Raw genomic sequence first — 57,541 nt, 5'->3', positions numbered from 1 at the left:
CTTGATTGCTACATCTTCCACATGGGAGACGGCGATGAAACCAGCAATGTGAAATGCTATTTGAAGGGCGAAAACGCCCTCGGCAATATTCAATCCATCTATCTCGGAAAAGGCGGCCAATCTTACGATTTGGTTTACGACATGATTCACGAAGGAATCGATACCACCTCGAACCTCGTCGTGGACGGTGCCCTTATGGACAATGCCTATAAGGTATTTAAGAGCCGCATCGACTTTTTGGAAGGATCCAAACACAGCCGGGGCAACGAAGAGGAATTTGCCATTCTCCTGGATTCCACGGCCCGAAGCCTTTCTGTGCCGGCCCTGTTGAGCCACGAAGACGACGTGGAAGGCAACCACGCCGCCAGCGCCGGAAAATTGGATCAGGACATGCTCTACTACTTCCTCACCCGCGGCTTCGATACAGAGACGGCGGAGCGCATGATTATCGACGCGAAATTCGCACCGGTCATCGACGCGGTGATTTACGAAGACGAACGCAAGGCCATTTACGAGGAATTGGAACGGATTATGGGGAGGCGCCATCATGTTGCAAAGTAGTGAAATCAGAGAAATCCGCAAAGACTTTCCCTTCCTGGAACTGTCTACGAAAGAAAAACCGCTGGTCTATTTAGATTCGGCAGCCACGACGCAAAAACCGAGACAAGTCATCGAAGCCATGAACCGTTATTACAGTTATGAAAACGGCGGGCCCCACCGCGGCGCCCACCGCCTGTCCATGGCGGCCACGGAAGTCTACGAAGGCGCCCGGGAAGCGGTGAAAAACTTTATCGGGGCAAATAGCGTGGAAGAAATCGTATTTACCAGAAATGCCACGGAAGGGCTCAACCTCCTCGCCTACTGCTGGGGCCTTGAAAACCTCAAAGAAGGCGACGAAATCGTCCTGTCCATTATGGAACACCACGCCAATCTCGTCACCTGGCAATACGTGGCGGAAAAAACCGGCGCGAAACTTGTGTATCTCTACATCGACGAAAACAAAGAGATTCCGAAAAAAGAAATCGAAGAAAAGATCACGGCCAAGACCAAGCTATTGGCCATTACCCAATCTTCCAATGTTTTGGGAACCATGCCCGATGTAAAGAGCATGATCGCTTATTTGAGAAAAGTAAGCCCCGACGCCAAGGCCGTGGTTGACGGCGCCCAAGCGGCTCCTCACATGCCTGTGGATGTGAAGGATCTGGACTGCGACTTCTACGTCTTCAGCGGCCACAAAATGCTGGCGGCCATGGGCGCAGGGGTCCTCTACGGCAAGCTCGACAATTTAAACGCCATGAAGCCCTATATGTACGGCGGCGACATGATCGAGTACGTCTACGAAGATCATTCCACCTTCCTGAAGGCCCCCGGGCGCTTTGAAGCCGGCACCCAAGACGTCGGCGCCGCATCGAGCCTTCCCGTGGCCATCGACTATTTAAACGCCATCGGTCTCGACAAGATCCACGAATACGAAAGCTACCTCGTGGACTACGCCTACGATGCCATGAGCCAAATGGACGACATTACCATTCTCTCCCGCCCCACCAATCCGAGAGGCGGACTCATTACCTTTAACTTTAAAGACGTCCATCCCCACGACGTGGCATCCATTTTGGATTCCAAGGGCATCGCCATTCGCAGCGGCCACCACTGCGCTCAACCCCTGCACAGAAGCTTCGGCATTCACTTCTCCTGCCGGGCAAGCTTTGCCGTCTACAACACCATCGAAGAAGTGGACTACTTTATTAAGAATCTCGACGAAGTAAGGAGGTTGATGGGTCTTGGCACTCGATGATATTTACACCACGCTCATTATGGAAGAGTCCCGCTCGCAGCACAACAAAGGGGATTTAGAAAACCCGGACTTTAAAGAGCTGGGCCACAACCCGAGCTGCGGCGACGAAATCACTCTGCAGATCAAACTGGACGGCGACGTGCTGAAAGACCTGTCCTACACAGGCGAAGGCTGCGCCATCTCCCAAGCGTCCACCTCCATTATGATCGACACGGTGCGTGGAAAGACGCGAGATGAAGCCGTGCACCTGGCCGACACCTTTATCGGCATGATCAAAGGCGTCTCCCTCACGGAAGAGGAAGAAGACGCATTGGAAGACGCCATGGCATTCGAGGGCATTTCCAAATTGCCCGCCCGGGTGAAATGCGCCGTGCTTCCCTGGTACACCTTAAAAAACATTCTGGAAAAATAATTTGAGCCGCCTCGCGCGGCTCTGTTTTTTTATAAAACAGACTAAAAAACGATAGAAATATAGAAAAAACGAAAAGAAAAAACAAAAATTATATTTAAACGGCGGGTTATGTGGTATAATCTGAATAACTACTTATAATTAGGAAAAGATTAGAAACAATCTCTTTCGGGCTGACGACGTTAAAGGACACGAGGAGGCACATATGGAATCCAGAGAATTTTTATGGTCCTATTGGAATTTAATCAAGGACGCGTCGGATACAAAAATCGCCTTAACGGACTACTTTTCTAAAACCTATGAACTGACACAATTGCAATTTCTCGTCATGGGCCAGGTGGACGCCTTGGAAGACACATCCATTCGCTCCATCGCCAAGTCCCTGCGCCGGGACCACGGAAATATTTCCAAGATCTGCACCGTGCTTGAGGAAAAAGGCTTCGTCTACCGCAAGCGCTCGGAGGCGGACAGCCGTATCGTGAATATCTACCTCACGAAACAGGGTGAGGACTACATCGGGGAATTTCGCGGCATCGTGGCGCCCTTTATAAACAAATTGGGCGACTACCTCACAGACGGGGACATGCGCTTTCTCTTAAAGAGCATGGAAAACATCAACAAATTGCTCAACGAGTCGGAGGATGTGAAAGCCATTCGCAGAAAAGAACTGCCGCCCTGCCGACAACAAAACGAAGAGTAAGAGGCCTCCGCGATTGCGGAGGTTTTTTCATTGTGTCAAATCCATGTCATCGCAAAGTTCCGGGGGATTTTTCTCCGTCATGAATTATAATAGAGAGAGAAAGGAGAGGACATGAAGAAATTTTTCAAACTCAGCGTTTTTTTACTTATTTTTGCCATGCTGTTGCCTACGGCGGCCCACGCCCAAGGGGTGCGGGCGGTGAAAAGCCCTCAAGCCCTTCGCATCAACGGCGAACTCACAGACCTCAGGGGCTACAATGTAGGCGGCTACAATTACTACCGCCTCCGGGATTTGGCGCAGGCCTTAAGGGGCAAGGTGGACTTCGATCTTAAGGGCGACAACAAAGAGATCGTCGTGGACTGCACGAAGACCTACACTCCCATCCCCGGCGATCAAACCGGCGGCGCCGTGGAGCGTGGCGTCTCGCAACAAATGAGGCTCACGGTCATCGGGGAGCATCCCGCGGAACTCGTGGAAAATGCCTTTAATGTTCGCGGCTACAACTACTTCCGCCTGAGAAGCATGGGCGTGATTTTAGGCTTCGACGTAAGCTATGACAAGGCGCGAAACGAAGCGGTGATCACCACAAAAGGGCCGGCTCCCGCGCCGAAACCGACGCCTGTCGAGCCCACAGGCCGCGTCATTTTAGGTAACGAGCGGCTCTTTACGGAGTACAATCAATTAATCGACAACAAGCGGGTGGGCCTCATTACCAATCAAACGGGGGTGGACGCCGCCGGCGTTCCCGTAGCGGAAAAGATCAAGGCCTATTCCAATGCGAAACTCGTGGCTCTCTACAGCCCGGAACACGGGCTCGACGGCAAGCAAACCGCCGGGGCCTATGTGCCGAGCTACTTCGATGCGAAGATGAATCTGCCCGTCTACAGCCTCTACGGCCCGACGAGAAAGCCCTCTCGGGACATGCTTAAGGGCGTAGACGTTTTGGTCTACGACATGCAGGACATCGGTTCGCGTACCTACACCTACATTTCCACTTTGCAAAACGCCATGGTCGCGGCGAAGGAAAACAACATTCCCATCGTGGTTTTGGACCGGCCCAATCCCCTGGGCGGGGAAATCGTGGAAGGATTCCTGAGAGAAACCCGCTTCAAATCCTTTGTGGGCATCGACAAAATGCCCATGGCCCACGGCATGACCGCCGGAGAATTGGGGCAGTTCTTTAATCGGGAAATCGGCGCCGACCTTACCGTCGTACCCATGAAGAACTGGACACGGAGCATGGTTTGGCAAGACACGGGCTTGCCCTTTGCCCAAACGAGCCCGAACATTCCCAATTTGGAAAGCGCCTTTTTGTACATGGCCACGGGAAGCGGCGAGGAAACCGGCATCGGCCAAGGGGAATACTTCCGCTGGGTCGGCGGCAGAAACATCAATTCCAATGAATACGCCCGAAGGCTCAACGGGGCGAATCTGCCCGGCGTCACCTTCACTCCCGCGCCGAAAGGCAAAAGGGGCGGCGTGCGCCTCAAGGTCACGGACTGGCACACATTTAATCCGGCCCGCACGGGGATCTACACCCTGGCCGTGGCCAATCAAATGCGGCCCATCAACGTGCCCGCCTGCAAAAAGCCCTACTCCATGTTCTATCTCGTCCAGGGATCGGAAGAAATCGCCCGCCTCTTCAGGGCCGGTGCGTCTCCCGAAACCATCGTGAAGGCCTACGAAAAAGACGTGAACGCCTTTAAGGCCCAGAGAGAAACTTATTTACTTTACAAATAAAAGAAGCCTCCGAAATTTATCGGAGGCTTTTTACGTGGCGTCAATCGTTTTTCACATCGCTTTGCAATTGTCGGCGCACGTCCTTCACCGGGGCCATAATCACCCGCCCCGTGCCGCGATAGGCGTTGACCAGGCCTTCGCCGCTTGCCGCGGAGCCGACCAAGCTCTTGCCGCTTCGCTCCACGGTAAATTCCAAGCTGTTGGACCAGGCCAGGGCCAAATTGCCGTCGATCTTCAGCACATCGTCCACGAGATCGATGACGATGAGCTCTTCTCTCGGCACGGGGGATTCCAGGCACACGACGCCTTCGCCCTTTAAGCTCAGATTAAACAGACCCATGCCGCCGAAAGCGGAGGACACATTGGTGCGGGCCACGATTTTTTGTTCGAGTTTTCCGTCACAGGCCATAAAGAGGCCGTCTTTTAAAATGATGGCGCCGTTCCAATCGGTGAGGTCTTCCAGAAGAATGTACACATCCGTGGGCTCGAGGCAAAGCCTGCCCGTACCGGTGTATTCCGGCTTAATGGCGCTTTCGCCGGAGAGGCCGCCCTTTACGGCCTTGCCGAAAAAGTCTTTGGCGCCCTTGATTCCCGTGGTGGCCTTCACGTCCCCGAGCATCCACTGCATGGCGCCGGGTTGGACGGTGACATCGCCCTTGGAAAGATCGCAGTACACCTGCCTCTTTCTTACGTTCATTTGCGAGGCGAAGTAGGCCTCCATGGCCTCTTCCCTGCGCACGGAAAGGTCCCGCTTGTATTCCAGCACCTGAAAGGGTCCTTTTTCTTCCACGATGCGAATGTCGTCGTTGTCGGTAAAATTGTGAATGGTAAACATAGTCGCTCCTTAGCTTTTAAAATAGCGATCCAGGGCCCGCAATATGCCAATGGCCATGGCCTCTTGGTAGCTCGGATCGTTGAGTTTTTTGTCTTCTTCGGGATTGGACATGTAGCCGCACTCGATGAGGCTCGTGGGCATTTGGGCGAAATTGGTGCCCGTTAAATCGTCTCTTGCGATGGCGCCTCGGGGCTTCGCCGAAGTGGCGGCGGCCATTTCGCTTAAAATCAGCTCCGACAGGCGCATGGAGGCGTCGCTTAAATGGCCCACGTCGGGATTGTTTTTCGACGGGTAGTAGGTCTCGATGCCCGCGACCGCCTTGGGCCCGCCGTTGGCGTGAATCCTCAAATACACCTCAGCACCCGAGGCGTTGGCGATGGCCGCCCGCTCCTGATTGGAAAGATTCACGTCGTTGGAATCGCGAATCATGACCACGCGGTAGCCCGCCGATTCCAGCTTCTGCTTTAAACAGCGGCTGAAATTCAAATTAAATTCGTATTCGCCTATGCCCGTGGCCACGCCTCGGGTGCCGTCAGCTACCTTCGCCTTCATTTGATTGGACGAGGGGGCGATGGTTTCTTTTTCGGGATTGCCGTGGGCCTGGTGGCCGGCGTCGATGGCCACGATGGGGCCCGTGCCTGCAGGAACCTGCGGCTGCGCCTCACTTGCCTTTTCGGCCGGTGTTTCTGCGGCGGCCTGCGGCATTTCTTTTTTTATTTCCTTCGGCGGAATTTTCTTCGCCGCTTCTTTTTTCCGCGCTTCCTGTCTTTCCTCGCGCCGCATCTCATCTAGACTTACCTGGTGAATTAGATCCGCTTCGGTTTTTGCGGCATAGATTTTCAGGCCCGCGGCCGTCACCAGAAGGAGAAGGAGGGCGCCGATGATCCATTTTCTCATACATCGCTCCTTTTCTCTCATTTTACCACAGATCTTTGGAAAACTTTTGAGTTCCTCACTCCTCTATTTGGTATAATGTAGCTTTGTAAGGAGGCAGTATGAAGAAGACATCCATCGCAAAATCCACGGTGCTCATCATCTTATTTTCCCTTATCGGAAAAATGATGGGTTTCGTCCGTGAGTCCATGGTGGCCGCCATATTCGGGGCGGGTTTTGAAAAAGACGCGTTCGTCGCCGCCCAATCGGCTACATCGACGGTGAGTATGTACATCGTCATGGGGATCAGCACCGTCTTTATCCCGAGCTTGCAGTCAGTCTATTCCAGATACGGCGAAGAAGGCAAGCATAAATTTACCAACAATATCTTTTCAATCGTAAGTCTGCTTACGATTTTAATCATGATTTTAGGCATTGTGGGGGCGCCCCTTTTGACCATGCTCGTGGGCCCGCGCTTCGATCCGCGGACGAAGGCCCTCACGGTGCAGCTCATTCAATTGGGCATGCCCGTCATCGTTTTTTCCGCCTACGAGGGGATATTCACCGGCTATTTGCACTTTCACAACCGCTTCGGCATCGCCGCATCGGTGCCGATTTGGCTGAACTTGGTGTATCTGGCCTACCTTATGATCTTCTCCACGAAATTCGGCATCTACGGGCTGACCATCGTCTCCGTCCTCGCCGTGGTGGCGGAATACATCTGCGTTTGGTACGGCTCCCACCGAGTGGGCTACCGCTTTCAGCCCATGCTGGATTTAAAAGACGAGCACACGAAACAGACCCTGCTCTTGGCCATCCCGGCCATTATTACGGTCAGCGTCAATAACATCAACACCTTGGTCAACCGGGCCCTGGCCTCCGGCCTCGCCTCCGGCTCCATGAGCCGCCTGGATTATGCCAACAAGCTGAACGTGTTGGTTATCGGGATCTTTATTACGGCCATAACCTCGGTCATCTATCCCGCCATGAGTAAGGCCTTCGACGAAGGAGAAATGGAAAAGGGCAAGCGGATCATGAACGGTTCCGTGCGCTCCGTGCTCCTCATCACCATTCCCGCCATGGCCGGGCTCATCGTTTTGGCTCAGCCCATTGTGGAGCTGGCCTTTATGCGGGGGGTCTTCACCCAGGCCGACGCCGACGCCACGGCGATCTGCCTCCGTTTCTACACCTTGGCCCTCGTGTCCATTTCCGTAAACAATGTGCAGAACCGGGTCTTTTACAGTTTGGAAGACACGAAGACGCCCTTCTACCTCGGCGTGGTCAATGTGCTCTTTAACGTGGGCTGCAATCTGATTTTGGTGCGCACCATGGGCATCAACGGCCTGGCCCTTTCCGTGTCCATCGCACAAACCGTGGTCACCTGGGTGTCCTTTACCATGCTGAGGAAAAAAATCGGCCACATCGGCATGCGGAGCTACGTAAAGATCACCATAAAAACCGTTATCGCCTCGGTCATTATGGGGGCCTTCGCCTACTACTTCTATTTCGGCGGCATCGCCCTTTTAGGCAATGTGGGCAACGGCATCAAACTCCTTCACTTCACTCTCACCGTTGGGCTTTCGGCCCTTCTCTACTTCTTTACTCTGGATCTCTTGGGCTTAAAGGAAGTGAAGGACATCAAAAAGATCGTGGCCATTAAGTTTTTGAAGAAAAAAATCGCGTAACAGAAAGGATCACCATGAAAGCTACAAGCGCCCGCTTAACCGACGCCGCCATGGCCTATGTGAAAAAGAAAAACCTCACCGCCGTCTCCGTGGACACGCCGGACATGGCCTGTTGTGGCGTGGCCGATGTCATGAGCGCCACCGTGTCCAAAGGCCTGCCGAAGAAAGATCCCGTCGTCTACAAAAAATGCGAAGATCGCGGCGTGGCCATTTACTACCCCTACTACACCCAAGTGGAGGGAGACTGCATCGTCATCGACGCGGAAAAAATTCTCGGCATAACACGGCTTTTCGTGGCCAACGGCATCATGGAAATATAAATTGCGGCACCTGCGGGTGCCGTTTTTTGTACCGCTCGGAAGGAAAAATACACCGCCTGTCGGAAAACAGCGGCAATTATTCGCCCCGTCATTTACTCTAAGCATAGGAGGTGCGACATGAAGGTCGAAATAATTTTGGACGAGACCTGTGAGCGGCCACAGGTGAAGATTTATACCAAGGCCGTGACGGAAGAAGTGGAAAAGATTCGCGATGCCCTCACCGCCGTGGGCATCGAAAAGATCGTGGGACAAAAAGGCGATGAAGTCTTTCTCATGGACTACGGCGATATCCTGCGGATTTACGCCCAAGACAAATCCGTCTACGCCGTGGCGGGCGGGGAGATTTATCGCCTCAGGCTGAGCCTTTCCGCCTGCGAAGAGCGCCTCAGGGCCCACCGCTTTCTCCGCGTGTCCCGATCCGATGTGATTAATTTGGATTATGTGAAGAAACTGGACCTGAGCTTTACGGGAACCATCGCCGTGGAAATGAAAAACGGCGACGTGGTCTATGTGTCTCGGCGAAACCTGCGGGGCTTTAAAGAAGCCCTGGGACTCTAGGAGGTGTCTTATGAAAATTGTAAGAAATGCGTTCGTCTCGTTTTTGGCCGGCGTGGGCATCGGCGCCCTTATCGAAGCCTTTATCTCCATCGGGATGGGCATGAACATTGTGGGCGTACCGGAATTTGTCGATACTATCGCTCCCGGTTATGCGAAAATCATTCAGTGTTTCTGCTACGGCGGCTTCGGCCTCGTGTCCTATCTTTGCGGCGAATTTTTCGGCAACAGGAAGGGCGCCTTCTACCTGATGCAGGGCCTGCACTTTCTCATCATCCTCGTCTACTTTCTGTTCGTGGGATTTTACCTGAAGTGGTTCTCGAACCCGACCTCGGCCCTTTATTCCGGCCTCGGTTTCGTTGCAAGCTACATCCTCATTTGGATCGCCATCTACTTTAAGGAAAAGCGCCTTGTGGAAAAAATGAACGAACAGCTGAAGTAAAGCCGCCGCCACATCGGCGGTTTTTTTATTGCGAAGGGTATGAATCAGAAAAGAGGTGAAACAATGAACAGTCACGACGCATACATCACGGCCCGGGATTTTTACTGCTCGGGAAAGACCCGGCCCGTCCTTTATAGAAAGAAACAACTCTACGCCCTGCTCAAAGGCATCGACGCCTTTCGCGGAGCCATCGACGCCGCCTTAAAGGCGGATTTAAACAAGTCTTCCAGAGAAGCCTTTCTCACGGAAATCTATCTCGTAAAAGCAGAGATCCGCCACATGATTCGCCACTTGAATCGCTACGGCCGCACGTTGCGTCCCCTTCCCGGCGCGGTCCAACTGCCGGGGAGGCTTTCCATTCGCAGAGAACCCTACGGGGCGGTGCTCGTCATCAGCCCCTGGAACTATCCCTTTCAGCTGAGCCTTCTGCCCGTGGTGGGAGCCATTGCCGCGGGAAACGCCGTGGTGGTGAAGCCCTCGGAATTTGCGCCCGAGACGGGAAAGGTGCTCGAGGCCCTCTCAGGCAGCGTGCTGGACGAAGGCCTCGTGTCCTTCGTCTTCGGCGAGGAAGAGGCGGCGAAAGCCCTGTTGTCGGAGCCCTTCGACAAGGTGTTTTTCACCGGCAATAGCGACGTGGGCCGCTCGGTCATGAAACAGGCGGCGGCCCACCCCTCGCCTGTCGTCTTGGAGCTCGGGGGCAAGAGCCCGGTCATCGTCGACGAGACCGCCGATATCCCCATGGCGGCGAAGCGCATCGCCTTCGGCAAGACCATGAACGCTGGGCAGACCTGCGTGGCGCCGGATACGGTCTACGTCCACGCGTCGCAAAAAGAAGCCCTGATCGACGGACTGCTGGATGCCTTTGAGGAAGCCTTTCCCACGGAAGATTACTTTATTAACGAAACCGTGCGCATGAACCACCGGGGCCGCTACGCCCGCATGAAGGAACTGGCAGAAGAAGGGGACATTCGCACGAAACACGCCCGCATTTTCTACGACGAGAGCCTCCACGTCTTTCCCTGCGTCGTGGAAAATCCACAGGGGCGCTTGCTCGAGGAAGAAATCTTCGGACCCCTTCTGCCCGTGATCGCCTACGAATCGGAAGAGGCCCTCTTTCGCGAATTGAGTGAAAAAGACAAGCCCCTTGCCCTTTATCTCTTCTCAAAAGATGAAGGTTTTATTCGCCGCGCCATCCGCGCCGTGGACAGCGGCGGCGTGTGTATCAACGACAACCTCATGCACCTGGCGTCGAACAAGGCGCCCTTCGGCGGCATCGGGCCCTCGGGCATGGGCGCTTACCACGGCAAGTGGAGCTACGAGGCCTTCTCCCGCCCCCGCACCGTGCTGAAAAAATCCACCCGCTTCGATATTTCCCTGCGCTACCATCCTTTTTAATTCTGAGTATGGAAAAAGCCCCTACCCGTTAGTTTGATGGATAGGGACTTTTTTTGAGGTTAAGGTTTTTGCGTGTGAGAAAAATTATAGATAATTTGAGCCAGCTCGCATCGCTTAAAGCTTCCCTTGGGATTGAAACGATGCAGATCGTCACCTTGAACAATACCCAATTGCGTCATGGCTCGAACGGAATCTTGCGCCCAGTCGGGAATAGATGATTGGTCGCGATAAGGCACAATCAATTTATCGGTATCATACTTCAGATTTAAGACGACGGACATGCGGTGAATGATTGTCGCCATCTCGGCGCGGGTAATATTGGCGTTCGGGGCAAACATATTGTTTCCTCGACCGTAGATAATTTGATTTTGCCGCGCCCAAGAAATAAAGCAGGCGTAATATTGATCGTCATCCACGTCGTTAAAACCGGAACGTGCAGGACCTTCAGGGATGTTCGCATATCGGGCGAGGACGGTGACAAACTCCGCACGAGTGATTGGTTTTTCCGGGTCAAAGGTTTTTTCCAGAGCGATATTTTTGAAATAGGCCTTGGTAAGACAATAATCGATGGCCGTTTTTGCCCAATGGTTTGCATAATCCTTTCCGTTCTCCTCATCTGTCAACGCAGGGAGCAGAATTTGGCCTTGGTAGAAAGGTGAAGGGTTCGGCATAGGGTTCGGTGTAGGTGTGGGCGTAGGCGTAGGTGTAGGTGTGGGCGTAGGTGTAGGTGTAGGTGTAGGTGTAGGTGTGGGCGTAGGTGTAGGTGTGGGCGTAGGTGTGGGTGTAGGTGTGGGTGTAGGCGTAAGAGTTTGATCTTTCCAGAGTGCCTTGATGCGCATATCTTTGGACACAACCACCGTCGATCCCGGTTGCATAGTCGCATCGATTATACGCCAAGCATCGAAGACTTTTCCATCAGGTGGCGTAAAGCGACAAGGAGGCAATACATAACTTTTTCCTTTTTCTATTGAAATGGCATCCATGCTTCCCTTTCCACCGTTTGCATCGAAGGAAACACTACATTTTTCCGGCATTTTGTCTTTTAGGCCGGATACCGTCGCTTTTATCATATACATGCCCGCCGTTTCAGGCTCATTCCAAGCATGATTAAACATTTGGACAGAAGTATTCCCCGCCGTTTTATTATCCATCCCCAAGGCTATGTCGCCTGTTAATTTGGTAAATGCAACGTAGAAGGGTCCGTCGACATAGACGTGATCCAGATCGAGGGTATTCCAGCCTTCCTTTTCGAAGGTCAGCTCTTTTGTAAAGAGCACGGGGCCGGGGAGTCCGTCTCTATCGTTTTTGTCGTAAATGGAAATACGGTAGCGACTGTTCGAAAGATCGGCATCTTTTAATTTCGTTAGATAATAGTGGACGGACTTTACTTGAAGAGGACGGTCGTTGTCTATACGATTGGCAAAGGCTCTATCTTTTAAATCTTGCCCGGCCAGCTCCAAGGCGACGTCGCGGTCATATCCGACGACCAATTCTGATGTATTTTCCGCGGGTTTTAAGGAGAGGGAGAGGGTTTCATCTTTTTGAAGATGCAGCTTCTTCCTGTACGTGTAATAGCCTTGAGCGTTGATGATCAGCTCATAATCGCCGGGAAGAAGTGCATCAAATTGAAGGTTTTTACCTTCTTTTTCCGCCAGGACTTCGGATTGCCCGTCTTTATAAACACTGGCGCGGATATTTACGGATTCTTGCTTTTCATTTAGTGCTTGAACCTGTAAGGAAAGAGCGGTGGCTTTATCCAGATAGATATCTTGTGTCAAGACTTTTCCGTTTTCAATGGTAACGGGAACTCTCTTGGGTGCATAACCTTCCGCGTATGCGACGGCGGTATATTTCCCCGCAGGATGGTTTAGGGTAAAGTGGCCGCTTCCCATTTCACTGGTGACTTGTACGCCTGTTTCTTCGATAGAGAGGGTGCCCACCAAGGGGATGATATCCGTATTTTTTTGCTCATTTGGCAATGTGGCGGGATGCATCTGCTGCAAGCGGAAGGGCAATGCCGTTCGAGTCTGTGTAGCTGAAACACGATCGTTACTATGAATGGAAACATCGTCTATATACCAACCGCCACATTGTTCCGGTGAGAGGGTCGGCGTGTCACTTCCGGATATAAGGACAAATTTCATTCGGAATTGCGATGTAAGGAAGTCCGATGGAATGGATACGCCTTGGGTGAACCAACAGTGCTTGATGCCCTGGGCATCTAAGGCATTTGCATCTAAGGTGAAGATTTTTGTCCACTGTTTCCCGCCGTCTTTTGAAACGTAGATTTCCCCAACATCGTTGTCATAGGTGTCGTATTCATCCGCACCTCGTTTGCCGGAGGATCCAAACCAATTTTGATAGTAAAGCGTTGCATCGTTTAGGCTGGACAAGTCCATGGCAGGAGAGAGAAGTTCATACCGCTGATTTGACTTGCGATAGGTATCCATGCCCGTCGCCCACATACCGGGGCCGGGATTTTTCCCGAAGGATTGTTTGGAAATGGGTTTTTTATAGTTGGTACTGAAGGGATCGCCGTAGGTGAGGACCCCGTAGTCCCAAGCTTCGGTCCCGTTGTTTCCGGTGGTAAAACCTTCTTGACTCTCTTCAAAATCAAAGTGTTTTACAACCCTTCCTTCCGTAAAGGTATGGGAGAGAATCTTGGAAGGAGCACTTTCGATATTGCCGATTTTAGAGACGGCATAATAGTAGTACGTACCTTTCTGAGGCAACGGCGTGTCGGTGAGCGTGATGCTGTATTTGCCGAAGCCGTGTGTTGTATCGCCTTTATTGACAGTGAGAATCGCTGTGAAGGGGCCGTCCGGGGCATTGGACCGATACAGGGTATAGGCGGTAATGTCTTCGTCTTTTACAGGCGAAAAGGTGTAGCTGATTTTTCCGTCTCGCTTATTGCGAAGGTTGATGGATTCACTTGGTGTTTGCGGTGTTTTTTCCGGAGACTTCTCGATGGAGATGTCATCGATCAGCCAACCGACGCCTTCCGTCTTATATTCGCCATTCCCACGAAGACCTAACATGACGCAGATTTTTTTGCCTTTATATGCAGATAGGTCGATGGATTCATCAACCCAGCCTTGAGAATGATTTTGGAAGGTACGCTTCCGCTGCCAATTCAAATTGTCCACGTCGCTCGTTTCGTCGACTTCAGCAATCCATACTTCGGCTTGATCGAACCAAGCATGTTCGCTATTGCCTAAGTCGTACCGGTGTCTAAACCGTAAAATCGCATTTTCTTTTTCCTGCGTTAAATCGATGGGCGGCATCACGGCGATGGTGTCGCCTTTTAAATTGTGATGGTAAGATCCCGTACCGATCATTTTATGATTTGGTTGTGCCGGATCTAGTGCACCCCATTTCCATAAATTTGATTCGCCGCCAAATTCAAATCCCGAGCAATCTTTTTCAAAGTCTTGAACATAGCCAATGGAGATGCCGGATTTTATGGAGAAAGTCACGGCTTCTGTTTTTGTCTTTTGACCATTCACATCGGTGGCCTCGATAAAATAAGTACCGCCGGAGCCTTTGAAGAGAGAGGGAGGCAGATGCAACGAGTAATACCCGTCTATGCGATTGCCTTTTTTCAGTTCCAGGGGGTAAGATTTGAAACCCTCACCAACATCTAAATGCAATTTGACCGATTCAATGCCGGCATTGTCTCGCGCGTTTGCATCAAACGTGGTCTGATAGGTAGTAAAAATTGTGTTCATGGGATGGTGTTCGACGACAGGCTTCTCCCCGTCTTCCCCTCGTGCGAGCAGTCGTCCGGTAAATTGACCCATTGTGTGGGTATCGATATCCGCACCCTTTTTTTGCGATTTGGCCAATTCCACAGCATTGAAGGCATTGACTTTACCGTAGCCATAGCCGTGGTTGGGAGTTTTTGTGTAGACATCGTCTTTTAACGGCGTGGCTGTTTCATTTAGAATCTTTTCAATTTGGTCCACACTTAAATCGCGATTAGCTTGGAGCATGAGAGCCACGACACCGGAAACGTGAGGACTTGCCATACTCGTTCCTGTTTCGATGGCATAACGATTATTCGGAAGTGTAGATAAAATATTCACACCGGGGGCGACAAGATCAGGTTTCCACTTATTGGTGTAATCGGACTTTCCGCGCAAAGAAAATTTTGCTACTTTTTCATCCTTTCGAATGGCACCCACAGCGTAGGCTTCCGGATAGGCGGCAGGCGTTCCAATAGAATGATCGCCACCGTTGTTGAATTCGCTGACATTGCCTGCAGAAAAGACAGGGAAAATACCGGCGTCGCGCCATTTTTTAACGATATCGCGGTAAAATCCGTCGCGGGAATTGCCGCCCCATGAATTATTAACCACATCTGGAGCGAGATCGGGGCGTTTATTGCCATTTTTATCTCTCGGTGCGAGGATCCACTCGCCTGCGGCTAAAAGTTTGGCGTTATCCGTCTCGCCATTGGCATCAAAAACCTTGACCGCAATCCATTTTGTCTTCGGGGCGACACCTAAGAGCGCACCGTCATCGCGCGTTCCTAAAATCGTTCCGCAAACGTGCGTTCCGTGGCCCCGATCATCAAAGGGACTTTCATCTGCACCGGTTTTATTAGTTACCGTATTGTACCAGGAATAGGGTGCCAAGGCGGCAATTTGACCTCGATAATTTTTGGCGATGGCGGGGTGAGTTCCGTCCACACCGGAGTCGATAATGGCAACAGTCACCACCTGGTCACTGTCTTTGACCGCTTTTTGGGCGCGATCGGCACCGATGGCTTTTAGGTTCCATGGGACGTGGGGCTTGTCTTCTTGTAAGGTAGCGGAACGGCGCATGCGACCATTCTCCGGTTCGTTTTCAACCGGGGGCTCTAGGTGAATGGGTTGGTTTTCCACGACCTCAGCCACATCATCTCGTGCAGCTAAATCCACTAGGACAGATTTTTTGGCGACCACATGGATGCAGTTTACGATATAAAAGGACTTGAATGACTTGACGAGTCCTTGCTGTTTTTGTGTATGTAAACGATCCAAGATATCTTTTTGAGATGTTTCGGCGAGAGCGACGGAGGCCTCAACGATTTCTTTTCGCACGGCTTGCTCTCGCTTCTCCTTCGATTGTGCACCGGAGCTAAGGGCGACTTTCCGTTTGATCTGCGGCGCATCGATTTCATCTTTTAATCGCACGAGCGCATCAATATAGGCGTCGTCTGTTGCTTGTTCGATAGACATACTGATTTTTTTTCGAACAGGTTCGGTAGAAGCGGCAGCAATTATGGGACTGCCACTAGAGAGAACCATTATAAAAGTTAAAAGATAGGCTAAAATACGTTGACTTCGTTTCATCAAAACCTCCTAAAATAAAATGATGAGAAGAGAATATCATAAACGATATTCAATATCAACAAGAAAGACATGTTCGATTGTTTTGTTCGTAAAAAGGAAGATAAGCCTCTCAATAAAGGAAATGAAAGAAATATTCTTTCAACAGATGATTTAAGTCTTCAGCTTTATTTCGTGTGAGGTCATAAAAGAAAGTCAGTCCATAGAAAAAGCCCCGAAGCTACCTTCGGGGCTTTCATTATAGACGATCAGTCATTTGCGTAATTGTCGAAGTAGCCTTGAACCATGACTACCGGCGTGCCTTTGTCGCCGCTGCCGCTGGTTAAGTCGGCGAGGGAACCTAAAAGGTCGGTGAGACGACGGGGCGTGGTGCCCAAGGTTTCGTCCTTGCCTAAGAGATCCGTGTCTTTTTCGTGGATCCGATCCACAATGGCCGCTTCCATTTCTTCCGTGCTCAGGTCTTTTAATTCCGTATCGGCAAGATACTTCATCTTGAGCTCGTTGGGCGTGCCTTCCAAGCCGTCGGTGTAGGCAGGGGAAACGACCGGGTCGGCCAGTTCCCAAATCTTTCCGACGGGATCTTTAAAGGCGCCGTCGCCGTAGATCATGACTTCGAAGTGGGCGTCGAAGTGTTCGTTCAGGCGCTTTTGCAGGGCGTCGACGAAAATTTGTCCGTCTCTCGGGAAGAGCTTAATCATTTCCGGGCCGGCCATGTTGCTGCCCAAAAGGCCGTATTGGGTGTTGTAGCCGTGATCGCTGCTTTCTTGGGCCAAAATATCGTCCAGACCCAGAATGAGATTGCCGCCGTTGTCTTTCAACTCCCGCTTAATGAGCTCGCGGGTGTGGATGCTTGCTACCAACACGTCCTTGGTGTAGGAGAGAATGGTGCGGGGATCGTTGGAGAAGTAGATTTCGCTGTTCGGTGCGATTTCTTTGTAGAGCTTCACATAGTCGATGCCGGTGAACTCGTGTTTCACTTCTTCGCCGAAGTGTTCCCGATACTCCGCTTCCGTAATGACATCGCGGTAGGGATTGATGCCCGTGCCGTAAAGTCTGTTTTCGTCCATTAAGTGGTTGCCCACTTCGTCGGAGGGAAAACTCAATAAAATATGGAGCTTGCGGCCGCTCTTTGCCAGACCTTTTAAGATCGTGGAAAAGCGGTTCCGTGATAAGATCGGAAAAACGACGCCGAAGGGGCCGTCAAACTTTTCGGCCACGTCTTTGGCAATGTCGTCGACCGTGGCGTAATTGCCTTGGCTTCTTGCGACTAAGGATTCCGTCACACAGATAATGTCTCTGTCTTTCGGTTCGATGCCTTCCGATTCGATGGCTTTTTTCACCGAATCAAAAACCACATCCACTAAGTCGTCGCCCTTTTTTACGATAGGCAGTCGAATGCCTCGGGTCGTCGTTCCAATATAACGCTTCATGATACGTATCGCCTCTTTCATATTCAAAAGTAAAAATGACTACCCTATTCTACCATACTTCCTTAAAAGGTGGTATGATGAACATCTAAGAGATGGAAAAGGAGGGCGGCCGGTGGAAGGTTCGTTTCGGCAAAGGGGCAATTTTTTTCGCAACCATTGGGTGATGCTTGCCATTGTGTGGTTGCTTTTTTTTGAGCGGTTGTGGATGTTGTCCCATTTAGGGCCAAGCTATGGCCTGAAGAGCGACGATTTAAGCTACATGAAGGCGGGGATCACCATGTACCGCACCGCCACCTTAACCATGCACGGCGTGGTGAGCGCTCAAATTATGCCCGGACTTCCCCTGATTATCGCTCTTTTCGCGAAAATTTTCGGCACGGGCCACGGGCTTTGGCTCGCCCTGAAAGTGGCCTGGTGCTTTATGGGCACCATGGCCGCCTGGTTTACGTACCTGGCCATTCGGGAAAAGGCCCCCACTTACGCCGCCGTCCTTCCCACGCTCATGTACTTTACTCCGGACTTCGCCTGGCAGGACAATTTGATTCTGGCGGAGACGCCCTATCTTTTTCTCGTGACCCTCTACCTTTACGGCGTGATTCGCATGGGAAACAGAAAAGATTGGGCGGGCTTCATCATTATGGCTACAAGCGCCTACTTGGCTTTTCTTCTCAAGGCCCAGGCCCTTTGCCTCTTTCTCCTGCCCCTGCCTTACTTATGGATCAAGAAATACCCCTCCACCCGCCTCTACGGCCAGGCCTTTCTGATCTTCGTGGCCCTATTGGCCTTTATGCTTCCCTGGAGCGTGCGCAATTACAAACACTTCTGCGCCTTCATTCCCACCACCTACGGCATCGGCAATCCCTTGCTTCTCGGCACCTTTCAGGGAGAAGGCTACCCGCCGGAAGATGTTTTCGATCGCAGGAAGTTTGTGGACGAGGTGTATGAAGAACACGTCTTTTTGAAAAACAGTGACGGCAAGTTTGCGGCGAAGCACAAGCGCTACTTCGAGCTTCTCGCCGACGAAAAATTGGCCCGGGCCCGCATGGTCTACTGGTGGAAAGACGACCGGGAGTCCATGTTGAAAAGCTATCTGTGGCTCAAGCCCAAGAGCATGTTCTTCAAAACCTTTTACTGGGACGAGGTGATTCCCAAAACGAGATACCCCATCATCCATCTGCGGCAATTGGACTTTACCTTGGCCATGGCGGCGGCGGTGGCGGTGCTTCTCGCGAAAAGGACCGTGGCGGAAACCTATTTCGTGCTCTTCGCCTACTTCGCCCAGGTCTACATGTACGCCTACGCCTACGTCTTCGACCGCTACGCCCAGACCCTATTGCCTTTCCGCTACGTGGCCATCGGCTTTTTGATTCCCGCGGCGGTGGACATCTTCCGGCGCGCGCGCCGCTACATTCGCGGCAAGCAGGCCTACCGGGAAGGGTTGAAGAAACAGAAAATGGAAAATTAAATTCGAGCAAAACGAAAGCACTCGGGTGAGTAGAGTCCGAGTGCTTTTTCTGTGGGATTAATACGCTTTTGCGTAGTAGACCATGTGCTTGGCGGGCTTGCCGCAGTGGACACAGGTGTCTGCCAGGTGTTCTTCTTCGAAGGGAATGCAGCGAATGGTGGCGGTAGTTTCTTCTTTAATTTCCGCTTCGCAATCTTCGTCGCCGCACCACATGCCCTTTAGGAAGGGATTGCCTGCGGCCATTTTTTCCTTGAAGTCGTCGTAGTCGGTGACGGTAAAGGTATTTTCTTCCATGCGCTTTTTCGCCGCTTCAAACATATCTTTTTGAATGGTTTCAAGCATGTCGTCGATCTTCTCCGCCAGGTCTTCCATGGGAACGAAAATCTTTTCGTTGGTGTCTCGACGCACGAAGACCACTTGGTTCTTTTCGATGTCCTTGGGGCCGATTTCCACGCGCAAGGGCACGCCCTTCAGTTCCCATTGATTGAATTTCCAGCCCGGGCTGTATTGTTCCCGGTCGTCCAGTTCCACGGTGAAGCGGTTCTTCAGGCTGTCGTAGAGATCTTGGGCTTTTTCCTTGACGCCTTCTTTGTGCATGGCGATGGGCACGATGACCACTTGCGTCGGCGCCACGTGAGGCGGCATAACCATGCCTCGGTCGTCGCCGTGAACCATGATGAGGCCGCCGATTAAGCGGGTGGAAATGCCCCAGCTCGTTGTCCAGGCCGTGGCGAGCTTGCCTTCCCTGTCTTGGAACTGAATGTCGAACATCTTCGCGAAATTTTGGCCCAAGTTGTGGCTCGTGCCCGATTGCAGTGCCTTGCCGTCGTGCATCATGGCTTCCAGGGTGTAGGTGGCGTCGGCGCCGGCGAAGCGTTCCGATTCGCTCTTCTTGCCTAAGATAACGGGAATGGCCATTTCATCTTCGATGACTTGGCGATAAATTTCGTGAATGCGCAGGGTTTCTTCCTGAGCGTCTTCGTAGGTTTCGTGAACCGTGTGGCCTTCTTGCCATAAAAATTCCACCGTGCGAAGGAAGGGGCGCGTGGTCTTTTCCCAGCGGAAGACGGAGCACCATTGGTTAATTAACACCGGCAGGTCCCGATAGGTTTGCACCCATTTGGAGTACATGGAGTTAATAATCGTCTCCGATGTGGGGCGCACGATCAGGCGTTCCGCCAATTTTTCGTCGCCGCCGTGGGTAACCCACAGAACTTCCGGGGCGAAGCCGTCGAAGTGTTCCACTTCCTTTTGCAGCAAATGTTCCGGAATCAGCATGGGGAAGTAGGCGTTTTTGTGGCCCGTGGCCTTGAAGCGCTTATCCGCTTCTTCCTTAATCCGCTCCCACACGGCGAAGCCGTAGGGGCGAATAATCATGCAGCCTCTCACGGGGGCGTAGTCCGCCATTTCCGCCTTTAATACCACGTCGGTGTACCACTGAGCGAAATCTTCGTCGCGGGCTGTAATCTCTCTTACAAATTTTTCCTTGTCTTTAGCCAATGTGTGCCTCCTCAATCCAATAAAAAAACCACGGTTTCTCAGGGACGAAAAACCGTGGTACCACCCAAATTCAATACCCTCATCGGGTATCCTCAATGTCGTAACGGGACAAGCGGTCCGTTTTGCGGACAACTCCGGAGCGGGATTCTGCGGGCAGCCATCGTCGAATCTTTCAATCGGTGAATTCGACTCCCTGAGATTTAGCCCCACGTACTTTTCTCCATCGAAGTTTTTGAATACATCCATTATACAGGGACGAGGCCCTTTGTCAAGTGATGGAGAGGTAAAATTTATATTTTTTCCCGGCCTCCGCCATCGGTTCTTGACATTGAAAATTCCTTTTACTATTATAAAAGAAAACACCCCTTGCACCGCGAGGGTCATAGGTTTTTTTATATTGGTTATCTTTCGAGAGAACCAATTTTTTCTATTTTAGGAGGGAATATGGATCTAGACAAAAAGTTCGGGGAAATGGCGTTTAACAAGCGCATGATGCGGGAAAGATTGCCCCACGCCATTTACTACCGATGGAAAAACGCCATAAGGAACGAGGCGCCTTTGGATCGGGAGACCGCCGATGCCATCGCCCACGCTATGAAGGAGTGGGCGATGGAAAAGGGCGCTACCCATTACTGCCACTGGTTTCAGCCCCTAAACGGCCTCACGGCGAAAAAACACGACGCCTTTTTGGACCGCACGGACAAATACGACGTGATTCAGCGCTTCTCCGGCAAGGAATTGATTCGCGGCGAAAGCGACGGATCGTCCTTTCCCACCGGCGGCATGCGCAGCACCTTCGAAGCCCGAGGCTACACCTATTGGGACGCCACGGCCAATTCCTTTATTATCGACCGGATTTTATACATCCCCACGATCTTCGTGTCCTTTAACGGAGACAAGCTGGACAAGAAAGGCCCCTTGCTCGCGTCCATGGGCCTGATCAGCGAGCACGGCTCCCGGGTGGTGAATCTCTTCGAAAAAGAGGAATACACCTACCGCATGAAGCCGAAAGTGGGCCTGGAGCAGGAATTTTTCCTTATCGACAAGCGCCACTACGACAAGCGGAGCGATTTAAAAAGCATCGGCCGCACCTTGATCGGCGCCGGCGCCCCCAAGGGCCAGGAAATGGGCGACCACTACCTGGGCGGCATTCCCAAGCGGGTCATGGCCTTTTACGAATCCGTTAACGAAAAACTCTGGGAACTGGGCATCTTCGCCAAGACCGAGCACAACGAAGTGGCCCCCTGCCAATTTGAAATCGTGGCCCTCTTTGAAAATGCCAACATCGCCGTGGACTACAATCAGCTCATTATGAGCATCTTAAAGGAAACCGCCACCGACTACGACCTGGTCTGTCTGCTCCACGAAAAGCCCTTTGCCGGCGTCAACGGCAGCGGCAAGCACAACAATTATTCCCTCACCACCAATTACGGCAAAAATGTCTTTGATCCCGGGGACAATCCCAAAGAAAACCTCACCTTCCTCTTATTCCTCGCGGCCATGATCGAAGCCGCCGACGACTACGCGCCCCTGTTCCGCATCGCATCGGGCGGGCCGTCCAACGATCGGCGCTTAGGCGGATTGGAAGCGCCCCCTTCGATTATTTCCATCTTCCTGGGAAACGATCTGGAAGAGATTTTAAAAGACATCGCTCACGAAGAGTACCACGCGAAAATCGAAGCGCCGCCGGAGATCAAGATCAACTCCCTGGGCTACACGCCGAGGGATTCCAGCGACCGCAACCGCACCAGTCCCCTGGCCTTTACGGGCAACAAATTCGAATTCCGCATGGTGGGCTCCTCCATGACCGGGGCCGATGCAAATATTGTCATTAACACGACTTTGGGCCACAGCCTGAGAAAAATCGCCGAGCGTCTGGAGCCCTTTGCAGAAGATGAGGAGGCCTTGAGAAAAGAAGCCTACACGGTCATCGCGGAAATCGTAAGCGATCACGAGCGGATTCTCTACAACAAAGACAATTACGCCCAAGCCTGGGTGGAAGAAGCCGAGCGGCGGGGCCTGCCCCATTACCAAACCTTCTTCGAAGCCATTCAGGCCTTAAAGGACAAGGACTTAATCAAAATCTTCGGCGACTACGACGTGCTCAGCGAAAGCGAAGTTGAGGCCATCTACGAAGTGGGCCTGGAATCCGTGTCCGTTCACGACTTTTTGGAAGCGAGAACCCTCATGACCATGCTTTCGAAAGACGTGGAGCCGGCGGTGGTGGCGGAGCTGAACGACATTTTAAACGTCACCGGCCGTTTGAACAACCCGGCACTGGAAGAGCGCCTGGAAACATTAAACGTGCTCTTTGAAGAGCTGCTTTTGCGCCACAAGAAATTAAAGGCCACCTACGCCAAGGCCAAGACCTTGGAAGGCTACGAACGGGCGGAATTTTTCGAAAAAGAAGTCATTACCCAATTCCCCCACATCCGCAAAATCTGCGACGAACTGGAAAGTCGCATATCAAGAAAACACTGGATGATTCCCACCTACGAAGATATTTTCACAGGACTCAATTAGGAGGCATTATGACGAAGTATATATTTGTAACCGGCGGCGTGGTATCCGGCATCGGCAAAGGCATCAGCGCGGCGAGCATCGGCCGCTTACTAAAAAATCGCGGCTTCAGCGTGTTTATGCAAAAATTCGATCCCTACCTCAATGTGGATCCCGGCACCATGAGCCCCTACCAACACGGGGAAGTGTTCGTCACCGCCGACGGGGCGGAAACGGACCTGGACTTGGGCCACTACGAACGCTTTATCGACGAAGAGCTCACCAAAGCCGCCTCCGTCACCACGGGAAAAATCTACTCCCGCGTCATTAAAAAAGAACGCCGCGGCGACTACGACGGCGCTACCGTGCAAGTCATTCCCCACGTCACCGACGAAATCAAACACGCCATCTACCGCGCCGGCAAAGAATCCGGTGCCGATGTGGTCATCACCGAAATCGGCGGCACCGTCGGCGACATCGAAGGCCTTCCCTTTATCGAAGCCATTCGCCAAATCCACTCGGAATGCGCCGTGGAAGATGTGCTCTTCGTGCACACCGTGCTCATCCCCGTGATCCCGGGAAGCGACGAGCTGAAGACCAAGCCCACCCAACACAGCTTTAAACAACTCATGAGCCAAGGAATCAAGGCGGACATCATCATTACGCGAAGCGACGGCGCCATCGACGCCTCCATTCGCAACAAAATTTCCCTTTTCTGCGACGTGCCCAAAGAAAATGTCATCGAATCCCGCCACGTGGACTTGATCTACGAACTACCCAATGTGTTCCGGGAACAAAACCTCGACGAAATCATTATGAACCACCTGAAGCTGGAGCCCAAAGCCCTCATCGCCGACCATTGGCGCAACATGGTGGAAGCCTTTAAACAGGCCGAAGGCACCATTCGCATCGCCCTCGTAGGCAAATACGTCCAGCTCCACGACGCCTACCTTTCCGTCACCCAAGCCCTCTTGGATGCGGGCTACGACATGGGCCGCCTGGTCACCATCGACTACGTGGACGCGGAAGATTTGGTAGACGATGCGGCGCTGGATGCTGCATTAAAAGACGTTCACGGCATCATCGTTCCCGGCGGCTTCGGCGAGCGGGGCATCGAAGGCATGATCCGCGCTTCGAAATACGCCCGCGAACATGAAATTCCCTACTTCGGCATCTGCCTGGGAATGCAAATCGCCGTCATCGACATTGCGAGAAACATCGCCGGCTTAAAAGACGCCAACTCCACGGAATTCGACGTGAATACCCCCTACCCGGTCATCGACCTCATGGAAGCACAAGTGGGCGTGGAAAACATGGGCGGCACCCAACGCTTGGGCAACTACCCCTGCCACCTCGTCGAAGGCAGCCGCGCCGCCAAGCTCTACAAAGAGCCGGACATCTTGGAACGCCACCGCCACCGCTACGAATTCAACAACGAATTCAGAGGCATGCTGCGAAAAGCCGGGCTTGCCATCGCCGGAATCAACGAAGATTTGGATCTGGTGGAAGTCATCGAGTTGGATCAAGACAGCTACTTCGTCGCCTGCCAATTCCATCCGGAATTTAAATCCCGGCCCAACCACATCCACCCCTTGTTCCACGGATTCGTGGAAGCCGCAGGAAAGCGAGCCATGGCGTGAGCGAACTTTGGGATCTCTACGATAAAGCCAATCGGCCCACAGGCGACGTGCTCCGCCGAGGCGAGCCCATCCCCGAAGGGCGCTACCACCGCGTCGTGGAAGCCTGGATCCGCACCCCGGACGGGCGCTACATCCTGCAAAAGCGCTCCATGAAAAAGAAAAACTTCCCGGGCTACTGGTCCTGTACCGCCTGCGGCAGCGTCGTCAAAGACGAAGGGCCCGAGGAAGCCATGATCCGCGAAATGCAGGAAGAAATGGGCATCCTCCTTCGGGAAGAAGAACTCGTATTGGATCGAATCATCACCGAATTTCCCGCCCACTACTACATCTACCGCGTCGAAAAAGAACTCGCGGAAGAAGACATCACCTTGGATCCGGAAGAGGTCGACGACTTTATCTTCCTGGACAAAGACGCCATCATGAACTGGGTGGAAACAAAACACATGACGAAACTGTCCTACTACCGCGATTTTTTCGAAGCCTGGACATAAAAAAACAGGGATCTCATGACCCCTGTTTTTTCAAATCCGCCGGCGGCAGAAACACCCACGTGGACAGACACGGCTCCTTGTGCTCGTTAAACATCGCGTATCTGGCGGCGCGGTCGAAGGCGATGCTGTCCCCCGCTTCCACGGGATAGGCCACATCGTCCACCATCACCGTGAGCCGACCCGCCTTAATAAAGCCGAAGGCCTCGCCTTCGTCGCCCGTCGTGGGCAATACGTCCTTTTTGTCCGCCGTTTCAAAACGCATCTCCATCACCGCGTACTCCCGGCGGCCTTCAGGCGACAGAAGGCGCACCCGGCGGTCCGTGGCGCCGTCATCCAACATCTTATGCTCGCCGCTGTGGATAATCGTGGGCTTCTTCTTCGACGGCACGTCCTCGAAAAATTCCCCCATGGTCGTATGTAAAGCATCCACAATGCGCAACATGGCGTTTACCGAGGGCGAGACCAAATCCCGCTCGATTTGACTGATCAGCCCCGTGGACAGATTCGAGGCCTCGGCCAGATCCTTAATACTCATGCCAAGCGCCTTGCGCATGGTACGAATTTTTTGTCCCGAAAACTTTCCGGACATACAACACCCCCCTGTATTCAATGTAAAAACATATACTGAACATAGTATACCATACATTCATCGAAAAATTGAAAAAACAATGAAACCCATCGGGAAAAAGACCCGAACCGAATATGCTATAATAAAAGCCGAAAAGGAGGTTTTCCATGGAAAGAGAAAAAATACTGGTCATCGACTTCGGTGGTCAATACAATCAACTGATCACGCGGCGCGTGCGGGAAAAAAACGTCTACGCGGAAGTGGTCCCCTACAAAAAAGCCCTGGATGCCATTAAGAAAGAAAAGCCCATCGGCCTCATCTTTACCGGCGGCCCCAACAGCGTCTACGACGCCAAGAGCCCGGACATCGATCCGGAAATCCTGGACATGGGCCTGCCCATTTTAGGCATCTGCTACGGCATGCAACTCATCGCCAAAAACATGGGCGGCACCGTCACCAAATCCGACAAGCGGGAATTCGGCAAAACCAAAACCATGGTGGATCCCGCATCGAAACTCTTCGACGGCCTGGATGTGGAACAAACCACTTGGATGAGCCACGTGGACTACGTCAAAGAACTTCCCGAAGGCTTCCGCACCGTGGCCTCCACTGACAGCTGCCCCGTGGCCGCCATGGAAAACAGAGAGAAAAACATCTACGCCATCCAGTTCCACGGCGAAGTCAACCACACCGAAAACGGTCACGAAATCATCGACAACTTCCTGAAAAAAGTATGTCATGCCAAAGGGGACTGGAACATGCACGACTTCGCCAACGAGGCCAAGCGCGCCATCCAAGAAAAAGTCGGCGACAAAAAAGTCCTCCTCGCCCTCTCCGGCGGCGTGGATTCCTCCGTGTGCGCCAAACTCCTCGTCGATGCCATCGGCGAAAACCTCATCTGCATCTTCGTCGACCACGGCCTCATGCGCAAAAACGAAGGCGACGAAGTGGAAGAAGCCTTTAAAGACACCGACATGCACTTCATTCGCGTCGACGCAAAAGACCGCTTCTTAAAGCGCTTAAAAGGCGTCACCGATCCCGAACAAAAAAGGAAAATCATCGGCGAAGAATTCATCCGCGTCTTCGAAGACGAAGGCAGAAAAATCGGCGCCGTCGATTTCTTGGCCCAAGGCACCATCTACCCCGACGTCATCGAAAGCGGGGCGGGAGACGCCGCCGTCATCAAAAGCCACCACAACGTCGGAGGCCTTCCTTCCGTCGTCGACTTCAAAGACCTTATCGAGCCTTTAAGAGACCTCTTTAAAGACGAGGTCAGACAACTGGGCGAAGCCATCGGCCTCGATCCCAAACTCGTCTGGCGCCAACCCTTCCCGGGACCCGGCCTCGCCATTCGCGTCATGGGCGAAATCACCGAAGAAAAACTCGACATCCTGCGCGATGCCGACTACATCTTCCGCGACGAAATCGCCAAAGCCGGCATGGATCACGACATCAACCAATACTTCGCCGTCCTTACCAACAACCGAAGCGTCGGCGTCATGGGCGACTTCAGAACCTACGACTACACCCTGGCATTGCGCGCCGTCACCACCTCCGACTTTATGACCGCCGATTGGGCCCGCATCCCCTACGAGGTGCTGGACAAAGTGAGCGTCAGAATCGTCAACGAAGTGGAACACATCAACCGCATTGTGTACGATATTACTTCGAAACCCCCGGCAACGATTGAATGGGAATAGTAGCAAAATTTTCTAAAATGGCTTAATTACAAGCTATAAAGAGAATGAACAATGGCTACTGGTACTTAAATGGTACTGGAAGTAAAAAAGAATAAATTGAATAATAGTTCCAAGTGGTTTACATTTGGACAAAAAATTAGACCGTAGTTTTTAGACTGCGGTCTTTTTGCGTACATATTTTTATTTTAAAAATCTTGATTTTTTAGGGTAAGATAACTTCCAATCTTCAAATTCTTCGTCTGTTATCTCATCGTTATAATGCTTTTTTCTCATTTCATTCCATTCTATTAGAAAATAAAGGAATTAATTCAATTACTCAACTCGATGATCTAATCAAAAAATCTGCTGATGATAGACAAGACTTATTAGATAAAATAAAGAAAATTGAAACTGAGATGAAGAGTTTATCCCAAGATATGGAAAATATAAATACTATTAATAAGTATCGTGAAATATATAAATACCACAACAAGAATCCTAAAGATAGGCAATTTGAAGAAGAATATTATAGTGAACTTTCCGTCTACAAAATAGCCGCTAAAAAATCTTAGAAAACTATAAAAAACTACCAAACACAAAAGAAGTACTAACCAAACTCGATAAATTGCAAGAAAAAAAGAACACCCTCATGCAAGAGTATTCTTTGAATAAACAACAATTTTCTGACCTTGTTCAGTATAGGAAAAACTATGAAAATTATTATGGAAAGGAAGTGGAGAGATAAAAAGCTATAAGCGGATATGCCTATAGCTTTTTTAAGATTATTTACAAATTTTTACTCTAAACTTATTATTTTACTTAAAGAGATCCTACTAGATGACCTACAAACATTGCTATAGGAAGTAATAAGATCAAAAGGATATTTAATGCCATAAACAACTTATCCTTTTCTTTTACACCAATTATTAAACCTATTAGTCCAATAATCGGGCAGACAAACATTGATGTGAGCCCAGTTGGTCTTAGACTTGTGCAGCGTTCAAATATATCTACTGGAAGTAGGCAAGAAATCACAAATATTACAAGTCCTAGTAAAAAAATCTTCTTACTTAATTTTTCTTTCATAAATACTCCTCTCTTGTGTTCAACTTATTAATCTTTCAACATAATCGATTTAATCATGCTTTTAGCAAAAATGTAGTTTCAGTTCCAAGAAACTGATTTTCATTGTATTTAAATCATATTATTTTTCAAATATCATTTTGAATTTTTAGCTCATTATCTACTCTTCCGTTAATTATATAGCGTCTATATTTCGATTTCAGCTAACCTTTGATATATTCATGATAAGGATACTACCAGTATTCATATATTTTTAACCATTCTTCATATTGCCAAAAATCCTCCTATTAGATCAACTCTAAATTTTTATGAAAAATTGACAGCTTGTTAAAGTTGTGTAAACTTAAGTAAAAGTCTATTACTTAGGAATGGATAAACAAAATTACAATCTTTTATCTAATGGTATTATTTAATTATAGAGAGTAAATCTCCTTAACCTTATCAACTAATGATTTTACCTTTCCATCAGAAATAATTCCTTTAAAGTTTTCATTATTCGCTATTGCATCTATATAAAAGCGAACAATCATATCGTCACTTCTATTTGGATTCGTAGATAATAATAAATTTTCATCAAGCCATTCACCTATTTGATTAAAATACTCATCGTCTCTTATCTTAAAGGCTTTTTCCTTGTTTTCTACTATCAGGCTGAGTAATTTTTCTACATATTGACTAGCGAGTTTTGGGTTATTATCTTCAATATAATGGGTCGCCAAGGATAAATAGAAATTTAAAACGATAGAAATATTTATTTCAATAAGATTAAAAGTTTCTATTAAATTCTCTACTCTCTCCAATGTTTCTGCCCAATCGTCATTATGCAAACTACTCTTCATCATAAGAAGGGTGATTAAATCAATTACGTTCTTATAAATCATTATTTGTAGTTTTTGATCTACTTCATTTTCCTTCTTTGTTTTTAAATAAGCTGAAGCCACCAAACAATCTTTAGATATAGATAGCATGTCAGAAGATGGCAAAATATTTAGTGCTTCTTCTGATTTCCCTAAACTAATCAGGCAAGCTGCCCTTAAACTCAGTGATTTATCTTTAAGTATAGAATCTTTCGAATCCTCACACACTCTCTTTAATATATTATTTGCGTATTCGAGATATTCCTCTTTCTTTACATCATCAGTTTCTAAATCACAATGGTTCAAAATAAACAAAGCCATATAGTATAGTAGTTCAAAGCAAGAATAGTATTGTTTTATTTTGATTTTTATATCTTTTACGATACTATCCATATCTGTATCAGTGACACGATTCTCTAAGTCTATATAAAATTTTTGTATTTGAGTTGAAGATAAATCTGGGTCATATCCTATTAATTCATCCACACTTATATTAAAGAAAGTGGCAAGTTTTGGTAGAAGTAAAATATCTGGATGGCTTTGACCTGTCTCCCATTTTGATACGGAAGCCTTTGTTACCATCATGAATTCTGCTAATTCTTCCTGAGTTAGGCCTCTTTCTTTTCGCTTCTGAAGAATATTTTCTCCAATTTTTAGCATTCTATTTTACCTCCTAACTGATTTGTTTTTTGTTTATTATAGCAATCGAAATTACGATACACAGTATAAGCAAAATACTGCCCGTAATAATCGGTACATAGTAGTCATCATATCCTATTCCTTTTATAAGGTTCACAGGCTTTCCTATCAATGCGATGGGCATGTATTTAACAATTTCATCTCGAATAGATAATATAAGTTGAATTACAATCCCAGCTGTCGTTAATATTAATGTACCTATAACATTTCCTGAAATCACTCCAGCTAATATCTCTAACGATATTAAGAATAATCCAAATATAAAAGGAAGCAAGGCTGCCATAAGTATATTTCTAATAGGAAATGAAATCCCGAAAAAGTACTTTGTGTAGAAATAAGTTAGTATAAATGAGCAAAAGTAAGCAATAAACCACAAAATAAAATTATAAAAAATTTTCGATATCACGACTTGATACCTTGGCAGACCCTTAGATAACAAGTTAATCAAGGTTCCCTTTTGGAATTCATTTGCCATTTGAGTACTTAATATAATGGCTAATCCAAACATACCTATCTGACTAATATTTTTAAAGAATTGTGTCCAAGAATCAATTTCTGATGGTGGTGCTACGTTAATATCTATATTTCCTGTCGCTATGGATTGAAGTATCATGGGAGTTAATTTAGCTGTCAAAGGACTTATTAACCCAATAAACAAGAACAGGATAAAGGTAGAAGTCATTTTTTTAGTCCTTGTACCTTCAATAGCTTCTTTCTTTAAAAGAGATAAAAATATCCTCATGCTTTCGTCACCTCCAGAAAAATATTTTCTAATGTAGGTTCTTCTATTTTTAACTCTACAGGAAATATGTTTAACTTATATAGCTCATATAAAATATCGAGGTCTTTTAGTTGATTGTCTTCGTCTGTTAAGTATAGAGTATCTCCTTTTTCATTTGTTAACAGATTTGAAAATTTATCTAGTGACTTAAATGCCTTTAGTTCTTCTTTCGACTTAAATCTGATTTTAATTGTGTTTTTCCTCTTTATATTTTTAAGTTCATCTATTGAACCTTCCAGTACATTTTTCCCTTTATCAAGCACCACAACATGATCACAGATTGCTTCAACATCTGATAAAATATGTGTGGAAAAAATAACAGTTGTAGAGTCTCTTATCTTTAATATAATGTCCAATATCTCTTTTCTTCCAAGTGGATCTAGGGCAGAAGTGGGTTCATCACATATTAATAATTCGGGACTATTTAACAAGGCTTGGGCAATACCCAAGCGTTGTTTCATGCCTCTAGAATAGCCGCTAATCCTTTTATTGACATCTCTTAATCCCACCAATTCTAAAAGTTCCACACTCTTGTTTTTAATTTCATTTTTGCTAAGACCAGTTATAGCCCCACATAGATTCAGATATTCCTTTGCTGTCATATAACCGTAAAATTCAGGAACATCTGGAAGATACCCTGTAAATCGATTGGTTTTTGACTGACCAAAACTTACTTCTTCTCCAAAGACTTTAATGGAACCTTCATCCTTTTTCAAGAATCCTAAAATCATTTTCATTGTCGTAGTTTTTCCAGCACCATTTTTGCCTAAAAACCCAAAGATTGTATTTTCAGGAATCGACATGGATAATCCATTAATAATCGTATTTTTACCAAGAGATTTGTGAAGATTGTCAATTTTTAGCGCTTCCATTATTCGTCCTCCCTACCTATTGTTAAGTATAAGATAGGTCCAATAATTTGAATAAAAACAACTATTAAAATCCACATAGTTCTGCTTCCAAATTTATATCTATCGTGTTTTAAAACATGACTTAATGAATAGATCATAAGTGCAATTTCTAAAATAATAATAGGTATAAGTATCGGCAAGTATTCTCTAATAATATCTGGCATTTTTTAACCCCCCTTTATTTGTATATATCATATGATTTTACTTAATCAACCGTCAAGAAACTATTAATTAACTTATCCTATTTTTATCAACTACAAGTAAACTTTTCTTAAGTATTTATTGTTGAAATTCATTTAACATATTCTTAAAAAAATACTTATAAGAGTTCTTGTAACCCCCATAAAACATTGATTCCAATACTTTTATAATCTATTATCTTATTTTTCCGTCAATATTACAGTTTCCACATATTACGTCATTATACAGCCTATATACATATAAAAAATAAAGGCAGTCCGAAGACTGCCGATATTTATCTCTCTGTTCCTTTGCTATGTTCTTTCTTATTTGACTTAGCTTTGTCATCTGTCTTAAAGCTTTTTATTTGCCCTAATATAGACTTTTTATCCTTATCTTGATCCTTTACTTTTTCTTTTACTTTTAAGAGCTTAGAAGACAAAATACGAGCATTTTTATGTTCTTTTCAGTTATTATCAATGTTTATATTTAGTCCAAATACTTTAACAAAATTTCCTCGTTTTAGGTTTCTAAATCTTTTATCTTATATCCATAGGCTGGATAATCACCATGAAATATATTTAGATTTAAGCCCTCAAAGCAAAAAGTAAAAATGAAGTAAATTCGAAGTGACATTAATTTAAAAACTTGATAAACAAGCTTAAGAGATATTATATTAAAGCAATATTTCTCCGGTACTGGGACTGGGACGGGACTAAAAATCTGAAAACGTCCTATAATTAGATGAATTTAGTGATACACTAAAAAATAGAATCTAGTATTTTGAACGGTTCTGGATATATCGGACGTTTAGAAAAGAAGAATGGGAATAAGGGGAGAAGCAAAGGATAGGCACAGGCCTATCCTTTTTTAATGCGTATTTGTATTAAATCGGCCTATTTTAAACTGCGTATTTGCAATTCAGTCCATCCTCCGCTTTAAATAGGCGTCGGTGGGCTTTTTCTTTGCGAGCCAGCCGCGAAATAACCCGCCTTGAAGAAGGGAGGCGATAAAGAAGAACACATCGGCGACGACGATAAAGACAAAGGCAGGCAGGAGGATGCGGGTGTATTTTGTGCCGAAGTCTTTTTGCCTGCGGATGTGCCGCGCCAGGGAGATGAGCTCGAGAAGGGCGGCGGATGCCAGGGCGCCGTTGATGAGCAGGTTTAAAAGAAAGTTTTCTGCGGGCTCTTTTACGATCCAACGCCCCTCGGCGAGGTAGCCCGCAAAAATGAGGATGAGCATCAGGAAAAATTGCGCCGCCAAGAGGATTCGAATGACGTTGAGCATGACGCCGCCGCCGATGCCCAGCCCGCCCATAAAGGAAAAGCTGCAGGCCGCGGAGAAATTTTCCATGATGGCCATGAAGGGCGCGTTTTGCCGCCCTTCGATAAAGCCGTTGTTTACGACGACCCAGACGCGTGGATGCAGATCTTCTTCCTTGGCGAACGCCTCCAGCGCCTCCAAAAAGGCCAAGACGTGGCCGGGCACGCCGTCCACATAAAGGGGCATGGCGAAGAGCAGATTGTCCGCACCTTTCAACTCATCCAAAATAGGGTCGTAGCGGGAAGGGACCGCGGGGATCGCCACAAAAGTTTTTTCGCCGCCAATAAAAAGAGCCGCAAGTTTCAGGAGGAAGGCCGACGCGCTCAGCCGCTTCTTCGGGCTGCCGCAGAGCAGGACCGTCTTCATGTCAGCGCCTCCTTCACATCGTCCGAGGAGGGGAAAAAGTCCACTCGGTGGCGAAGGTAGCCCTCGTTTACGGCATTGTTTGCGACGAGAAGCCGCCAGGTCGCCTTTTCCTTTTCCGTCACGGGTCCGTAGACGGAAACGAGAAAGACGTCTTTTTTGCCGTAGCGCAGGCCGTGGTGCATCTTCCCGCCCCGATAGGTGGAAAGGGGCGTGGAGGTGCCGATGGCCCGGTCTAAAAGGATCTTCACTTGGGGGCTATATGAGCCGTAGCAATTTCTCGTAACGATTATCAGCGTGTCCGCCTCGCCGAGCACTCGAGCAATTTCCTCGAGGGAATCCTTATAGTCGCAGCGGGCCGGGTGCTTCGTCCAGCAGTGAAAACAGCCCTTGCAGGGCGCGTACCTGCCGTCGGCTACGATCACCTTATCTGCGGCGAAGCTCCACTCCGCGCCGATCATGTCGTGAATCAAAAGTTTCATGGATCGTCTCCTGCACAAATTACGAAGGATTACATAAATCCAGTATACATCCTTCGGAGGCGGTGGCTCGTTAAATTTGTGTAAATTGAATTTTGAAGCGTGGCCATGAAGTGGTTCGAGCGTGGATAAGAAAATACAGTGTTTCACTTACAGGGTCTTGTTTGTGACGCTACGTTATGATGTATAGTAAAGCACAGGAGGTCGATCGACGTGACAAAACATCGAAGCATACCGCCGGAGTTCATGACGGTGGGAGAGGTGGCAAAGAAAATGGGCGTAACGGTTCGGACGTTACAGTATTATGACAAGGAGGGCCTATTATCTCCTTCTGCGGAAAGTGAGGGCGGAAGGCGGCTTTATACGGACAAAGATCTTGTTCGCCTCCATCAAATAAAGGCCTTAAAGTCCTTGGGTTTTTCATTAGACGCCATTAAGCATCGCTTGATTTCTCTGGAGACCCCGGAGGATGTGGCTGCAGCTCTCGCGGATCAGGCGGATAGTATACGGGAGAAAATTGAGTTGCTAAAGGCTTCTCTGACATCAATCGAGCAGTTGCGGGAAGAAGTATTGCAAATGCAGACGGTCAATTTTAAAAAGTATGCAGACATCATTGTGAATTTGCAAATGAAAAACGACTCATACTCCCTTATCAAACGCTTCGATGATGAGACCCTCGATAAGATTCGCAATCGCTTTAACAAAGAAAGCGGATTAAAGTTTATGGATCGCTTGAATCGCTTAAGCGATGAGATCCTCGCCCTCCAAGAGGCGCAGGTGCCTCCGGAAAGCGAGCGGTGTCAAGAGGTTGTGGAAGCGTATTGGGAATTGATCATGGAATTTACGAATGGCGATATGACGATGCTCCCGAAACTCATGGAGATCGGCACCATCGACACGGCGACCAATGCCTGGGAAGAAAGACAAAAAAAGATAAACGACTACCTGGAGCCGGCTCTGAAAATTTATTTTTCGACGCCGGGGAAAGATCCGTTGCATGGGGTGAAAGAATGAATCGTGCGATCGACGTTCGTGGATTAAAGAAAAGTTACGGAAAGAACCAAGTGCTCAACGGGTTAAGTTTTTATATCGAAGAGGGCGAAACCTTCGCCCTCCTCGGCGTAAACGGCGCGGGAAAGACCACGGCTTTGGAGTGCATCGAGGGCTTGAGAAGCTACGACGGCGGATCCATCGACGTGAAGGGCAAAATGGGCATACAATTGCAGTCTTCATCTCTGCCCGCCCATATAAAACCCATGGAGGCCGTCGGATTGTTCTCAACATGGAGCCGATCGAAACTGGATCCGGCCACCCTCGATGCGTTGGGCATACAGAATATGGAGAAAAAACAATACGGCCAATTGTCCACGGGACAAAAAAGACGGCTGCACCTGGCCCTTGCCATGATCGGCGACCCGGACATACTCTTTCTCGACGAGCCCACGGCGGGCCTGGATGTGGAAGGCAGGGTTTCACTGCACGACCGGATTCGTAGACTGAAAGCACGTGGCAAGACCATTGTTTTGGCCAGTCACGATATGGCGGAGGTTGAAAGGTTATGCGACCGTTTGGCCATATTAAATCGCGGCCGGATCGCTTTCTGCGGCACGGTATCGGAACTTACAGAAACCATTGGAAAAAAATACCTCATCCACATAAAAACCCGAGACGGCGACAGTACCTACGAGACGGACACCGTTGAAGATACATTGATTTCCCTACTTCAGGATTTAAAGAAAAAGGGTACCCATCTTTTGGACATAAAAGTCGATCGCGGAACATTGGAACAACATTTCATCGAAATGGCAAGGGGGAAAGAAGAATGAGAGGTTTTTTATACGGCATCGCCTTGCAGTGGAAGTTGGATATGCGGAGCAAATCCCTCTTGGTAGCCTGTTACATTGTTCCGTTGATATTTTTCCTCCTTATGGGCGGCATCTTTACATCCGTTATGCCGGAAATGGAAAACACCCTCATTCAATCCATGATCGTCATGAGTGTTTCCATGGGGGCGTTTATCGGCATGCCGCCGTCGCTCATTGAGACCTACGGAAGCGATATTAAAAAAATGTACAAGGCAAACGGTGTGCCCGTATACTTGGGCCTTATTACCACGTTGGTTTCAGCCTTTCTTCATCTCTTGCTTACCGGGATCGCCATCGTTATGCTTGCGCCGATTTTATTTGATGCGACCTTGCCTTCGGATCTTCCGGCCTTCTTTCTTGCCTTGGCCATCTATATTCTCGTGTCTTTAAGCATAGGAAGTGTTTTAGGATTAACCATAAAAAGTCAAGCGAAATTGACTATGGTCGCGCAACTGGTTTTTTTGCCATCGATCATGCTGTCGGGCATTCTGTTTCCCGGTTCGCTCCTTCCCGATGGTTTGGAAAAAATAGGGCGAGTCTTTCCTGCACCTTGGGGTTTTCAGTTGATGCTGAATCACGGATTCTGCTATGACAATCTACGGTACATGGCCCTTCTCTTTATTTTGGCGGTCATTGTCTGTGGCATCGCCGTAAAAAAACAAGCAAAAAACTAGTTTAAAACGCAATAAAAAATCGAGTGCGCCCACGCTCACTCGATTCATGATTTTCAGCGCGCCTTCGGGCGCTTTTTTTACAAGCCCAATAGATTAATCAACAAGGGCATCACCACGGAGGCGATAATGGCGTGAAGGCCGATGGTTAAACCGCTCATGGCGCCTTCCACTTCCCCCAGGGTGATGGCGTAGCTGGTGCCCACGGCGTGGGCGGCGGTGCCGATACCCAGCCCTTTGGAGACAGGGCTTTTAATCCCGGCAAGCTTGATGCAGTAGGGCGCGATCACGGCGCCGACGATGCCGGTTAAGATGACAAACAGAACGGTAATGGAGACAATCCAGCCCATTTTGCCGGAAATTTCCATGGCGATGGCGGTGGTGACGGATTTCGGAATCGATGCCATAACCACCTCTTGGGGCACGGCCAGCACATTTCCCAAGAACACCACAAAGAGCACGACAAAGACGCAGCCCACGGTCACCGATACAAGGACCGGCACCAAGTATTTAACCAAGGTGTCTTTTTGTTTGTAAAGGCTCACGCCGATGACGATGGTTTCCACCGGGGAAATCACCATTTGAATCATGGAGCCGCCGGCCTGGTAATTTTCCAGGGGTATGTCGAAGACGGTAAGGACCAGGATAATGGCGATAATGGAAAACAAAAGGGGATTTAATATAGGTGCATGTAAGCGGGTACTGAGATTCGAAAACAAAATAAAGAACAGAATCGAAAGAACCAGCCCGAAATAAGGGGTTTGGGTGATGAGATCAAGCATCTTTTTTTCCTCCTGTCACTTTTTCCTGCAGGGCGATAATCACGTCGCTCACCTTTCCGGTGACCATCATGGTGGCGCCGGTAGAGATCACGATAATCACGACGATTTTAAGCCATACGTCCATGGAAAATTCCGAGAAATATTCCATCACGGCCACGCCCACGGGGATAAACACGATGGCTAAGTACTTGTTGGACAAGTGGATCACGTCTTTTAATTGATCCAATTTGACGATTTTGAATTCCAGCAAGAGGAATAAAATCAAGGCGGCGATAATCGTACTCGGGAAGGGAAAGGGCAGCAGGCCGGAAATCACTTGGCCCAAAAGCGCCGTCCCGAACATGACGAATAATTGGAATAACACGTTTTCACTCCTTACTTAGTTTTTTAAATAACATAGCGCCTCTAATATATAAAACAAAAGGATTTATTACAAGGCAAAAATAAAAAATTGCAGAAGTATAAGGTATTTACCGCACAATTATACAAAGCACTGAATTTATCGAGGCGAAAACGACAAAATTGAGCGGGAAAAGATGGAAAAACGAACGCAATGTATTAAAAATAATGTATGCCGCACCCCGTGGATCGACGTTAAAACGAAAATCAGGTGAAATAAAAGCCTTTCTCCGAGTAAAAAGGATTTTAAAAAAAATATCGGGTATACATCAGAGCATAATTAAGAACATGTAAAATGAGGGGGGTAGTTATGAAACGTGAATCGAATAAGGAAGGCGGCTTCCATTACGCCTGGGTTATTTTAATCGTGGCTATGATGGTCCTCGGGGTCTATGTGCCGGTGGTGAATTCCCTGTCCAACACCTGGCAGATCGCCGTCACCGAAGATCTGGGCTTTTCCAGAACGGCCTTTTCCTTTACGGGCACCATTACCCAGGCCGTGGGGATTTTCCTCGGGCCCGTGGTCTCCGTGTTTCTCACGAAATATAATTTCAAGCGCATTTGGACGGCGGCGGCCATCGCCTTTGCCGCGGCGGTGTTCGGGTATTCCTTGGCGCAAAACAAATACCAATTTTACGCCCTGGGCCTCGTGGTCGGTGCCGCCTACATTACCACGGCGCAAATTCCCATGATGATGCTTATTAACAACTGGTTCTCGGACAAAAAGGGCCTGGCCACTTCCATCGCCGTCTCCGGCATTTCCGCCGGCGGCGCCCTGTTGAGTCCCTTGGTCAACGGCCTCATCGCCAATGTGGGCTGGCGCATGTCGTACCGGGTTTACGCCATGATCATTCTGGCCCTGGCCGTCATCTTCGGCGTCTTCTTAATCTATCTTAAGCCGGAAGATAAGGGCATGAAGCCCTACGGCTACAAAGAATCCGACGACCTGCCCGCGGATCCCGCAAAGGATACGAACAAATCCTTAAACGTCGGCCTTTCCATCGCCGCGTCCATGTCCTGTAGCTTCTTCATCTTCCTGCTTTTGGGCTCGATGATGAACGGCCTGGCCAACGGCGCCTCCCTGCAATTTCCGCCGGCACTGCAAGATGCGGCGGGCTTTCAAACGGCGGGCACCGTCGTATCCATTTATCTCATTCTCGGCGTTTTCGGGAAACTCCTCTTAGGCCGCATCGCCGATAAATACGGCATCTACCACGCCCTCTTCTTCGGCGCAGCCACCTTGGCCTTGAGCTTTGTGGCCATGCTCTTTGCGCCCTTTGCGTGGGGGCCCTGGCTCGTGGCCGTGGTCTTCGGATTCGGCCTGGCCCTGGGATCGGTCCTTCCGCCCTTGGTCACCGCCTCCATTTACGGGCGCGCCATGTACGGCGAGGCCTACGGCTTCGTGCAATCCGCCACCCAAGTGGGGGCGGCCTTCGGTCCATTGCTCGTATCCTACATCTTCGACGCCTCCGGCAGCTACTACATCGCATGGATCATCAACGTCGGCTTTGCCCTGCTCACCGGCTTCCTGTGGCTCCTCGCCCATAAAAAGGCCGAACCCTTCGCCGGAAAAACAGAAAAATAAAGGAGACAGCCATGAAACGACACCTAAAAATCTTACAAGAACTGATTCAAATCCCCTCGGTAAACGACGGGGAAGAAGAAGTGGCAAATTACATCGCCGGGCTCTTTAAGGACTATAAAACCATCGAAACAGAAATCGTAAACTCCTATCCCGGGCGGGATAATATACTCGTGAAGCTGAAAGGCACCAGCCCCGGCAAAATCTTTGCCGTCTCCGGCCACCTGGACGTGGTGGAAACGGGGGATGGATGGACCCATCCGCCCTTTGAAGGCGTCATCGAAGGCAACAAAATGTACGGCCGCGGCACCTGCGATATGAAAGCCGGCGTGGCGGCGGCTTTGGCCATGATGCTGGATCTCGCCGATGAAGGCGCGGACTTCGCCGGAGAAATTTGGTTTATCGGCACCGTCGGCGAAGAAGTGGGCATGCAAGGCGCCCTGGACTTGGTGGAAGGCGGCTACCTGGATACGGTCGACGGCATCGTCATCCCCGAGCCCACCAAGCGCGACGGCGAAAACCAAGCCATCTTCGCCTCCAAAGGCTCCATCATGTACACCATTCACGGCCAAGGCAAAGCCGCCCACTCCTCCATGCCCGAGCTTGGCATCAATGCCATTATGACCGCGGCGGAATTTATTCAAAACACCCAGAAACAATTCGACGAAATTACAAACAATCCCGACTACCACAACGACGAGTTGGGCGCCACACTCAATGTCTTTTCCGTCATCGAAGGGGGTCGACAATTCAACTCCGTGCCCGATCACGTGGTCATGAAAGGCAACGCCCGCACCGTGCCGGAATACGACTCCGCCCGCGCTGTCAAGCTCCTTCAAGCCGCCGTGGATAAAAACAACGAAAATCCCGACAACGCCACCCTCACCCTGGAACTGAACCAAGTGCTGGATGCCGCCGAGGCGAAAAAAGACACGGCCCTCATTCGCGCCCTGAAAGAAGCGGGTAAAGACAAAAACATACAGGTTCGCCCCCTCATCGGCACCTGCGAACTCTCCCGCTACATCCATCTGCCTCAGGACGTGGACCTCGTGGTCTACGGTCCGGGCCTCACGAAAATGGCCCATAAAATCGACGAATACATCGAAATCGACGAATACGAAGACACGATCCGCATCTTTAAAGACATGGCGAAGATCTTTACCCAAAGCAAATAAGACGAAAGGCACAGACCCCGCGGTCCGTGCCTTTTTTGCGGCCTCAACAAGGAAAAACAAGAGAATTGTAAATGGATAAATGCCATAAAAACGATGGAAAACTATCACATCACCTGATATGATAGGAAGGGTATAGAAAAGGACGGTGGGAGATGAAGGGTTTAGGAAAATTCTCCGAAGAAACAGGCAGTCAGCGCCGTCTGTCTCCTTTTGGGGTCCGCATAGTCCAGGCAAGAGATGTTATCTTTTGATAAGATAGCTTCTTTTGCCTGTTTTTATTTTATGGAAAACTGATTTAGGATTGAAGGAGAGCGTATGAAAAAGGTGCACGCAAAGAGAAGTTGGATCTTCTTTGTGGTCTTGGCCCTGGTCCTCGTATTGGGCAAGACCCCTGTTTTCGCTGCGACGGAGGTCAGTGACTTTGCAGGATTAAAGGCCGCAGTGAATAGAGGTGATAGCAGTATTACGATTACAGGCAACATTATCGTGACGGAAACCTTGGAGATAAAGAAGGATGTGACGATTTCCGGGGACCCAAAGAATCGTCCTAAATTAATATTGGCTGATGGTTTCTCCAAAGACAGGTTTGCCGAAGGCGGCGCCATTAAGATCGAGGATTCGACGCTGACGATCGACGGTACATCTTTCATAGACAATCACTTGGATAGCTCGGTCACAGATGGCGGTCGCTAAGGGGGCGCCATCGAAGCGACGCGAACGAAAGCAAAGATCGACAACGCGCGCTTTACTATTTTGGGACCCTTCAATACAGGTGGCGGCATAAAGTTTGAAGACTGCTCCGAGGCCTCTGTTAACAACTCTAGTTTCACGTTGAGGAGTGGGAAGGGCACAGTCGGCGTGGCCGGCGGGGCCATTACCTCGGAAGGATCGAATTTAACCATTGATAACTCCGCTTTTAATACAGGCAAGGGATCTTACGTTCAAGAATCCGGCGGCTTGATTCAAGTGGTGGGAACGGGCGAATTCCATCTTCGACGTGCCCGCAGGCCACTGGGCCCAAGGCGCCATCGACTCCGCGGCGGCCAAGGGCTGGGTCACGGGCTATCCCGACGGCCGCTTTAAGCCGGAGCGCAAAATCACCCGGGCGGAAGTGGTAAACATTACGAACAAGATGTTGGACCGCTTTGCCGACAAGGATTTCGTCCGCAGCCATCTTTCGGAAATGATTCAATTTAAGGATTTGATCGAAGCCCATTGGGCTTATTTCCCCATTATGGAAGCCACCAACAGCCACGAATTGATTCGCCGTGGCGGTCAAGATGAACTTAACCGCGCTAACGAAAAATGGATCGCCATTTTACAAAAGCGGGCCGCGAGATAATTTAAATTTTCCCCGAAGTCGGAGCTCCTCCGGTTTCGGGGATTTTTTTGCGGGGCTTTGTAAATTTCCCGTGGAGTGCGCGAGAAGAATGTGTTTCCTCCCTTTTCCCGGGCGAAGAGTTTGCTATAATAGGCTGTGGAGGAAACTATGAAATTTTGTGCAATCGCCAGTGGCAGCAGCGGCAACTGCCAATATATAGAAACGAACGAAAAAAAGATTTTAATCGACGCCGGCTTAAGCGGCAAGGCCATCGAGGAAAATTTGCGGGCCGTGGGGGTGGATCCGTCGGAACTGGACGGCATTTTCGTCACCCACGAGCACAGCGATCACGTGAAGGGCGTGGGGATTTTGGCCCGCCGCTATGGGCTGGATGTCTTCGCCAATGAAAGCACGTGGATGGCCATGGCCAAGACGATTAAGCGGGTGGACGATCACAAGCGCCACGTCTTTCAAACGCAGCAGCCTTTTTCCTACGGGGACATGGACATTGTGCCCATGGGGCTGTTTCACGACGCCGCCGAGGGCACGGGCTATGTGATTCGCTCGGGGGGCAAGAAGCTTTCCGTGCTCACGGACACGGGCTGGGTGAATACATCCATGCTCGAGAAGATGAGCGGCAGCGATCTCTATTACATCGAGAGCAATCACGACGCGGAGATGCTTCAAACGGGGCCCTATCCCCGCATATTGAAGGATCGAATCGCATCGACGCGGGGCCATTTGTCCAATGAACACTGCGGGGAGCTTTTGACGGGGCTCTTGGAGAAGCGGGGCGAGTACGTGGTGCTGGCTCATTTGTCTGAGGAAAACAACCGGCCCCTCTTGGCGGCGCGGGCGACCCGGGAAATTTTGGCGGAGCACGCCATTTACGAAGGTAGGGATTTTATTTTGGAAGTGGCCAAGGCCAAGGCGCCTTCCCGCTTCATCGAGCTCTAAGGAGGACTTATGAAGATTCTTTTGACCAACGACGACGGGTATTTTGCTCCGGGCATTCAGGCCCTGGCCAAGGTGTTGGCCGAGGAACACGAGGTGGTGGTGATCGCGCCTGAGGAAGAGCATTCCGGCCAAAGCCACGCCATTACGATTAAGCATTCGTTGATCGTGAAGCCTGTGGAAATCGAAGGGGTCGACGTGGAAGCTTACAGCGTGAGCGGCACGCCGGCGGACTGTGTGCGGGCCGGGCTCGACAAGATCGTGCCCTGGAAGCCCGATGTGATTTTCTCGGGCTGCAACGCGGGCTACAACGCGGGCATGGACATTATTTATTCCGGCACGGTGAGCGCCGCCATGGAAGGGGTGCTTTTGGGGATTCCCTCCGTGGCCGTCAGCGCCCGCTGGGTCAAGGGGCGGTGCCGCTACGACACGGCGGCCTCCGTGGCGAAAAAGATTTTCGACAAGGTAAAGAAGCCCTTCCTCTCCTCGGCGAAACCCATGGTGTTGAACATCAATGTGCCTTATTTAGACGAAGACGAATTAAAGGGCCTTCGCGTGGCGGAAATCGGCGACAATGCCTACGACTATTACTTCGAAGAGGAAGTCGACGGGGAACGCCGCCTGTCTCTCAAGGGCCGAAGCACCATGGAACACGCTCCGGGCACGGACCGCTACTATCTGGAGCGAGACTTTGTCACGGTGACGCCGGTAATTTACGGCTTGGCGGATGCGGAGGAGATGGACCGATTGAAGAGTTGGTTGGATGACTAGAGCCCTGTCGCGAAAGGGGAGGGCCAATCTCATGCTCCTCGCCCTGGCCATGATCTGGGGCGGCTGCTTTGTGGCGGCGAAGATCGCCATGGATAGTTTCGACGCTTATTTTATTATGGTGCTGCGCTTTCTGGTCGGCTCTCTTGTCCTGTGTTTGCTCTTTCCCAAGGATAGAAAAAAGATCGACAAGACCACGGTCATCGGCGGGGCGGAAGTGGGCTTTTTGTTGGCGACGAGTACGGCTTTTCAAATGGAAGGCTTACGGTACACGACGCCGGCCAATCAGACCTTTATTCTCGTCATTTACGTGGTGCTCGTGCCCCTTTTGCGCTTTCTCATCGCCGGGATTCGCCCGGGAAAAAACATTATTGTGGCGGCGGTTCTCACCGTATTCGGCGTGGGCTTTTTGACCCTGGGCCCCTCCCTGGTTTTAAACCGCGGCGACGTGTTGAGTTTTATTATGGCCATTCTTTTTACTGTAGAGATTTTACGCATCGACCACTACATGCCCAAAGTTGAAAGCGCCATCGCCTTTACCATGGTGCAGCTTTTCGTGGCGGGGGTGGCGTCCATCGTGCTCTTTTTCATTTTCGGCGAAGGCACGGTCATCGCTCCCGTGACCCACAAGACCCTTTTGGCCATGGGCTACATCGTGCTTTTGAACACGGTGGTGGCGTTTTATCTGCAAAACGGCGCCCAACGGGACGCGAGTCCCGACGAGAGCGCCCTGATTATGAGCACGGAATCTCTTTTCGGTACCTTCGCCGCCTATTTTTTCGCCGGCGAGGTCTTTTATCCGAAGAAGATCCTGGGCTGTGCTTTGATCCTCACGGGGCAATTCGTGTCCCAGGCTCTGCCCGCCATTCGAAAAATCAACGGCAAACGGCGGGTTCCTATGTAAAAAGCGTGAAATTTATTGCCTCTTTGGGTATAAAGAAACGTAAACCGCAACCGAGATCCGAAAGGAGCTGCTTATGAAGAAAACAACCATGGATATTTACAAGGCCATGTTTCCCAGTTTACTTATTTATCTTTTCATCGTCGCGGGATTTTCCCAAATTTTCGACATGATGGGCCTGGGCACCGACGCCTTTATGACGCCTGGGGCCAATCCCGCCATGCCTATGCCGGAATTTCACTTCGGCACCATGGCCGGCGTATCCCTTCTCGTTCACATCATCTACTTTATCGCCGTGGGCCTCGTGGGCTATGGGCTGATTCTTATGATCTATCGCATGGCCCGCTACGGCACGGATCCGGAATTTGTCGACGCCTTTTACTTTTTTAACGCCAAGGCCGGCTCCACCATCGGCACCTATATCATCCAAAAAATTCTCACCGTCGTTTTTTTCCTCTTGCTCGTTGTGCCGGGGATCATCTTTTCTCTGGCCATGGTGCCCTTAGGCGCCGTCATCGGAATCGACGGCATTCGCGGGCGAGAAGGCGCCTTTACGCCCATTAAGGAATCCTGGCAAATCACCAAGGGCCACAAAGGCATGATTTTCGGCCGCATGGCCATCGTCGTCATCATCGTTCTCGTGTTTTCCGGGGGCATCGGCGTGGCCGCTGCGGCATCGGGCATGACCCAGGGCGCGTTGATGAAGGTGTTGAGTGTCGTGAGCACGGTCATCTTCGGCCTCATTAGCTACGTCGCCGTGGTGGACATTATCCGGGAGCTGGTGGCGCGCGGCGCATTCGATGAGATCGACCCGATTTATGAAGAAATCGAGGATGAAGAAATCCAAGGGGAGGTTCTATGAGTTACTTAAAAGTTGAAATTTTTGTACCGGAAGATTTCGTCGTGGAGCTCGCCAATGATTTAAACGAAGCGGACATTTTCCGCGAAGGCAATTACGACTACACCTTCAGTCTGACGAAGGTGGAAGGCCACTGGCGGCCCCTGGAAGGCGCCGATCCCTACGACGGTGTCATCGGTCAGGTGCAGACGCGGGAGGAAATGAAAATGGAATTTCGCATCGCCGAAGAGGACCGGGAAGAAGTGCAGCGGATCATCGACCGCATCCACCCCTACGAGGTGCCCGTGGTCAATTACATTCCCCTGGCTTAATCGAGAGATTTTCGAAGAGAGTGCCTGCGGGCACTTTTTTCTTGCGTCTTTTGAGGAGTTAAGAAAGAAAGGAAAATACTATGCTTACGATCGGCTACCACACCTCCACGACGTCGGGTTTTGTAAAGACCATGGAGGAAGTGAAGACCTATGGCGCGAGTACATTTCAGTTTTTTACGCGCAATCCCCGGGGCTCCAAGGCCCGGGAGTTGGATATGGCGGATATGGAAAATTTTATTCGGGAGAAAAAGGATTTCGGTCCCGTCGTCGCCCACGCAGCCTACACCATGAATCTGGCCTCGAGCCGGGAGGATGTGCGGAAGAAGAGCTTCGAGATCTTCACCTCGGACATGGCTCTTCTCGCCCACTACCCGGAGGATACGGTCTACGTCTTTCATCCGGGCAGCCACACGAAAGACGGTGGGTCGGTGGGCGTGGAGCGGATTATTCGCGCCATGGATCAGGCGAAGGCATTGTTTCCCCATCGCGCCATTTGCCTCGAGACCATGAGCGGCAAGGGCACGGAAATCGGGTATCGCCTCGAGGAGATCGCACAAATCATCGACGCGGTGGCTTCGGAGGATGTGGGCGTGGTGTTGGACACCTGCCACTTGTTCAGCGCCGGCTACGATCTGTCGGATCCCGAGAATTTTTTTACGACTTTCGACGAATTAATCGGCGTTGAAAAAATTAAGGCCGTTCACGTGAACGACTCCCTCACCCCATTCGGCGCAAAAAAAGATCGCCACGCACCGGTGGGTGCGGGCGAAATCGGTTTGGATGTGCTCGGGCGGTTTCTCTATGCCGATCCAATTAAGGACCTTCCCATGATTTTGGAGACGCCGGGGGATCCCGAAGATCACGAAAAAGAAATTCAGCGCCTGGTCGCCTTCGGTCAATCCATGTGATTGGCCATGGTGGCGGCGACAGCTTTTTTCCAGCGGGCGCGTTCCGCGGTGAGGTCGGCGCCGGTGGGGGCGAAGACTTGGGCCTTTGAGGCCCGTTTTTTTATGTCCGCAATGTCCTTGTAGAGGCCGCAGCCCATGCCCGCCATAAAGGCGGCGCCCAGCGCCGTGGTCTCCACCAGCGCCGGCCGGTGGACGGAGCGGTGGATGGCATCGGCCAAGGTACGCATCAAATAATCGTTGTGGCTTACGCCGCCGTCCACGAGAATGCGGTCGTGGCTCGCCTTTAAATCTTTTTCCATGGCGTCGATGACATCGGCACTCATGTAGGCGATGGCGTCGAGGGCCGCCTTCACCAGGTGGGCCTTGGTCGTAGAGCGGCTGATGCCGAAAATGGTGCCTCGGGCCTCGGGATCCCAATAGGGGGTGCCCAGGCCCGTAAAGGCCGGGACGAAGACCATGGGATTTTTCTCCGTCACGCTTTCGGCCAAGGCCGCCGTCTCATCCGGGGAGGCGATAAGGCCCAGATCGTCTTTCAGCCACTGAATCACGCTGCCGCAGGCGAAAATGCTGCCCTCCATGGCATAGACAGGCCCCTCGCCGATGTCCCAGGCGCAGGAGGAGAGGAGGCCGTGTTCGCTGATAATGGGCGCATGCCCCGTGTTCATCAAAACAAAGGCGCCGGTGCCGAAGGTGCTCTTCACCTCGCCCACCTCGAAGCACTGCTCGCCGAAAAGGGCGGACTGTTGATCGCCGATCATGCCCGTAATGGGAATGGAAATGCCGAAGTGTTCCGCCAGGGTATCGCCGAAATGGGCCGCCGTGGGAAGCACTTCCGGCAAGCAGGCCCGGGGAATGTTGAAAAGATCTAAGAGTTCCTCGTCCCAATCCAGGCTGTGAATATTAAAGAGCATGGTGCGGGAGGCGTTGGAAATATCCGTGCGGTGCACGCCGCCGGTGAGGTGGTAGAGGAGAAAGCTGTCCACGGTGCCGAAGAGGACTTCGCCTTTTTCCGCCTTTTCCCGGGCGCCTTTTACGTGGTCGAGGATGTAGGCGATTTTTGTGGCGGAGAAGTAGGCGTCCACCTCCAGGCCCGTCTTTTCCCGGATCATGTCGCCGTAGCCCGCGTCTTTCACGGCCTCCGCCCGATCGGCGGTGCGGCGGCATTGCCACACAATGGCCGGGGCGATGGCGCGGCCCGTGTTCTTGTCCCAAAGAATGGTGGTCTCCCGCTGATTGGTAATGCCCATGGCCACGATGTCTTTTCGATCCACCTGAGCTTGGGCGATGGCTTCGGCGCAGACGCCGACGGTGGTGGCTAAAATTTCCGCGGGATCCTGTTCCACCCAGCCCGGGTGGGGAAAGAACTGGCGGAAGGATTTTTGCGCCACGGAGATCACCCGGGCGTCTTCGTCAAAGAGAATGGCTCGATTGGACGTGGTGCCCGCGTCGATGGCCAGAATGTATTTCATGATTCACCTCGGTTTAGAAAAATTCCCCGCAACCGCGGGGAAGAAACAACTTACGCTAAGAAGGGCAAGGCCAGTTTTAAGGCGATGCCGAGAACAGCGCCCAGCATAATGAGCTTGATGAGGTCCATTTTTTTCGCGTAGAGCACGCCGCCGACGATAAAAGTAATGAGGGCGACGATTTCCAAATTACCCCCTTCCGGCCACAGGGCGTTTTTAAACATGTCGTAGGAGGCGATAAAGATCAGGCCGATGATCCCTGCCTTGATCCCCCGAAGGAGCATGTCCATGAGGCGGAAGGTGCGCTGTTTCGTAAAGAGGAAGTAGGCCAGGGTAAGGATGATGATGGTTTGCGGCGCCGTCACCCCCGCCGTCGCCACCACCGATCCCACGGGCCCGGCCACTTGGGCGCCGACGAAGGTGGCGCTGTTAATGGCGATGGGACCCGGGGTCATTTGGCTGATGGTCACCAGATCCGTAAACTGGGTCATGGTGAGCCAGCCTTCCTGCTCCACGATAAACTGCTGGATCAGGGGAATGGTGGCGTAGCCGCCGCCAAAGGAGAAGAGGCCGATCTTAAAGAATTCAAAAAATAATTTCGCAAGTAACACGGCGGCCTCCTAAATGTCCAGGCGCATGTCTCCGTCGGCGATCCAGCCCCGCTTTTTCATGGCGCGGTAGACGATATAGCTGATGAGGCCGGGCAGAATCACGTGGAGGGCGAGGATCACGAGGATGAGCTTCGAAAAGGGCATGGCGCCTTCCATGGCTTGAATGGTGCCGATCTGTCCCACGAGGCCGCTGGTGCCCATGCCGCTTCCCAGAGGCGTGTTCTTCAGCTTAAAGACCACGGTGGAAAGGGGCGCGATCACGGCGCCGGCCACGGTGGGCGGAATCCATATCCTGGGATTTTTCACGATATTGGGCATTTGAAGCATGCTTGTCCCGAGGCCTTGGGCGAAGAAGCCGTCGAAGCCGTTGTCCTTAAAGGAGATCACGGCAAAGCCGATCATTTGCGCCGAGCAGCCGATGGTGGCCGCTCCGCCGGCGAGGCCCGCCAGTGAAAGCATCATGCAAATGGCGGCGCTTGAAATGGGCAGAGTGAGGGCGATGCCCACGATGGTGGCCACTAAAATGCCCATGACGAAGGGCTGTTGTTCCGTGGCGGCCATAATGAGTTTGCCCACGCTTTCCATAAGCCATTGAATGGAGGGGCCCACCAAGACGGCGATCAGGGTCCCGGTGAGGACGGTCACCGCCGGGGTGACGAGAATATCCACCCGGGTTTCCTTGCTGATGAGCTTGCCCGCTTCCGCCGCCACAATGGCCGCGATGTAGACCGCCACCGGGCCGCCGATGTCGTAGCTCGCAGCCCCCACCACGGAAGATGCGAAGAGCACCAAGGGCGGCGCGTCAAGGGCAAAGGCGATGGACATGGCGATGGCGGGGCCTGTGGCCGCCTGAGCCATGGGCCAGAGGGTGTCCGTTAAAAAGGGAATATTCAGCTGGGAGCCGATGGTGTTTAAAATGGTGCCGATCAGCAAGGTGGCGAAGAGGCCGTAGGCCATGGCCCCCAAGGCGTCGATGCCGTAGGTCTTTAAATTCGGGTGCACGTTCTTCTTGTGCAAAAACTCTTTCATCAGTGTCCTTCTTTCGTGTGATCTTCAAATTTCGTAATGCAAATGCCGCTGAAACCCAAAAGCAAAATAATCAGTGCCGTATTAATGTCCGTGAGCATCCCCAGGGCCGTGGCCACGAGAATCATCACGACGGAAAAGCCGTGGTCGTCTTTTATGGCCCGCTTGCCCATGCGGTAGGTGGTGAGAAAGAGCACGGCGGAAATAATGCCGCTGATCCCCACCAGAGCCGCGTTGACGTAAAAGTTTGAGCGGAACTGGCGGTAGGCCATGTTAATGGAGAGAATAATCACCAGACAGGGCAGCACGCTTGCGATCAAACACACCATCGCCCCCGCCGGGCCCCGCAATTTGTATCCCGTCAAGAGGGAGGCGGAGATGGCCATGGCGCCGGGCCCCGATTGGGCCAGGGCCACGATGTCCAACATATCGTCTTCACTAATCAGGGGCTGGTGCTCAACAAATTCGTCCCGAATAATGGGCACGATGGTGTAGCCGCCGCCGAATGTAAAGGTGTTGATCTTTAAAAAAGTAAAAAATAATTTTTTCAGAGAAATCGTCTTATCCATGCATGACCTCCTGTTCAATAGTATACTGTAAGGAGAATAGCGCTTCAAGAAAGGAAGGGACGCAAATGAATATTGGCATTATCGGTCTCGGCAACATGGGCCGGGCCCTCTACGATTTATTTTTAGAAGAAGGCCACGAACTTTTCGTCGGCTGCCCCCACGAAAAGGACATCGCCACCTTCCAAACGAGGGACAACGCGGATGTCGTGGATCGTTCCGACATTTTGTTTATCGCCACCAAGCCCTACAAAGTGGAGGAGGTTATGGAAGAGATCAGCCCGAAGGTGGAAGGGCAGATCATCGTGTCCATGGCTGCCGGAGTGAGCCTTAAGCGCCTGCAAAAAATGGCGCCCACGGAAAAAATCATCCGCATCTTGCCCAACACTCCCATCGCCGTGGGGCGCGGCGTCATCGCCTACACGCCGGGCTACGACATGAGCGAGGAGGAAAAGGCGTCTTTTGAGGATCTCTTAAAGGGCGCGGGGGAAATCATCGAGGTGGACGAAAAGGATCTGGACATCGTCACCGCCTTAACCGGTGCCACCCCGGCCTTTGTGGCCATGGCCATCGAAGGCTTTGTCGACGGCGCCTGCGCCTGCGGCATGAAGCGGGAATTGGCCTACGTCATGGCGGCGAAAGCCGTGGCGGGCACCTGCGATCTCATGACGGAAAAGGGCCTCCATCCCGGCCAATTAAAAGACGGGGTCACCTCTCCGGCCGGCGCCACCATCGAGGGGGTCATGGTGTTGGAATCCATGGCCATGCGCTACGCCTTCGCCCAATCCATTATAAAAACCGTGGAAAAGGGAAAAAATCTGTAAAATTCCAACCTTTCGGTGGGAAAATCCCCCGGCATGTGTTAAGATAATTCATCGTAAAATGAAGAAAAGAGAAGAGAAAGGGAGGGACAATGAAACGAGAAAATGTAAATTTAACGGAAGGCGTGATCTGGAAAAGCCTTCTCACTTTCACGCTCCCTCTCCTTCTTTCCGCTTTACTGCAGCAGCTTTATAATACCGTGGACCTTTTAATCGTCGGCCGCTTCGCCGGAAAGATCGACATGGCCGCCATCGGCGCATCCGGCGCCATTACCGTTCTCGTCGTGGCCCTGTTTATGGGCCTTTCCACCGGGGCCTCCGTCTTGGTGGCCCAGCACTACGGCGCGAAGGACCGGGCCGCCCTTTCCAAGGTGGTGCACACCAATTTCGCCATCGCCCTTTACGGGGGCCTGGTTCTTACGATCTTCACTGTGATCTTCACGCCGCAGTTTCTCGCATGGATCGACACGCCGCCGGAAGTGATGGGCCCGGCCGTGCGCTACATGCGCATTCTTTTCGCGGGACTCATTCCCGTCATGGTCTACAACATGGGCTCGGCGGTGCTTCGAAGCGTCGGCGACAGCGTGCGCCCCTTCAATTTCCTCGCCATCGCCGCGGGACTGAACATCGTCCTCGACCTGATATTTGTCGGCGCATTTAAAATGGGCGCCGTGGGGGCGGGGATCGCCACGGTCCTGGCCCAATCCGTGTCGGGGATCCTCGTTCTGTTGAGCCTCCTAAAGACCACGGACATCTACCGCCTGCGCATGAAGCGCATCCGCTTCCACAAAGAAACATTAAACCACATCGTGGCCATCGGCCTGCCCGCCGCCGTCTCCGGGGGCTTAATCTCCCTGTCCAATGTCATTATTCAGGCCCAGATCAATGTCTTCGGCGCCCAGGCCATCGCCGGGGTAGCGGCGGCGAGCCGCGTCGACGGCTTCGTCTTCACATCCCTCGAGGCCTTCGCACTGGCCATTACCACCTTTGTGGGCCAAAACATCGGCGCGAAAAAGCCGAAGCGCCTGAAGTCCGGCATCATCACGGCCCTGGTCATGACCCTTCTCTTCGTGGCCTCGGTCTCTTCGATCCTCGTCATCTTCCGCACGCCTCTTATGAAAATCTTCACGTCGGAAAAAGACGTCATCTTCTACGGAACGAAAATGATCGTGATCCTGGCGCCCTTCTACGTCATCTTCTCCGTGACGGAAGTCCTTTCCGGGGCCATTCGGGGAAGCGGTACCGCCGTGCCCATTATGATCATTACCTTAATCGGCATGTTTATCATTCGCCTCGGCTGGATCTTTACCGCCATGCCCATGTACAAAACCATCGATATTATCTGCTGGAGCTACCCCATCAGCTGGGTCTTCACCTGCATCTTGACCCTGATTTATTACTTCAAGGGAAAGTGGCGAAAGAACATGGACGTGCCGGAAGCAAAAAAATAAAAGGTTGTCGCAAAATTGCGGCAGCCTTTTTTATTTCACCGTGCATAAATTTCCTTCGCGGATATAGTTCAATTCGCTTTCTTCCAACAAGCCTTCCCACCAAGCGGCGATAAGGGCGTCGTAAAGTCCGGCCTCGTCGTAGTATTCGCCGTGGACGTCCCGGGTGATGCGCCAAGCAAAGCCTTCTTCCGCGTCTTCGGGCATGTGAATGCGGTCGCAGGGCATGCCGTTTAAAAAGCGGCCGTCGTAGAGGAAAAAGGCCTCTTCGGCGCTTCCCGAAAAAGCTTCCTTTCGGCCGAAATCTTTTACGGCTTTGAAAAGGCCGACCCGGTCTTTTTTCGCCAGGGCGCAGGCCGCAAAGGCCAGGCGCTTTTCCGCCAGCACCACCCGCTCGGCGAGCCAGCCGTGAATATTTCCCTTGTCGATCACCGCCTCCAGTGGCTCTTTTTCGATGGAGGGGAAATTTTCCTCCAAGGCCCGGGCCGTGGAGGGATCTTTCTCAGCCAGCGCGGTGGCCAAATCGTCGGTGTAGTGGATTTTATCGTACATCACTTGATGAATCGGTGCTAAAAATAAACTCATGTATCCTCCTCGTCTTTCTCTTTTCTTCTATAATAAGACCTCTCGGGTTTTGCCGCCGTAACTTTCGTTACGAAGAACGAAAAAGCGCAGCAGCCGCAGAAGAAAAGCAGATGATCCGCCGGAGAAAAGGCGGCGCGAAAGGTGAGGGGCAGGGCGTTATGTACGCTGTGAAGAAAAATCGCCGTGGGAAGGCCCGAGACATCGTAAACAGAATCGATCAATAGGCTCAAGGCGGTGGCGTGAAGGATTTGAACGGCCGTATAATCCGCCGACGGGTGAAAGGGCATGTGCCACAGGCCCCAGAGCAGGCCCAAAAACAGGGCGGGGAAAAAGCCTGAGCCCAATTTCTTTCGCAAAACCTCTCTCAGAAACGCCTCCTCCGATGCCACGAAGATGAGATTTGTGAAGGCGTAGGACAAGGCCGGGGCGAGGGCCGCGGGATCAAAGGTGCCGCGAAAGGCCAAGAGGCCGCCCTGAAAAAGCAAGAGAAAGAGAATGGCGGGCAGATAAAATGGCCGCTTCATGTAATAAAGGCCGTAGGCAAGGAGAAGAAGAGAGGCGGAGAGGGCCGCCGGCGCCCCGTTTATTTCAAGAAGGGATAGGGCGAGGGTAATAAGAAAAAAGGCGAGGGCCGCGATTTTGATTCGGCGGGGCTTCTCCCGAGACCACAACAGCCCGGGCACGAGAAGGGCCGCGTTTTGCATCTTGTAAAAAAGGATCGGCGCGAGAAAGTAGAGGACAATCACAGAGACAAGAGGGTTCCCAAGCCCGGTTCCGCCGCCAAGGCGTCGGCTACATCGGCCAGGGCCTCTTCCAGGCGGTCCATGCCCTTGTGCTCCAGGCGGCTCGTGGGACCGGAAAGGCTTACCCCGGCGATGAGCTTGCCTTTAAAATACACGCCCTTGGCCATGCAGGTCAGGCCGTATTCGTACTCTTCCCGGTCGTGGGCCGTGCCCGTTTCAACTACTTCCTGCAAATCCGCGACCAGAGCCTCCTTCGTCGTCAGAGTGGAAATGGTGCGGGGAGCGAGTTCATGGCGACCCAGGTACAAATCCAAATCCTCCTCCTCGTATTCGGCGAGAAAAATCTTTCCAATGGCGGAGCAATACAAAGGGGCCACGGGGATCAAGTGGCGCATAATATAGAAATCTTCCCCGGCCACCGTGTCCAGGACCACGATGGTGTCGTCGGCGCAAATCCCCAGATTTAAACTTTCTCCCGTGGCGGCCACGGCCCGCTCCATAATGGGCCGCGTCACCGTGGTGAAATCCCAGCGATTCCTGACCTCGGCGTCGTAGGGAATAAAGCCCAGGCCCAATCGGTAGCGATCCTCACTGTCCTTGGCCACGAAATGCTCCTTCTCCAAGGTGTAGAGAATTTTAAACACGCTGGCCTTGGGCAGATTCAGCCGGTTCGCAATGTCGCCGGTGCCGTGAGCGCCGCCGTTTTCCAAGAGAAAATGCAAAATTTGCAGCGCCTTTTCCACCATGGGCACCGTGTAGTCCGTTTTTTTTGCCATTCCGCGAAGCCTCCTTTATAATAGAACCATTCCTGAAAGGATTATAAAATTCTTGCAATAATTTTAGTATAGCAGAAAACGAAGCCACAGAGGAGGAAGCATGATGAAGCCCTTAATTTCGAAAAAATATGCAGCCCACGGATCCGGCGGCCTGGCGGCGGGCGCCGACTTAGCCAAGGCCCATCCCGATGTGGTGGACTTTACCTTAGGCGATCCCGACCTCACCACGCCTGTGGCCATCATCGACGCCGCGGCGGCGGACGCTCGGGCCGGCCACACCCACTACACCGACAGTCGAGGCGACAGCGAACTCATCGCCGCCATTGTGGATTTTCAAAAAGAGGAATACGGCGTCCGTCTCTCGCATGAAAATGTCTTCATCACCACCTCCGCCTGCCACGGCATGTGGCTGGTGCTGGAAACCATGCTCGATGAAGGCGACGAAGTCATGATCATCGAGCCCTACTTCGCCCCCTACGCCGATCAGGTGAAAATGGCCGGCGGCGTGCCCGTGTTCATTCCCACGGATCCCGACGAGGGCTTTCGCCCGAATATAGATGTGATTCGCGAAAAGGTCACGGACAAAACCAAGGCTCTGATCGTGAACACTCCCAACAATCCCTCGGGCCTGTGCCTGAAAAAAGAAGAGCTGGAAGCCTTCGGCCGCCTGGCGGAAGAAAAAGACTTCTATTTAATAGCCGACGATATTTACACCGCCTTCTCCTACGACGGCCCCTTTGTGCCCATGGCGTCCCTGGACGCTTGCAAGGACCGCACCATTACCCTGCGCTCCTTCTCCAAAAACTTCGCCATGACCGGCTGGCGCATCGGCTACATCTTAGGGGAGAAAAACTTCATCGCCGCGGCGAAATCCGTCAACGAAAACAATGTCTACACCGCCCCGGCTATCTCCCAGCGCGCCGCCCTCTACGCCCTCGCCCATCGCGAGGATCTGCAACCGCCGGTGGTGGAAGAATTTAAAAAGCGCACCTTCCACGCCTACGAGCGGCTCAAGCGCCTCAAAAACATCCGCATCGCCTACCCCGCGGGCACCTTCTACCTCTTCGTGGACATTCGCCCCACGGGCCTTACGGAAGACGAAGTGTGGCAAAAACTTTTCGACGAAGCCCACGTGCTTACCGTGAAAGGCTCCGCCTTCGGCGAAAGCGGCCGGGGATTTCTGCGCCTCGCCGTCACCGTCGGCGTGGATGCCATCGACAAAGCCTTCGACCGCATCGAAAAAATGGAAATCTTTCAATAACATATACAGAAATCAGAACCACCGGCTTAGCCGGTGGTTTGTTTTGCCCCTATAAGGGGCTGTTACCGGCAGCACTCTCGTGCTCTGAATTTCTTCCTCTTGCAACAATTCCCCAGTTGGCGCTAAAGCGCCTATTCTCATACTTTATTTGACCTGCTGACCCGTAAACGGATCGATGAATTCCTTCATGCTTATCTGATCCGCCATATAATCTTCTTCCAATTGGTTTTTGATATATTCTTGGATTTTTTCGCATTTTTTCCTGCGGTATCAACGTAATACCCTCTACACCAGAAATGCCTATTTCCATATTTGTACTTTAGGTTTGCGTGTCTATCAAATATGATTAAGCTACTTTTTCCTTTTAAGTATCCCATGATTTGAGATACGCTATATTTCGGTGGAATTCCCAGCAGCATATGTATATGATCCGGACAACATTCCGCTTCGATTATATTTATTCCTTTTCTCTCGCATAGGTCTCTTAATGTTTTTCCTATGTCTTGTTTCAATTTCCCGTATATAACCTGCCGCCTATATTTTGGCGCAAACACAATGTGATACTTACAATTCCAACTTGTATGTGCTAAGCTGTTCTTATCCATATGGATACCTCCTTGATATTTTATTGCCGATAACACAATAATTTTATCATAGGAGGTTCTTTTTTTACTTAAAGCTAAAGCTTTTTACGCCTACCACCAGCATAGCTGGTGGTTTATTCATGCTAAAGCGCACAATAAAAAAGACGCCCCTCCGAAGAGGGGCGTCTTTCGCTCTATTAAACAAAGGAGCACCATCAGACATAGATGAATGGATGTAGGATTCCCTACGCCCCTATTCTATCAGAAAACGGCGTAAGAAGGTAGCCTATAGATAAAAGGTTTGAAATTCCGTAGATATTCTCCGCCGCCGAAAGTATTATTGACCGCTTTTTTATTGCGGATTTATAATAATAAGGTAAAAGCGCCCCGAAACCGGGAAAGGAGAGAATACCCGTGCAAATAAATAAAATCTTCGCTATTATTGCATTTGCCTTTGTCCTATTGAATTTGGAAGGCATTCTTTGGAAGAGCCGATGGGTTGAAAAACATGAAAAAATGATCCGCCTTGTGGCCGCCGTCGTCATGTTGTGCTTTGGACTCTACTATTTGTTTCAATAAAAAGAGAAAAACACCGTTGACAGAACACACCCTCGATGCTACTATATACAAGTCGCCTCGAGCGAGATAAAGCTGTCGAGAAAAAGTTGAAAAAACATCTTGACAGACAGAACTCGACGAGGTATGATATAAAAGTTGTCGCGTAAGACGCGTCAAAAAACTTTTTACAAAGATTTAAAAAGTGCTTGACAAAACGTCCTCTGCGGGATATACTAAATAAGCTGTTTCGTAAGACACAGCGCTGAACCAAGTTAATTAAATGGTATAAGAGATTAAACCATAACAATCTATAAGCTTAAAGCGGAACACAGTCAGTGGATCCGAGCTAAGCAAACTCAAAGTTTTTATTGAGAGTTTGATCCTGGCTCAGGACGAACGCTGGCGGCGCGCCTAACACATGCAAGTCGAGCGATGAACATTGAATGATCCCTTCGGGGTGATTTCGATCGGATTAGCGGCGAACGGGTGAGTAACGCGTGAGGAACCTGCCTCTTACAACGGGATAGCCTCGGGAAACCGGGATTAATACCGTATAAGACTCCGACA

The 57,541-nt window shown here is 50.7% G+C and carries 54 protein-coding genes, 1 rRNA gene and 3 pseudogenes (2 of these 58 running past the window's edge); 34 read left to right on the top strand and 24 right to left on the bottom strand.

Features of this window, described 5'->3' with window-relative positions; all coding sequences use genetic code 11:
• The 5 genes from OCV31_RS07935 to OCV31_RS07915 form a co-directional block, all read left to right on the top strand.
• Window positions 1-561: the 3' portion of a SufB/SufD family protein gene (locus OCV31_RS07935; protein ID WP_148474109.1), read on the top strand. It extends 459 nt beyond the left edge of the window; the window shows 561 of its 1,020 coding nt (coding positions 460-1,020); its start codon lies off the left edge, out of view; it ends in the stop codon at window positions 559-561.
• Window positions 548-1,795, top strand: a complete 1,248-nt coding sequence (locus OCV31_RS07930; protein ID WP_148474107.1) for an aminotransferase class V-fold PLP-dependent enzyme — start codon at window positions 548-550, stop codon at window positions 1,793-1,795. Before OCV31_RS07935 ends, OCV31_RS07930 begins: the two co-directional genes overlap by 14 nt.
• On the top strand, window positions 1,782-2,207 hold the full coding sequence (gene sufU, locus OCV31_RS07925; protein ID WP_148474105.1) for a Fe-S cluster assembly sulfur transfer protein SufU: 426 nt from the start codon (window positions 1,782-1,784) through the stop codon (window positions 2,205-2,207). The genes OCV31_RS07930 and sufU overlap by 14 nt, the downstream gene beginning before the upstream one ends.
• A 202-nt stretch (window positions 2,208-2,409) precedes the next feature.
• The gene (locus OCV31_RS07920; RefSeq protein WP_148474103.1) at window positions 2,410-2,904 is read left to right on the top strand and encodes a MarR family winged helix-turn-helix transcriptional regulator; all 495 of its coding nucleotides are present in this window, start codon (window positions 2,410-2,412) and stop codon (window positions 2,902-2,904) included.
• A gap of 111 nt (window positions 2,905-3,015) precedes the next feature.
• The gene (locus OCV31_RS07915; protein ID WP_267303894.1) at window positions 3,016-4,644 is read left to right on the top strand and encodes a DUF1343 domain-containing protein; all 1,629 of its coding nucleotides are present in this window, start codon (window positions 3,016-3,018) and stop codon (window positions 4,642-4,644) included.
• Window positions 4,645-4,684: 40 nt separating this feature from the next.
• Here OCV31_RS07915 and OCV31_RS07910 read toward each other — a convergent pair whose 3' ends face one another.
• Window positions 4,685-5,479, bottom strand: a complete 795-nt coding sequence (locus OCV31_RS07910; RefSeq protein WP_148474101.1) for an AIM24 family protein — start codon at window positions 5,477-5,479, stop codon at window positions 4,685-4,687.
• Between the two features lie 9 nt (window positions 5,480-5,488).
• A complete protein-coding gene (locus OCV31_RS07905) occupies window positions 5,489-6,376 on the bottom strand; it encodes an N-acetylmuramoyl-L-alanine amidase family protein (RefSeq protein ID WP_267303893.1) in 888 nt (295 codons plus the stop codon).
• Window positions 6,377-6,474: 98 nt separating this feature from the next.
• Here OCV31_RS07905 and murJ point away from each other — a divergent pair, with 98 nt between their 5' ends.
• From murJ to OCV31_RS07880, 5 genes are all read left to right on the top strand, one after another.
• On the top strand, window positions 6,475-8,037 hold the full coding sequence (gene murJ / locus OCV31_RS07900; protein ID WP_148474097.1) for a murein biosynthesis integral membrane protein MurJ: 1,563 nt from the start codon (window positions 6,475-6,477) through the stop codon (window positions 8,035-8,037).
• Window positions 8,038-8,051: 14 nt separating this feature from the next.
• On the top strand, window positions 8,052-8,357 hold the full coding sequence (locus OCV31_RS07895) for a hypothetical protein (protein ID WP_148474095.1): 306 nt from the start codon (window positions 8,052-8,054) through the stop codon (window positions 8,355-8,357).
• A gap of 117 nt (window positions 8,358-8,474) precedes the next feature.
• Window positions 8,475-8,915 (top strand): LytTR family DNA-binding domain-containing protein, encoded by a 441-nt coding sequence (locus tag OCV31_RS07890; RefSeq protein ID WP_148474093.1) that lies wholly within the window; start codon window positions 8,475-8,477, stop codon window positions 8,913-8,915.
• Between the two features lie 10 nt (window positions 8,916-8,925).
• Window positions 8,926-9,354: a DUF3021 domain-containing protein gene (locus OCV31_RS07885; RefSeq protein ID WP_148474091.1), complete on the top strand. Its 429-nt coding sequence runs from the start codon at window positions 8,926-8,928 to the stop codon at window positions 9,352-9,354.
• A gap of 63 nt (window positions 9,355-9,417) precedes the next feature.
• The gene (locus OCV31_RS07880) at window positions 9,418-10,749 is read left to right on the top strand and encodes an aldehyde dehydrogenase family protein (RefSeq protein WP_267303892.1); all 1,332 of its coding nucleotides are present in this window, start codon (window positions 9,418-9,420) and stop codon (window positions 10,747-10,749) included.
• A 59-nt stretch (window positions 10,750-10,808) separates the two neighbouring features.
• Here the strand turns inward: OCV31_RS07880 and OCV31_RS07875 are convergent, their stop codons facing one another.
• Together OCV31_RS07875 and OCV31_RS07870 are read right to left on the bottom strand one after the other, a co-directional pair.
• A complete protein-coding gene (locus OCV31_RS07875; RefSeq protein ID WP_148474087.1) occupies window positions 10,809-16,085 on the bottom strand; it encodes a S8 family serine peptidase in 5,277 nt (1,758 codons plus the stop codon).
• Between the two features lie 245 nt (window positions 16,086-16,330).
• Window positions 16,331-17,512: a coenzyme F420-0:L-glutamate ligase gene (locus OCV31_RS07870; RefSeq protein ID WP_148474085.1), complete on the bottom strand. Its 1,182-nt coding sequence runs from the start codon at window positions 17,510-17,512 to the stop codon at window positions 16,331-16,333.
• Between the two features lie 205 nt (window positions 17,513-17,717).
• Between OCV31_RS07870 and OCV31_RS07865 the strand changes: the two genes are divergently transcribed.
• Entirely contained in the window at window positions 17,718-18,977 is a 1,260-nt protein-coding gene (locus OCV31_RS07865; protein WP_148474083.1) for an ArnT family glycosyltransferase, read from the top strand.
• Between the two features lie 57 nt (window positions 18,978-19,034).
• On the opposite strand, the gene proS is transcribed toward OCV31_RS07865, so the two are convergent.
• Window positions 19,035-20,477, bottom strand: a complete 1,443-nt coding sequence (gene proS / locus OCV31_RS07860) for a proline--tRNA ligase (protein WP_148474081.1) — start codon at window positions 20,475-20,477, stop codon at window positions 19,035-19,037.
• Between the two features lie 444 nt (window positions 20,478-20,921).
• Between proS and OCV31_RS07855 the strand changes: the two genes are divergently transcribed.
• The 3 genes from OCV31_RS07855 to OCV31_RS07845 are packed head-to-tail and all read left to right on the top strand — an operon-like array spanning window position 20,922 to window position 25,107.
• Window positions 20,922-23,000, top strand: coding sequence for a glutamine synthetase III (locus OCV31_RS07855; protein ID WP_148474079.1), 2,079 nt, complete (start codon window positions 20,922-20,924; stop codon window positions 22,998-23,000).
• 8 nt (window positions 23,001-23,008) lie between these two features.
• Entirely contained in the window at window positions 23,009-24,616 is a 1,608-nt protein-coding gene (locus OCV31_RS07850; protein WP_148474077.1) for a CTP synthase, read from the top strand.
• Window positions 24,613-25,107, top strand: a complete 495-nt coding sequence (locus OCV31_RS07845) for an NUDIX hydrolase (protein WP_267303891.1) — start codon at window positions 24,613-24,615, stop codon at window positions 25,105-25,107. The genes OCV31_RS07850 and OCV31_RS07845 overlap by 4 nt, the downstream gene beginning before the upstream one ends.
• A gap of 13 nt (window positions 25,108-25,120) precedes the next feature.
• On the opposite strand, the gene OCV31_RS07840 is transcribed toward OCV31_RS07845, so the two are convergent.
• Window positions 25,121-25,696, bottom strand: a complete 576-nt coding sequence (locus OCV31_RS07840; RefSeq protein WP_267303890.1) for a helix-turn-helix domain-containing protein — start codon at window positions 25,694-25,696, stop codon at window positions 25,121-25,123.
• Between the two features lie 146 nt (window positions 25,697-25,842).
• Between OCV31_RS07840 and guaA the strand changes: the two genes are divergently transcribed.
• Window positions 25,843-27,375 (top strand): glutamine-hydrolyzing GMP synthase, encoded by a 1,533-nt coding sequence (gene guaA, locus OCV31_RS07835; protein WP_148474071.1) that lies wholly within the window; start codon window positions 25,843-25,845, stop codon window positions 27,373-27,375.
• A 180-nt stretch (window positions 27,376-27,555) separates the two neighbouring features.
• Here guaA and OCV31_RS09710 read toward each other — a convergent pair.
• Window positions 27,556-27,678 (bottom strand): annotated as a pseudogene (locus OCV31_RS09710) (helix-turn-helix domain-containing protein); the annotation flags it as partial.
• Between OCV31_RS09710 and OCV31_RS07830 the strand changes: the two are divergent.
• Window positions 27,657-28,099 (top strand): annotated as a pseudogene (locus OCV31_RS07830) (relaxase); the annotation flags it as partial. The pseudogenes OCV31_RS09710 and OCV31_RS07830 sit on opposite strands and share 22 nt — an antisense overlap.
• Before the next feature lie 74 nt (window positions 28,100-28,173).
• Here OCV31_RS07830 and OCV31_RS07825 read toward each other — a convergent pair.
• The 7 genes from OCV31_RS07825 to OCV31_RS07795 all read right to left on the bottom strand — a co-directional run bounded on the left by OCV31_RS07825 (window position 28,174) and on the right by OCV31_RS07795 (window position 34,036).
• Complete coding sequence (locus OCV31_RS07825; protein WP_004837776.1) at window positions 28,174-28,440, bottom strand: hypothetical protein; 267 nt, start codon at window positions 28,438-28,440, stop codon at window positions 28,174-28,176.
• A gap of 410 nt (window positions 28,441-28,850) precedes the next feature.
• Window positions 28,851-29,954: a helix-turn-helix domain-containing protein gene (locus tag OCV31_RS07820; protein WP_148474068.1), complete on the bottom strand. Its 1,104-nt coding sequence runs from the start codon at window positions 29,952-29,954 to the stop codon at window positions 28,851-28,853.
• Between the two features lie 13 nt (window positions 29,955-29,967).
• Window positions 29,968-30,735 (bottom strand): ABC transporter permease, encoded by a 768-nt coding sequence (locus OCV31_RS07815; RefSeq protein ID WP_148474066.1) that lies wholly within the window; start codon window positions 30,733-30,735, stop codon window positions 29,968-29,970.
• Window positions 30,732-31,646: an ABC transporter ATP-binding protein gene (locus OCV31_RS07810; protein ID WP_148474064.1), complete on the bottom strand. Its 915-nt coding sequence runs from the start codon at window positions 31,644-31,646 to the stop codon at window positions 30,732-30,734. The genes OCV31_RS07815 and OCV31_RS07810 overlap by 4 nt, the downstream gene beginning before the upstream one ends.
• Window positions 31,646-31,849 (bottom strand): PLD nuclease N-terminal domain-containing protein, encoded by a 204-nt coding sequence (locus OCV31_RS07805; protein WP_004837780.1) that lies wholly within the window; start codon window positions 31,847-31,849, stop codon window positions 31,646-31,648. The genes OCV31_RS07810 and OCV31_RS07805 overlap by 1 nt, the downstream gene beginning before the upstream one ends.
• Before the next feature lie 937 nt (window positions 31,850-32,786).
• Window positions 32,787-33,557, bottom strand: coding sequence for a hypothetical protein (locus OCV31_RS07800; RefSeq protein ID WP_148474062.1), 771 nt, complete (start codon window positions 33,555-33,557; stop codon window positions 32,787-32,789).
• Entirely contained in the window at window positions 33,554-34,036 is a 483-nt protein-coding gene (locus tag OCV31_RS07795; RefSeq protein ID WP_148474060.1) for an NAD(P)H-dependent oxidoreductase, read from the bottom strand. Before OCV31_RS07795 ends, OCV31_RS07800 begins: the two co-directional genes overlap by 4 nt.
• A 210-nt stretch (window positions 34,037-34,246) precedes the next feature.
• Between OCV31_RS07795 and OCV31_RS07790 the strand changes: the two genes are divergently transcribed.
• From OCV31_RS07790 to OCV31_RS07780, 3 genes are read left to right on the top strand one after another with little or no spacing between them, the layout of a single operon-like run.
• Window positions 34,247-35,047, top strand: a complete 801-nt coding sequence (locus OCV31_RS07790; RefSeq protein WP_267303889.1) for a MerR family transcriptional regulator — start codon at window positions 34,247-34,249, stop codon at window positions 35,045-35,047.
• Window positions 35,044-35,859, top strand: coding sequence for an ABC transporter ATP-binding protein (locus OCV31_RS07785; RefSeq protein WP_148474058.1), 816 nt, complete (start codon window positions 35,044-35,046; stop codon window positions 35,857-35,859). Before OCV31_RS07790 ends, OCV31_RS07785 begins: the two co-directional genes overlap by 4 nt.
• Window positions 35,856-36,572 carry an ABC transporter permease gene (locus OCV31_RS07780; protein WP_148474056.1) on the top strand — a complete coding sequence of 239 codons (717 nt, stop codon included), beginning with the start codon at window positions 35,856-35,858 and terminating at the stop codon, window positions 36,570-36,572. Before OCV31_RS07785 ends, OCV31_RS07780 begins: the two co-directional genes overlap by 4 nt.
• 77 nt (window positions 36,573-36,649) lie before the next feature.
• Here the strand turns inward: OCV31_RS07780 and OCV31_RS07775 are convergent, their stop codons facing one another.
• The gene (locus tag OCV31_RS07775; RefSeq protein WP_148474054.1) at window positions 36,650-37,351 is read right to left on the bottom strand and encodes an LrgB family protein; all 702 of its coding nucleotides are present in this window, start codon (window positions 37,349-37,351) and stop codon (window positions 36,650-36,652) included.
• Window positions 37,344-37,715 carry a CidA/LrgA family protein gene (locus OCV31_RS07770; protein WP_267303888.1) on the bottom strand — a complete coding sequence of 124 codons (372 nt, stop codon included), beginning with the start codon at window positions 37,713-37,715 and terminating at the stop codon, window positions 37,344-37,346. Before OCV31_RS07770 ends, OCV31_RS07775 begins: the two co-directional genes overlap by 8 nt.
• A gap of 345 nt (window positions 37,716-38,060) precedes the next feature.
• On the opposite strand from OCV31_RS07770, the gene OCV31_RS07765 reads away from it, so the two are divergent.
• From OCV31_RS07765 to OCV31_RS07720, 10 genes are all read left to right on the top strand, one after another.
• On the top strand, window positions 38,061-39,335 hold the full coding sequence (locus OCV31_RS07765; RefSeq protein WP_148474052.1) for an MFS transporter: 1,275 nt from the start codon (window positions 38,061-38,063) through the stop codon (window positions 39,333-39,335).
• Window positions 39,336-39,346: 11 nt separating this feature from the next.
• The gene (locus tag OCV31_RS07760) at window positions 39,347-40,507 is read left to right on the top strand and encodes an ArgE/DapE family deacylase (protein ID WP_148474050.1); all 1,161 of its coding nucleotides are present in this window, start codon (window positions 39,347-39,349) and stop codon (window positions 40,505-40,507) included.
• A gap of 315 nt (window positions 40,508-40,822) precedes the next feature.
• On the top strand, window positions 40,823-41,200 hold the full coding sequence (locus OCV31_RS07755; protein ID WP_148474048.1) for a hypothetical protein: 378 nt from the start codon (window positions 40,823-40,825) through the stop codon (window positions 41,198-41,200).
• 304 nt (window positions 41,201-41,504) lie between these two features.
• Entirely contained in the window at window positions 41,505-41,849 is a 345-nt protein-coding gene (locus OCV31_RS07750; protein ID WP_267303887.1) for an S-layer homology domain-containing protein, read from the top strand.
• 147 nt (window positions 41,850-41,996) lie between these two features.
• Window positions 41,997-42,785, top strand: a complete 789-nt coding sequence (locus tag OCV31_RS07745; protein ID WP_148474044.1) for an MBL fold metallo-hydrolase — start codon at window positions 41,997-41,999, stop codon at window positions 42,783-42,785.
• A 9-nt stretch (window positions 42,786-42,794) separates the two neighbouring features.
• Window positions 42,795-43,553 carry a 5'/3'-nucleotidase SurE gene (surE, locus tag OCV31_RS07740; RefSeq protein ID WP_148474042.1) on the top strand — a complete coding sequence of 253 codons (759 nt, stop codon included), beginning with the start codon at window positions 42,795-42,797 and terminating at the stop codon, window positions 43,551-43,553.
• Window positions 43,546-44,454: a DMT family transporter gene (locus tag OCV31_RS07735; RefSeq protein ID WP_108832157.1), complete on the top strand. Its 909-nt coding sequence runs from the start codon at window positions 43,546-43,548 to the stop codon at window positions 44,452-44,454. The genes surE and OCV31_RS07735 overlap by 8 nt, the downstream gene beginning before the upstream one ends.
• 73 nt (window positions 44,455-44,527) lie before the next feature.
• Window positions 44,528-45,313, top strand: a complete 786-nt coding sequence (locus OCV31_RS07730; RefSeq protein WP_148474040.1) for a hypothetical protein — start codon at window positions 44,528-44,530, stop codon at window positions 45,311-45,313.
• On the top strand, window positions 45,310-45,621 hold the full coding sequence (cutA, locus tag OCV31_RS07725; RefSeq protein WP_148474038.1) for a divalent cation tolerance protein CutA: 312 nt from the start codon (window positions 45,310-45,312) through the stop codon (window positions 45,619-45,621). The genes OCV31_RS07730 and cutA overlap by 4 nt, the downstream gene beginning before the upstream one ends.
• Window positions 45,622-45,701: 80 nt before the next feature.
• Window positions 45,702-46,529 carry a deoxyribonuclease IV gene (locus tag OCV31_RS07720; RefSeq protein ID WP_148474036.1) on the top strand — a complete coding sequence of 276 codons (828 nt, stop codon included), beginning with the start codon at window positions 45,702-45,704 and terminating at the stop codon, window positions 46,527-46,529.
• Here OCV31_RS07720 and glpK read toward each other — a convergent pair.
• Genes glpK through OCV31_RS07700 form a run of 4 tightly spaced genes read right to left on the bottom strand, consistent with a single transcriptional unit; the run spans window position 46,517 to window position 50,201 of the window.
• On the bottom strand, window positions 46,517-47,998 hold the full coding sequence (gene glpK / locus OCV31_RS07715; RefSeq protein ID WP_148474034.1) for a glycerol kinase GlpK: 1,482 nt from the start codon (window positions 47,996-47,998) through the stop codon (window positions 46,517-46,519). The genes OCV31_RS07720 and glpK overlap by 13 nt on opposite strands.
• 50 nt (window positions 47,999-48,048) lie before the next feature.
• On the bottom strand, window positions 48,049-48,606 hold the full coding sequence (locus OCV31_RS07710) for a chromate transporter (protein ID WP_148474032.1): 558 nt from the start codon (window positions 48,604-48,606) through the stop codon (window positions 48,049-48,051).
• Window positions 48,607-48,615: 9 nt separating this feature from the next.
• Window positions 48,616-49,635 carry a PTS transporter subunit IIC gene (locus OCV31_RS07705; protein WP_148474030.1) on the bottom strand — a complete coding sequence of 340 codons (1,020 nt, stop codon included), beginning with the start codon at window positions 49,633-49,635 and terminating at the stop codon, window positions 48,616-48,618.
• Entirely contained in the window at window positions 49,635-50,201 is a 567-nt protein-coding gene (locus OCV31_RS07700) for a chromate transporter (protein WP_108832151.1), read from the bottom strand. The genes OCV31_RS07705 and OCV31_RS07700 overlap by 1 nt, the downstream gene beginning before the upstream one ends.
• Before the next feature lie 65 nt (window positions 50,202-50,266).
• Between OCV31_RS07700 and proC the strand changes: the two genes are divergently transcribed.
• Both proC and OCV31_RS07690 read left to right on the top strand, forming a co-directional pair.
• A complete protein-coding gene (gene proC, locus OCV31_RS07695) occupies window positions 50,267-51,022 on the top strand; it encodes a pyrroline-5-carboxylate reductase (RefSeq protein WP_267303886.1) in 756 nt (251 codons plus the stop codon).
• An 89-nt stretch (window positions 51,023-51,111) separates the two neighbouring features.
• Window positions 51,112-52,470, top strand: coding sequence for an MATE family efflux transporter (locus OCV31_RS07690; RefSeq protein ID WP_148474026.1), 1,359 nt, complete (start codon window positions 51,112-51,114; stop codon window positions 52,468-52,470).
• A 30-nt stretch (window positions 52,471-52,500) separates the two neighbouring features.
• On the opposite strand, the gene OCV31_RS07685 is transcribed toward OCV31_RS07690, so the two are convergent.
• Genes OCV31_RS07685 through OCV31_RS07675 form a run of 3 tightly spaced genes read right to left on the bottom strand, consistent with a single transcriptional unit; the run spans window position 52,501 to window position 54,571 of the window.
• Window positions 52,501-53,052, bottom strand: coding sequence for a hypothetical protein (locus OCV31_RS07685; RefSeq protein ID WP_148474024.1), 552 nt, complete (start codon window positions 53,050-53,052; stop codon window positions 52,501-52,503).
• Window positions 53,049-53,798 carry a CPBP family glutamic-type intramembrane protease gene (locus OCV31_RS07680; protein WP_148474022.1) on the bottom strand — a complete coding sequence of 250 codons (750 nt, stop codon included), beginning with the start codon at window positions 53,796-53,798 and terminating at the stop codon, window positions 53,049-53,051. Before OCV31_RS07680 ends, OCV31_RS07685 begins: the two co-directional genes overlap by 4 nt.
• Window positions 53,795-54,571, bottom strand: coding sequence for an IclR family transcriptional regulator (locus OCV31_RS07675; RefSeq protein WP_148474020.1), 777 nt, complete (start codon window positions 54,569-54,571; stop codon window positions 53,795-53,797). Before OCV31_RS07675 ends, OCV31_RS07680 begins: the two co-directional genes overlap by 4 nt.
• Before the next feature lie 100 nt (window positions 54,572-54,671).
• Between OCV31_RS07675 and OCV31_RS07670 the strand changes: the two genes are divergently transcribed.
• The gene (locus OCV31_RS07670; protein ID WP_267303885.1) at window positions 54,672-55,832 is read left to right on the top strand and encodes an aminotransferase class I/II-fold pyridoxal phosphate-dependent enzyme; all 1,161 of its coding nucleotides are present in this window, start codon (window positions 54,672-54,674) and stop codon (window positions 55,830-55,832) included.
• 144 nt (window positions 55,833-55,976) lie between these two features.
• Here OCV31_RS07670 and tnpA read toward each other — a convergent pair.
• Window positions 55,977-56,437: pseudogene (gene tnpA, locus OCV31_RS07665) on the bottom strand (IS200/IS605 family transposase).
• 393 nt (window positions 56,438-56,830) lie between these two features.
• On the opposite strand from tnpA, the gene OCV31_RS07660 reads away from it, so the two are divergent.
• Window positions 56,831-56,995, top strand: coding sequence for a hypothetical protein (locus OCV31_RS07660; protein WP_267303884.1), 165 nt, complete (start codon window positions 56,831-56,833; stop codon window positions 56,993-56,995).
• Between the two features lie 343 nt (window positions 56,996-57,338).
• A 16S ribosomal RNA gene (locus OCV31_RS07655) occupies window positions 57,339-57,541 on the top strand (it continues 1,368 nt past the right edge of the window).

The sequence above is a fragment of the Aedoeadaptatus acetigenes genome (assembly GCF_025566985.1).
In the GTDB taxonomy this organism is placed as follows: Bacteria; Bacillota; Clostridia; order Tissierellales; family Peptoniphilaceae; genus Aedoeadaptatus; species Aedoeadaptatus acetigenes.
This window is presented reverse-complemented; position numbering and strand designations above follow the sequence as displayed.

Bases quoted from the DNA above. Each gene is read 5' to 3' on its own strand.
- OCV31_RS07930 (WP_148474107.1), top strand. From the start codon at position 548: ATGTTGCAAAGTAGTGAAATCAGAGAAATCCGCAAAGACTTTCCCTTC.
- OCV31_RS07920 (WP_148474103.1), top strand. From the start codon at position 2,410: ATGGAATCCAGAGAATTTTTATGGTCCTATTGGAATTTAATCAAGGAC.
- OCV31_RS07915 (WP_267303894.1), top strand. From the start codon at position 3,016: ATGAAGAAATTTTTCAAACTCAGCGTTTTTTTACTTATTTTTGCCATG.
- OCV31_RS07910 (WP_148474101.1), bottom strand. From the start codon at position 5,479: ATGTTTACCATTCACAATTTTACCGACAACGACGACATTCGCATCGTG.
- OCV31_RS07905 (WP_267303893.1), bottom strand. From the start codon at position 6,376: ATGAGAAAATGGATCATCGGCGCCCTCCTTCTCCTTCTGGTGACGGCC.
- murJ (WP_148474097.1), top strand. From the start codon at position 6,475: ATGAAGAAGACATCCATCGCAAAATCCACGGTGCTCATCATCTTATTT.
- OCV31_RS07895 (WP_148474095.1), top strand. From the start codon at position 8,052: ATGAAAGCTACAAGCGCCCGCTTAACCGACGCCGCCATGGCCTATGTG.
- OCV31_RS07890 (WP_148474093.1), top strand. From the start codon at position 8,475: ATGAAGGTCGAAATAATTTTGGACGAGACCTGTGAGCGGCCACAGGTG.
- OCV31_RS07885 (WP_148474091.1), top strand. From the start codon at position 8,926: ATGAAAATTGTAAGAAATGCGTTCGTCTCGTTTTTGGCCGGCGTGGGC.
- OCV31_RS07880 (WP_267303892.1), top strand. From the start codon at position 9,418: ATGAACAGTCACGACGCATACATCACGGCCCGGGATTTTTACTGCTCG.
- OCV31_RS07875 (WP_148474087.1), bottom strand. From the start codon at position 16,085: ATGAAACGAAGTCAACGTATTTTAGCCTATCTTTTAACTTTTATAATG.
- OCV31_RS07870 (WP_148474085.1), bottom strand. From the start codon at position 17,512: ATGAAGCGTTATATTGGAACGACGACCCGAGGCATTCGACTGCCTATC.
- OCV31_RS07865 (WP_148474083.1), top strand. From the start codon at position 17,718: ATGTTGTCCCATTTAGGGCCAAGCTATGGCCTGAAGAGCGACGATTTA.
- OCV31_RS07855 (WP_148474079.1), top strand. From the start codon at position 20,922: ATGGATCTAGACAAAAAGTTCGGGGAAATGGCGTTTAACAAGCGCATG.
- OCV31_RS07850 (WP_148474077.1), top strand. From the start codon at position 23,009: ATGACGAAGTATATATTTGTAACCGGCGGCGTGGTATCCGGCATCGGC.
- OCV31_RS07840 (WP_267303890.1), bottom strand. From the start codon at position 25,696: ATGTCCGGAAAGTTTTCGGGACAAAAAATTCGTACCATGCGCAAGGCG.
- guaA (WP_148474071.1), top strand. From the start codon at position 25,843: ATGGAAAGAGAAAAAATACTGGTCATCGACTTCGGTGGTCAATACAAT.
- OCV31_RS07825 (WP_004837776.1), bottom strand. From the start codon at position 28,440: ATGAAAGAAAAATTAAGTAAGAAGATTTTTTTACTAGGACTTGTAATA.
- OCV31_RS07820 (WP_148474068.1), bottom strand. From the start codon at position 29,954: ATGCTAAAAATTGGAGAAAATATTCTTCAGAAGCGAAAAGAAAGAGGC.
- OCV31_RS07815 (WP_148474066.1), bottom strand. From the start codon at position 30,735: ATGAGGATATTTTTATCTCTTTTAAAGAAAGAAGCTATTGAAGGTACA.
- OCV31_RS07810 (WP_148474064.1), bottom strand. From the start codon at position 31,646: ATGGAAGCGCTAAAAATTGACAATCTTCACAAATCTCTTGGTAAAAAT.
- OCV31_RS07805 (WP_004837780.1), bottom strand. From the start codon at position 31,849: ATGCCAGATATTATTAGAGAATACTTGCCGATACTTATACCTATTATT.
- OCV31_RS07800 (WP_148474062.1), bottom strand. From the start codon at position 33,557: ATGAAGACGGTCCTGCTCTGCGGCAGCCCGAAGAAGCGGCTGAGCGCG.
- OCV31_RS07795 (WP_148474060.1), bottom strand. From the start codon at position 34,036: ATGAAACTTTTGATTCACGACATGATCGGCGCGGAGTGGAGCTTCGCC.
- OCV31_RS07785 (WP_148474058.1), top strand. From the start codon at position 35,044: ATGAATCGTGCGATCGACGTTCGTGGATTAAAGAAAAGTTACGGAAAG.
- OCV31_RS07780 (WP_148474056.1), top strand. From the start codon at position 35,856: ATGAGAGGTTTTTTATACGGCATCGCCTTGCAGTGGAAGTTGGATATG.
- OCV31_RS07775 (WP_148474054.1), bottom strand. From the start codon at position 37,351: ATGCTTGATCTCATCACCCAAACCCCTTATTTCGGGCTGGTTCTTTCG.
- OCV31_RS07765 (WP_148474052.1), top strand. From the start codon at position 38,061: ATGAAACGTGAATCGAATAAGGAAGGCGGCTTCCATTACGCCTGGGTT.
- OCV31_RS07760 (WP_148474050.1), top strand. From the start codon at position 39,347: ATGAAACGACACCTAAAAATCTTACAAGAACTGATTCAAATCCCCTCG.
- OCV31_RS07755 (WP_148474048.1), top strand. From the start codon at position 40,823: ATGAAAAAGGTGCACGCAAAGAGAAGTTGGATCTTCTTTGTGGTCTTG.
- OCV31_RS07745 (WP_148474044.1), top strand. From the start codon at position 41,997: ATGAAATTTTGTGCAATCGCCAGTGGCAGCAGCGGCAACTGCCAATAT.
- surE (WP_148474042.1), top strand. From the start codon at position 42,795: ATGAAGATTCTTTTGACCAACGACGACGGGTATTTTGCTCCGGGCATT.
- OCV31_RS07735 (WP_108832157.1), top strand. From the start codon at position 43,546: ATGACTAGAGCCCTGTCGCGAAAGGGGAGGGCCAATCTCATGCTCCTC.
- OCV31_RS07730 (WP_148474040.1), top strand. From the start codon at position 44,528: ATGAAGAAAACAACCATGGATATTTACAAGGCCATGTTTCCCAGTTTA.
- cutA (WP_148474038.1), top strand. From the start codon at position 45,310: ATGAGTTACTTAAAAGTTGAAATTTTTGTACCGGAAGATTTCGTCGTG.
- OCV31_RS07720 (WP_148474036.1), top strand. From the start codon at position 45,702: ATGCTTACGATCGGCTACCACACCTCCACGACGTCGGGTTTTGTAAAG.
- glpK (WP_148474034.1), bottom strand. From the start codon at position 47,998: ATGAAATACATTCTGGCCATCGACGCGGGCACCACGTCCAATCGAGCC.
- OCV31_RS07705 (WP_148474030.1), bottom strand. From the start codon at position 49,635: ATGAAAGAGTTTTTGCACAAGAAGAACGTGCACCCGAATTTAAAGACC.
- OCV31_RS07700 (WP_108832151.1), bottom strand. From the start codon at position 50,201: ATGGATAAGACGATTTCTCTGAAAAAATTATTTTTTACTTTTTTAAAG.
- proC (WP_267303886.1), top strand. From the start codon at position 50,267: ATGAATATTGGCATTATCGGTCTCGGCAACATGGGCCGGGCCCTCTAC.
- OCV31_RS07690 (WP_148474026.1), top strand. From the start codon at position 51,112: ATGAAACGAGAAAATGTAAATTTAACGGAAGGCGTGATCTGGAAAAGC.
- OCV31_RS07685 (WP_148474024.1), bottom strand. From the start codon at position 53,052: ATGAGTTTATTTTTAGCACCGATTCATCAAGTGATGTACGATAAAATC.
- OCV31_RS07675 (WP_148474020.1), bottom strand. From the start codon at position 54,571: ATGGCAAAAAAAACGGACTACACGGTGCCCATGGTGGAAAAGGCGCTG.
- OCV31_RS07670 (WP_267303885.1), top strand. From the start codon at position 54,672: ATGATGAAGCCCTTAATTTCGAAAAAATATGCAGCCCACGGATCCGGC.